This window comes from Streptosporangium sp. H13245 (assembly GCF_055690525.1).
This window is the reverse complement of record NZ_JBSZKT010000035.1, coordinates 1-57,216: the sequence shown is the minus strand read 5'-3', so window position 1 is coordinate 57,216 and position 57,216 is coordinate 1. Positions and strand designations below refer to the sequence as shown.

Below are 57,216 nucleotides of genomic sequence, written 5' to 3'. Positions count from 1 at the left end.
GCCGCAGGCGGCGTGTCGTCGTCGTCAGCGATCGTTCCCGGTACGTCCGGCGGAGACCTCCCAGAGAGGCCCCCGCGCCTCCCGAGGAGGCCCCCGCGAGCCAAACCCCGCCGGGCGGCCCGGCGTCCTGGGAGCGCCTCAGCCAGATCGCCCAGATCGTGGCGCCCACCACGCTCGTCACCGCGCTCATGATCTACTACGGCTACGTGGCGACCAAGGGACGGTTCTGGTACTTCGGTATCGACCTGGAGGCCATGGACCTCACCGTCCAGGAGCTGATCCTCTACGGCACCGAGACCATCTGGCTTCCTCTGGCCGCCCTGCTCCTGCTGATCCTGGCCTTCCTCGGCATCCACGTGCTGCACCTGCGGCTGGCCGAGTCGGGGAGACGGCAGCGGCTGCTGCGGGCCGCCGGGACCGTCATGCTGGCGGGAGGAGTGGCACTGATCGTCCGCGCGGCGGTCGGGGTGATCGTGTCCGAGGTGTCGAGGAACGAGACCGCCGGAGTAACTCCGCTCTCGCTCAGCATGGGCGCCCTGCTGGGGACCTACGGTGGATATGTCCTGGTCAAAAGCTGGAACCGGCCGCGCTGGGTGAACATTCTAGTGATCTTCGCCGCTTCGGGGATCATCATGGCGGGCGCGGTCTGGGCCACCAACAGCTTCGCCTGGGCCTTCGGCGTGGGCAGGGCGGTGGGCGTCGCGCGTGGCCTGGCGGAGGATCCCGAGGTGGTCATCGACACCACGGAGCGGCTGGAGATCCTGGCGGGACCCGTGAAGATGCAGCGGCTTCCCGGCCCGAAGGGGCAGAAGTTCAAGTATCGCTACCGTGGCATGCGACTGCTGACCGAAGCCGGCGGCCGGCTCTTCCTCGTCCCCAGCCGCTGGACCCGGTCCTCCGGAACTCTCGTGCTTCCCTACAACGCGGACATCAGGGTCCAGTTCATGCGGCCACCGTGAAGTGCCCGGCGACGCCCCTTCCCGCCGTCGAGCAACCCCCGGACGGCTTCCTGGGCATCGGTGTGCCAAATTCCCCGCCACCCGGAAGCCGCCCGACCGGCCCGGTCATGCCGATCGGGCCGGTCAAGCGGGTCAGGCCGGTCGGGTAGAACCGCAGGCCGACCTGGCAGGGCTCCGCTAGCCGAGCTCGGTGACCCCCAGGCGTTCGGTGAGCTCGTCCTCGGACATGCCCTCGACCATGAGCCAGATCTCGGCGACCGCCTCCAGCCTGCCGGGGGTCTCCTCCACCTCGACGAACCGGCGGGCGACGCGTGACACGGTCCGCTCGGTGAACAACGCCCGCAGCGGGAGCGAGGAGGCGTCGAGCGCCTCGCGCAACCGCGCGATGACGGTGGTGGCCAGCACCGAGTCGCCGCCGAGCACGAAGATGTCGTCGTGCGCGCCGACCCTCGGCACCCCGAGCACCTGGCCGATGACCCGGGCGAGCACCTGCTCCAGCGCGGTGACCGGGGCGGTGTAGGGCGTGCCCGTCTCCCCGGCCGCCGAGGCGACGAGGGCGGCGAGCGTCTTGCGGTCCACCTTGTTGTTCGCGGTGAGCGGCAGCTCGGCCAGGGGCACCAGCAGGTCGGGGACCATGTGCGGGGGCAGCAGCTCCCGTACGTGGGCGAGCAGCTCCTCCGTCCCGGTCCCCCGTGCCTCCCCGGTGAGGACGATCGCGGCGGCGAGCCGCGAGTCGGCGAGCAGGCCGACGGCGCGGCGTACCCCGGGGTGGTTCTCCAGCGCGGTCTCGACCTCGCCGAGCTCGATCCGGAACCCGCGCACCTTCACCTGGTGGTCGCGCCGTCCCAGGAACTCCAGCGTGCCGTCGGGCCGGTAACGGGCCATGTCCCCGGTCCGGTACCAGCGGGTGCCCTCGTGGACGACGAAACGGTCGGCGGTGCGCCCGGCGTCGCCGCTGTAGCCGTCCGCGACACCGGCGCCGCCGATCCACAGCTCGCCCTGCGCCCAGTCGGGGCGGTCGCGCCCGGCCTCGTCCACGACCCGGCAGGCCACCCCGCGCAGCGGCACGCCGTACGGGACCGCCGTCCAGTCGGCGGGCACCTCGCCGTCGACCTCGATCACGGTCGAGTGGATGGCGGTCTCCGTCGTACCGCCGAGCGCGACGAACCTGGCCCCCGGCGAGCGCTCCCGAAGCAGCGCGGGCAGGTGCGTGCCGACCCAGTCACCGCCGAGCAACACCAGTCGCAGGCTGGGTACGGGGCCGGTCCGCAGCAGCATCTCCAGCACCGAGGGCACGCAGTTCAGCACGGTCACCGACCACCGCTCGGCCAGTTCGGCCCAGCGGGTGGCGTCGCGCCGGTCGTCCTCCAGGGGGATCGCCACGGCGCCCCCTCGGGACCAGAGGGCGAACAGGTCGAACACCGACAGGTCGAAGTCGAGGGCCGACACGGCGAGCGACACGTCCGTCTCACCGATCGAGAACCGCTCAACCAGGTCGCCGATCGTGTTCATCGCGGCCCGGTGCGACACCTCGACGCCCTTGGGCTCCCCGGTGGAGCCCGAGGTGAACAGCACGTAGCCGACCTGGCCGGGCGGGACGGGCACCGGCCCGTCCAGCGGCGCGGGGTGTGTCACGGCCGAGGTGAGCGAGACCGCGACCCCCGCCGTCTTGAGGATCCTCTCCCGCCGGGCGGCGGGCTGCCCCGCCCCGACGGGCACGTACGCGGCCCCGGCCGCCAGCACGCCGAGCACCGCCACGGCCTGCTCCGGCCCCTTGGGCAGTTCGACCGAGACCCGGTCTCCCGGCCGTACGTCCCGCTCCACGAGATGGGCGGCGACGCGCAGGGCACGGTCGGCCAGCTCGCCGTACGTAAGCGTGCTCCCAGTGCTCCCAGTGCTCCCAGTGCCGTCAGTGCCGTCAGTGCCGTCTGTGTCCCCGGTGCCCCCGGTGCCCCAGTGCAGCGCCGGGAGGTCGGGGGTGCGCCGCGCCCGCTCGAAGAACTCCTCGTGCAGCGTCCGCTCGGGCAGCGGCGGCTGGGCGTTGAGCTCGTGCCGCAGGCGCAGCTGGTGCGGCGAGGCACCGATCCGCAGCGGCTCGTCCCAGTCGGCGTCCGGCGCGCCCAGGCGGGTGATCGCACCGGTGTAGGCGGCGAACATGGCGTCGGCGACGCCGTCGGGGAAGGCGGGGTCGCGCACGTCCCAGTTCAGCAGCAGCCCGCCGGAGACCTCGGTGACCTGGGCGTCGAGGAGCACCTGCGGCCCCTGGGAGATGATCCACTCCGGCTCGCCGAAGCTGCGCCGCGCCCGGTCGCCGAACAGCTCGCCGAGGTTGAGCGCGCTGGTGTAGACGATCGGCGCGAGCACCTGCTCGCCTCGCGACCGCGACAGGTCCCGCAGCACCTCCAGGCCGGAGTAGTCGCTGTGCTCACCGGCCGTGTGCAGCAGTGCCTGCAGCTCGCGGGCGCGCCCGGTGAACCGCAGCTCCCGCGACAGGTCGGCCTCCAGCAGGATGGAGCCGGTGAAGTCGCCGACCAGGGCGTCCACGTCGGGGTGGATCGGCTCGCGGTGGAACAGCGGCAGGTTCAGCAGGAAGCGCGGGGTCGCCGACCAGGCGCCCATCACCTCGGCGAATACGGCGGCGAGCGCCATCGCGGGGGTGACGCCCTCGCGGTGGGCGCGGGCGATCAGCCTCTGCCTGTCCTCGGGGGGCAGCCAGTGATGTTTGCGGACGACCCGGTCACCCGGCTGCGGCACGACCGGCAGTTCGGGGGGGCCGGACAGCTCGCCGAGCCGCTCGCCCCACCAGCGCCGGTCACGGGCGCGGGCCTCGGCGCGCGGGTCGGCGGCGAGATAGCGCGCGTAGCTGTAGCCGATCGGCGGCAGGCTCTCGCCCTCGTACAGCGCCGCGAGGTCGGCCAGCATCGTGCGGTAGCTCATCGCGTCGGCGGCGACCATGTCGACGTCCAGGTGCAGCCGCGCCGCGCCGGACGGCAGCAGGCTCAGCCGCGCGTCGAAGACGCGGCCCGTCTCGATGGGGAGCCGCTGGGTGGACATCTCGGCGCGCAGCCGTTCCAGCTCCTCGCCGGGATCCGGCGCGGCGCGCAGGTCGTGCACCGTGACGGCGGGCCCCGGCCGCTCCGGCAGGACGCGCTGGGTCCCGTCGTCGGAGATCGCGACCCGCAGCATCGGATGCCGCTCGACGAGCGCCACGACGGCCGCCTCCAGCCGTTCGGGGTCGATCTCGCGGCCGTCGAGTTCCACGTAGAGGTGCGCGGCGACGGAACCGAGCGACTGGCCGGAGTCGCGGCCGATCCAGTAGGCGTGCTGCATGAGCGCGAGGGGGAACGGCCCGTCCGGCTCTGCGGATCCCCGTTCCGTACCGGGGCCGGAGACGGAGTCGAGGGTGCTACCGGAGCCGGGGTCGACACCAAGGCCGGAGCCGGGGCCGGGGGCGGAGTCGGCAGCGGGGCCGGGGCCGGGGCTGGGGTTTGGGCTGGGGGCCGGGAGAGGGGGTGGTGCGAGGGCACCGCGCTCGGCGAGCAGCTCCCACCACTCGGCCAGCGTGGGCCGCCTCGCGAGTTCGGCGAAGCCGATCTCGACACCGAGGCGGCGCAGGCGGCCGGTCAGTCCCATCAGCTGGATCGAGTCCATGCCCAGCTCGATGAGGTTGTCGTGCGCCTCTACCTGCTCTCCAAGCAGTTCTGTCAGCGAACGATGCAGTTCTTCCCTGGTCAGCACAGAGCTCCCCTTAAGTCAGGTAAGGCTAACCTAATTTAGGAGCGTTCGAGCGTCAACGCGCGTCTCATGACAAACCACGCGATCCCCTCCCCCGGGCCATCAGTGGGACTTCACGCCCGCCCTCTCATCCCCTCGGTCGACAGCAGCCAGACCAGGTAGACGCCACCGAGCACCCCGGTCACCACGCCGACCGGCACCGCGACCGGCAGGTGCAGTGTCACCAGGTCGCTGAACACGAGCAGCGCCGCACCCATCAGCGCGGCCGGTACGAGCTGCGTACCGGGCTTGCGGGTGAGCCCGCGCGCCAGCTGCGGCGCGGCCAGCGCGACGAACGGGACCGGCCCCACCGCCGCGGTCGCCACCGCCACCAGCCCCACCCCGATCACCACGAGCGCGGCCCGCGTCCGCTGGACCGGCACGCCGAGCGCCTGGGCCGCGTCGTCCCCGAGCTCGCCCATGCGCAGCCTGCCCCCGAAGGCCAGCGCGACCGGTACGAGTACGGCCATGGCCAGGGCGAGCGGCCACGCGTGCTGCCAGTCCCTGCCGTTCAGGCTGCCGGTGAGCCAGAACGCCGCCTCGTACGCCTCGCGCAACTCGGCGCGGGTGACGAGGTAGGCGTTGAACGCCTCAAGCATCGCGGCCGCGGCGACCCCGACCAGGACCAGCCGGTAGCCGTGCACCCCGCCCCGGTAGGCGACCAGGTAGACGGCGAGCGCGGTCAGTACCGCGCCGAGGACGGAACTGGCCGCGATGGCCGCGGTACCGCCGCCGATGACCAGGATCTGCAGCAGCGCGCCGGTGGCCGACCCCGTGGTGAACCCGATGATGTCGGGGCTGCCCAGCGGGTTGCGCGTGATGCTCTGGAAGATCGCCCCGCTCAGGCCGAGTGCCGCACCGGCGAGCAGGCCGGTGAGCGCCCTGGGCAGGCGCAACGTGAGCACGATGAACTCCGTGGCCCGGTCCCCCTGCCCGGTCAGTGCCCCCAGCACCTCGGTGGCGGAGATGGGGAAGTCGCCGCTGCCGACCACGGACACGGCCGCCCCCAGGGTGGCGGCGGCCAGTACGACGCACACCGCGACGACGCGCGGCTCCCAGCGCAGGGACATCGTCCCGACCCGCAGGACACGACTCATGCTCACAGCTGGGGAACCCTTCCGCGACGGACCATCAGTGCCAGGAGCGGAGCGCCCAGGAACGCGGTGACGATGCCCGTCTCCAGCTCGCCGGGCGCCGCGACCACGCGTCCGGCGACGTCCGCGGCGAGCATCAGCACCGGCGCCAGCAGCAGCGAGTACGGCAGCACCCAGCGCTGGTCGGGACCGACCAGCGCCCGGACCACGAAGGGCACCGCCAGCCCGATGAACGCGATCGGCCCCACCGCCGCCGTGGCGGCACCGCACAGCACCACGACCGCGAGCGCCCCCAGCGCGCGGGTCCGGCCCGGCCGGGCTCCCAGCGCCCGTCCCGTGTCCTCCCCCAGGGCCAGGGCGTTGAGCGGGCGCGCCAGGCAGAGCGCCAGCACCGTCCCCGCCAGCAAGAATGGGCCGATCTGGACGAACACGGCGAGGTCACGCCCGGACAGCGAACCCACTTGCCAGAACCGGAAGCTGTTGAAACTGCGCGGGCTGAGCAGCATCATCCCCGCCGTCAGCGAGCTGAACACCGCGTTGATCCCGGCGCCCGCCAGGACCAGCCGCGCGGGGGTGGCGCCGGAACGGCCGCGCGACCCGATCAGGTAGACCAGCAGCGCGGCCCCGGCGGCCCCGAGGAACGCCGCCCACACGTAGACGAGGACGTCGTCCACCCGGAACAGGCCGATCACCGTCACGACCGCCACCGCGGCGCCGCCGTTGACACCGAGCAGGCCGGGTTCGGCCAGGGGGTTGCGGGTCAGCGCCTGCATGAGCGCCCCCGCCAGCCCGAGCGCCGCCCCGACGGCCACCCCCAGCAGCGTGCGCGGCAGCCGCAGCTCCTGGATGATCAGCGCGTTCTCCGAGCCGTCCGGGGAGAACACTCCGGAGAGGGCCTGGCCGACCGGGATCTGCTTGGCGCCGATCACGATGCTGGCCAGCACGGCGAGCAGCAACAGGCCGCCGAGCAGACACAGCCCGGCCAGCCGTTTGGGGAGATACGCGCTCTTTACGGGAGGAGGCACGCGCTTCAAGTTAGCCTAACCTAACCGAGGCGGCGACAGACGGTCCTGGCAGCACGTACGAAGGCGACGGACAGCGGGGCGACGCGTACCAGAGTGCGACGGCGGACGCGGAGGCGACGCGGGCGAGTCCCCGCGCGGCCTTCGCGGCCCAGGGCACGCGGTCACGCCCGGCCCGCGACGGTCCACGGGAAGGGCACCGCGACACCAAGAAACCATCAGACACGCGCAGCGGGATCCGTACGCGGTCCGCGGGTTCCGTACCGTGCACGAAGGCGGCCACGCCGGATCGGGCGGCGGCGACATCCGCGTCCGGGACGAACCGACGTGGCGCGCCCTTCTCCGGACCGGAGGCGCGCGTCTCCTCACGTGCCTCCGTTACGCGAAGCACGACGATGGAGATGTGACATGACACGTCCGCCGGTCCCGCCCTTCACGCTCGAAACCGCCGTCCAGAAGGTCCGGCTGGCGGAGGACGGGTGGAACACCCGCGACCCGGAGAAGGTGGCCGAGTCCTACACCCCGGACTCCCACTGGAGGAACCGCGCGGAGTTCGTCGACGGGCGGGACGCGATCGTCGCGTTCCTCCGGCGCAAATGGACCAGGGAGCTGGACTACCGGCTCATCAAGGAACTGTGGGCCTTCGACGGGAACCGCATCGCCGTGCGATTCGCCTACGAGTGCCACGACGACTCCGGCAACTGGTTCCGTTCCTACGGCAACGAGAACTGGGAGTTCGACGAGCGGGGCCTGATGCGTACGCGGCACGCGTCCATCAACGACCTGCCGATCCGGGAGGCGGACCGCAGGTACCACTGGCCCCTGGGACGCCGCCCGGACGACCATCCGGGCCTGAGCGACCTGGGCTTCTAAGGCGACCCGGGGTTCCAGGGCGACCCGGGCCTCCAGGGTGACCCGAGTCTCCGGGGACGGCCTCCGGGGACGGACGAAAGACCCGCCTTCCCGGGACCTCGGCCCCTGCTCCCCGGCCCGCCACCGGAGTGGAATGGAACCGTCCGCGACCTTCTCGTTGGGAGATGCCATGACCGAACGCGCAGCGACCCCCGGTGACCTGGGCAGGAGGGTGGCCCGGCTGCGCGGGTCCCTGGGCCTGAGCCGCGAGCAGCTGGCCGCCAGAGCCGGGATCGACACCGGGTACGTGGAGTACCTGGAGGAGAGCGCCGCCTCGCCGTCGGCGGAGACCGTGAGCCGCCTGGCGTCGGCCCTGGGGGTCGGCGTCGAGGAGCTGCTGGGCGCGACGGCGAACCTGCCGCCCGGCCGTGGCCGTCCCGCCGCCGGGTCCCGGCTGGAGAAGCTGACGGAGAAGGAGTGCCTGCGGCTGCTCTCCCCCGGCGGGGTGGGCCGGGTCGCCTTCAACGATCCCGGGGGACCGGCGATCCTGCCGGTCAACTACGTCCTGCGCGAGGGCTCGGTGATCTTCCGTACCGCCTTCGGCGGGCCGCTCGACGAGACCCTGCGCACGGGCGTCCGGGGCGTGGAGTTCAAGGTCGCCTTCGAGGTCGACCGGATCGACGAGGCCGGTCGCGCGGGCTGGAGCGTGCTCGTCAGGGGCGGCGCGCACCACGTCTCCTCCGCCGAGGAGCGGGCCGCCGCGGAGGCCTCCGGTGTCCAGGCCTGGGCGGGCGGCGACCGCGAGCTGTACGTCACGATCGTCCCCGCCGAGATCACCGGCCGCCGCATCCGGCACGCCCCGTGACCCGCGCCCCGTACGGCCGTACGGTGGCGGCGCGAAGGACCTTCGTCCCTACCTGCGCGGTCGCGGGAGGACTAGCGTTCGAGACATGATTCGCGTGTTCCTGGTCGACGACCACGAGGTGGTACGGCGGGGCGTGGCCGCGCTGCTGGAGTCCGAGGGCGACATCGAGGTGATCGGCGAGGCCGGGACCGCGGAGTCCGCGGTGGCCCGCATCCCGGCGCTGCGACCGGACGTCGCCGTCCTGGACGTACGCCTGCCCGACGGCAGCGGGGTGGACGTGTGCCGGGAGGTCCGCTCCAGGGTGCCGGGGCTGGCCTGCCTGATGCTGACCTCCTTCGCCGACGACGACGCCCTGTTCAACGCGGTGATGGCGGGCGCGTCCGGTTACGTGCTCAAGCAGATCCACGGCTCGGACCTGGTCGGCGCCGTGCGTACGGTCGCGGGCGGCCAGTCGCTGCTGGACCCGCAGACGACCTCGGCCATGCTGGCGCGGCTGCGCGAGCGGGCCACCCGCAAGGATCCCCTGGAGGCGCTGACGGACCAGGAACGGCACATCCTGGAGCTGATCGGCGAGGGCCTGACCAACCGGCAGATCGGCGAGCGGATGCACCTGGCCGAGAAGACCGTCAAGAACTACGTCTCCAACCTGCTGTCCAAGCTCAGCATGGAACGCCGCACCCAGGCCGCCGCCCTGTCCGCCCGCCTGAAGGCCCAACGCGAAAACTGACAAGACCCCCGGGTCCTACGAAGCACCCATCGTCCTCGTGGCCGAAGGCCCGTACACGGCCCGGGTCACCCGGCGTTCTGTGTCCGGGTGAGTGGGACGCTCCATGTCAGCCGGGTGCCGCCTCGTTCCGGGGTTTCGGTGACGAAGGATCCGCCGAGGTTCTCGGCTCGTTCCTGGAGGTTGCGCAGCCCGCTGCGCCTGCCGCCGGAGGGAAGGCCGACGCCGTCGTCCGTCACGGTGAGGACGAGCCGGTCCCCGCCGAGTTCCACCGACACCTCCGCCCTGGACGCCCTGGCGTGCCGCACCACGTTGGACAGCGCCTCGCGCAGCACCGCCGGCAGGTGCCCGGCGATCTCCGGCGGGACCGCGGTGTCCAGCCGTCCCTCCATGGTCAGGCCCGGCATGAAGCCGAGGTGAGCGCGCGCTCCCTTCACCAGGGCCACGATCCCGGCACGCAGGCCGTCGTCGCCCTCGCCGGGAGTCTGCAGGGCGAAGATGGTCGAGCGGATCTGCCGGATGGTGCCGTCCAGCTCGTTGATCGCGTCGCGCAGCCGTTCGGAGGCCTCGGGCCGCTCGACGAGCCGTACCGTGCTCATCAGCGTCATGGCGACGGCGAACAGCCGCTGGATGACCACGTCGTGCAGGTCCTTGGCGATCCGGTCGCGGTCTTCCAGCAGTCCCAGCCGCTCGGCGTCCATCCGCCTCTCCGCCAGCTCAAGGGCGACCGCGGCCTGCCCCGCGAAGGCGTCCAGGGTGCGCAGCTCCGCCTGGTTGAACGGTACGCGGCCCTGGCGCTTGCCCAGCGAGAGCACGCCCCGCACGCCTCCGGCCGCGCCGATCGGCACCGCGGCCACCGGGCCGAGCGAGACGTACTCGCCGATCACGATCGGGACCTCGGTCCCGGCCGCGTCGGTGACCATGAGCGGCTCACCGCCGGTGAACGCCAGGCCCGCCAGGGACCCGGTGACCGGAGCCCGCGCGTCCACCACCCGCTCGTGGTCCGCGCCGTCGGCGACGACCGCCCGCAGGACCCGCCCGGTCTCGTCGGGCAGCAGGACCGCCGCGATGTCGGCCCCGGCCATCTGCCGCGCCCGCCCCGCGATCAGCGTGAGCACCCGGTTGGGCTCCACGCCCGACAGCAGGCTGGTGGTGACCTCCGCCGAGGCCTGCAGCCACATCTCCCTGCGGCGCGTCTCCTCGTACAGGCGGGCGTTCTCGATGGCGACTCCGGCCGCGGTGGCCAGCGCGGTCACGATCGCCTCGTCCTCCTCGTCGAACTCGCCGCCGCCGCGCTTCTCGGTGAGGTAGAGGTTGCCGAACACCTCCTCGCGCACCCGGACCGGCACCCCCAGGAACGACCCCATCGGCGGGTGTCCCGGCGGGAAGCCGTAGGACGCCGGATGGTCGGAGATCCGGGCCAGCCGCAGGGTCTTCGGCTCCTTGATCAGCAGGCCGAGCAGGCCCAGCCCGTGCGGCCAGTGCTCGATACCGGCGATCTCCTCCTCGCTCAGCCCCACCGGGACGAACTGGATGAGCGTGCTGTGCTCTCCGGCCACGCCCAGCGCGCCGTAGGTGGCGTCGACGAGGGTGGTGGCGGTCTCCACGATCCTGCGCAGCATGGTCTCCAGGTCCAGGTCGCTGCCCACCGCGACCACCGCGTCCAGCAGCGCGTGCACCCGGTCGCGGGTGGCGAGCACCGCTTCCAGGCGTTCCCGCAGCTCCTCCAGCAGCTCGTCCAGCCTCATGTGCGGGATCAACGGCCCTGACTCGCCCTTTGCCATGCCCCCGAGTCTGCCACCGGCGTACGCGACCGCCCGCCTTCCGGCGATGGTCAGCGTGTGGGCGCCGGTGCCATGACCCGCGTACGCGAAAACCCACCCGGGCCGGGGTGGGTGTCCGCGTATGTGCCCGCCACTCACCTCAGGATCGGCAGGCGCCGCACCAGCGGGGTACGGGCCCACGGGGCACCGGCACCGAGGGTGTCACCCGCGTTCGCCAGGGCCAGCCCGGCCAGTACGACGGCGTAGATCAGGTGGTCGTCGAGGAACGGGTTGGTGTCCAGCGGGAGCGCGGCGGCCCACATGAGCACCATCATCAGTCCCCCGGCGACGGCGGCGATCCGCATGCCGATACCGAGGACGAGGGCCGTGCCGACGCCCAGCAGGCCGATCATGAACAGCCAGTCGACCCACGCCTGCCCGGCCAGGCCGCTGAAGATCCCGCCGAGCGCGTTCTCGCCGGTTCCCTTCAGGAAGCCGGTGGTCGGGCTGCCGCCCGCGATCCAGGCGCGGTCCGCGGGGGTGGCGAAGCCCCAGCCGAACGTCTTGTCCAGGAAGGCCCACAGGAAGATCCAGCCAAGGCCGATCCGGGCGACCGCCCAGACGTGGTCGACCGGGCGGGTCCCGGTCCCGGCTCCGGTATTGAGGTGATCGCCGTGGTGACGCCCCTTGATGTCCTCGGTGGCTTCGGTGTCCTTGGTGGCCGCCATGACTGGGCTCCTTCGATTACGACGCGCTCTCTGCTGTGGCTCAAGCACATCGTTTTCCGGAGTCTCACGGCAGTGCCGTACGTCTCAACCCCCTCGGCCCGGAAGCCCCCGTCCCAAAGGACTTTCGGCCCTCGATTCCGCGCCCCGTGGGAACGGGAACGGCCCCCGGCCGATGAAGGCGGCCGGGGGCCGATCAGCTGTGCCCTGCCCCCGTGGACCGGCCGACGCGGCGCGGCGCCTCGATGCGGTCGAGGCCGACGGGAACAGGGGAGCAGGCGAGGGTCCCCTCCTTCGAGAGGGGACCACGAGGGGGCAGGGGATCAGGGGAAGGGCGTCATCCGGCTCTCGACTCGCGCGAGGCGCCGAGATGCGCTGGAATCACCGGACTCGCCGGGATCACCACCTCACACGGCGAGCCGGGCGGCGCTTCCACGCGCGGACCGATCCCCACGGTTTCGAGCGCCCTGCGGTAGGCGTTCATCTGCTTCTCCGGTGCCCCGGTCCGGCCCCAGAGGTCGCCGATCTCGCGCCAGAGCTTGGCCGCCTCCCGGTCGACGAAGGAGGCCACGGAGACGACCGGGTCGGCGAGCAGCTCCTGTGCCTTCTCCAGTGCCGGACCCCCGTCTTTGGAGCGTGCCAGAGCGAGTTCGGCCATGACCACGTACGCCATCGCGGGCACCGTCCCGCGCACACCGGCGAGCAGGCCGAGAGCCTGCTGTGCCAGCGCGGTGGCGACGCTCGCGTCACCGGAACGCAACCGCACGCGGGAGAGCACGACCAGGCCGCGGGCGTGCTCGATCGTCCCGGGCGACAGCCGCGAGAGGATCCCGGCCGCCGAGGCGGCGAACTCGCCCGCCCGGTCGAGGTCGGCGTCCTCGGGACGGACGGTGGCGATCCACGCCCAGCGCATCGCGCTGCGGACGTAGCGGACGGCCATCCGCGCGGGCCGTCCGGCGGCGACGGCGTCCGCCGCCAGTCGCGCCGCGAGCGCGGAGTCCTCCTCCGCCGCGGCCGTGCTGGCCCGCCACAGGCCGAGAACCTCCGATTCGCGGTCGACGGCGTCGGGCAGGGGGGAGGCGGACAGCACGCGCTCGACGTACGCGAGGTCGATCTCCGCCTCGGCGAGCACCGCGGCGAGGTCGAGGGCGAGCTCGCCCCGGTCGAGCCCGAGCCGCTCGGCCTGGGCCAGGGCCTCCAGCCCGAGATCCCGGGCGCGCAGCGTGTCACCGGCGCGGTGGTAGCAGCGGCAGAGCGCCACGGCGAGGGGAAGGTCGGCGACGCGCTCGGGGTGCGCCGCGGCCTCGTGGCGAAGTCGCTCGTAGACCTCGACCGCCCGCGCCGTGTGTCCCTGGGCCTCCAGCGCGCGGGCCTGGCCGAAGCGCGCCTGCGCGGCGAGTGCGGCGCTGTCGTCACTCGCGGCCTTGGCCGTGTCGGCGAAGAGCTCGGCCGCGACGGCCGGGTCCCCGTGGCACAGTTCGAGCTCGGCCTGACGCAGGGCGAACCCGGTGTCGACACGCTGGTGCGGCTCGATCCCGTGGAGCAGGAACTCCATGCCGCAGCCGAGCCGCTCGGCGAGCAGGCGGGTGACGACCGGGGTGGGAGTCCGTTTTCCGGACTCGATGAGCGAAACATAACTGTCAGACAGGTCTGGCCCGGCCAACTGCGCCTGGGACATGTGCCTGTTCAACCGCAATCCTCGGATGCGGTCACCAATGGTTGCTTGACCGGCCATCACCAGAGCCGTTCCGTCGGCGGCACGATGAGATCCACGTCCCACTCCTTACGCACGGTTTACTGTCAATTACAGTAGATCGTACTGCCCTTCCCGGCCAGCGGGGCCGTGGTGGCCGACCGTTTCACACCGGTTTCGTGGCGAGTGCCACCGGGGGGCGGGCGGCGCACCACGCGGCCAGGGCCATGCGCAGTCCCGCCTCAAGGGAGGCGGGGTTCCCGTCGTCGGTGGCCCAGGCGATGTATCCGTCCGGGCGGATCAACAGGATGGGCAGGTCCGCGCTCGCGGGAACGGCGTGGACCACCCGCCCGCACGGCAGAGCCGCCGCGCTCGCCGCCTCGTCCGAGGCCATCGGGGCGACCGGGGCGACCGTGCAGACCGGAGCGCCCTCGGGGGCCAGGAGTACGAAGCACCCGGCCCGCAGTTCCTCGTACAGCCTCCTCGGCTCCCCCGTCAGGTGGATGTCCGGCACCCTCCGTCCGGCCAGCCGGTGCGCTCCCGGCAGGGCGGGATAGGAGATGCCCAGACCGGACACGGTCTCGGCCAGCCAGCGGTTGAGGGGGCCGATCCGCCGCGCGACGGCCGGCACCACGGCGCGGGCGGCCCGCAGCCGCCGGTTGGAGCCCATGGCGGTGGTGAACAGGGTGCCGCTGATCCGCAGGACCTTCTTGCCGACCGGGTGCCGCTCGGTGTGGTAGGTGTCGAGCAGGCCGTCCGGCGCCCAGCCCTGGACGGCGGCGGCGAGCTTCCAGCCGAGGTTGGCCGCGTCCTGAAGACCGGTGTTCATGCCCTGCCCGCCCGCCGGTGAGTGCACGTGCGCGGCGTCACCGGCCAGGAACACCCGGCCGACGCGGTAGCGGAGAACCTGCCGTTCGTCGTGGCGTGCTCGCGCCAGCCAGCGGGCGTCGTGCATGCCGAAGTCGCCGCCCGTGACGCGCCGGGTGGCGTCGCTCACCTCCTGGAGGCTGATCCGCGCGGTGTCGGGAAGCTGCCGCCGCCGGTCCCAGGCGATGACCCGGTACCAGCCGTCGCCGTAGGAGGAGACGAAGGAGAAGCCCGCCTCGTTGGCGACGAGGACCAGCTCCCGTTCCGGCCCCTCGTCCAGGCGGACGTCGGCCAGCATGACCGACTGCACGGCGCAGCGCCCGGGGAACGGGACACCCAGCGAGTCCCTCACGACGCTGCGCACACCGTCGGCGCCCACGACGAACCGCGCGCGCCAGGTGCGCGTCGCGCCGTCGAGGCACACGTCGACATCCACCCCGTCCGCGTCCTGGCGCAGCCCGGCCGCCTCGGCACCGCGCACGATCTCCGCTCCGAGCCGGGTGGCGCGCTCGCCGAGCACGCGCTCGACGTTGTCCTGCGGGGTGCACAGCAGGAACGGGAACCGCGAGGGAAGGCGGGACAGGTCGAGGTCCAGGCCGTTGAACAGCCGCATCGTCTCGACGGTCGTGCCGGTGTCGATCAGCTCGTCGGCGATGCCCCGGGCGTCGAGGTGCTCCAGCGAACGGGCGTGCACGGCGAAGGCCCGGGTGAGCTTCGACCCCTGGCCGTCCTGCTCCACGACCGCGCAGGCGACACCTCTCGCGGCCAGGTCGCCCGCGATCATCAGGCCCGCCGGACCGGCACCAACAACCAGCACATCCGTGTCGAACGGCACCATCAGCGTCTCCAATCCCACGCGGGGCGACTCCGTGACGCGGCCGCCGGGAGAAAACCAACGCCGATCTACTCCTGTCTTCCCTCCAGGATGGAATCCGGCCTCCCGGGACCGGCAGGTCGCCGCTCCAGCACCCCCGTCCTTCGCCGCCATCCCCTCCGGCCAATGTCGTACGCCGGTCATCGGCGGCCATTTCATGCTACGACCAGGTCTTTCACCCCCGGTAGGCGGCCGTCCCTACCGCTTTCGGCATGATCGTTGTGGTCGGTATGGCGCCCGCGCCCGGCCGTCCGGCCACCGTGGATCACGAACCGGGCATCGACCTCCCGGCTCTCACGACCCACCCGATTCCGGGTCCGGGTCCGGGTCCGGCTTCGAGTCCGGCTTCGAGTCCGGGTCCGGGGCTTCTGGGCCGCTTTCGGGGGAGGCTCCGGTGAGACCGGCCAGCCGGGACGACAGGAAGGCCCGCTCGGCCTCGTTGCCGACGAGGTCGAGGGCCGCCCGGTAGGCGGAGGCGGCCTCGGCGTGGCGGTCCAGCCGCCGCAGCAGGTCGGCCTTCGTCGCCTGCAGGTAGTGGTAGCCGGACAACCGGCCGTCGCGTTCCAGGGCCTCGACCTCCTCCAGCGCTGCGGCGGGTCCCCGGACCATCGCCACGGCGACGGCCCAGTTGAGCGCCACGACCGGCGAGGGCCAGACCTTCGACAGCTCGTCGTAGAGCACCAGCACCTGGGGCCAGTCGGTCTCCGCGTAACCGGCCGCCGTGGCGTGCAGCGCGGCGATGGCCGCCTGCAGCGTGAACTTTCCCGCCCTGCCCCCTTTGAGCGCGTCGACGATCAGGAGGTGCCCCTCCTCGATGGCGGCCCGGTCCCAGGCCGACCGGTCCTGTTCCTCCAGCGGCAGGAGGTGGCCACGGGCGTCGACGCGGGTGGACCGCCGGGCGTCGGTGACGAGCAACAGCGCCAGCAGCCCCCACACCTCCCTCTCGCCGGGCATCAGCACCCGCAGCATGCGGGCCAGGTCCAGGGCGCGGTCCAGGAGATCTTCCCGGAGCAGCCGCTCCCCCGACGGCGCCGTGTGCCCGGTGGTGTAAAGGAGGTGGATGACGGTGAGCACCGTGTCCAGGCGGCCGGGCAGCTCACCGGCCTCCGGCACGCGGTAGGCGATGCCGGCCGCCGAGATCTTCTTCTTGGCCCGCGTCACCCGGGCCGCCATCGTCGGCTCGGAGACCAGGAACGCCCGCGCGATGTCACCCGTACTCACCCCGCAGACCAGGCGCAGGGTGAGCGCGACCTGGGCCTCGCGGGCCAGCGCCGGGTGGCAGCAAGTGAAGATCAGCCGTAGCCGGTCGTCTTGGACCGCCCCCGCACCCGCCTCACCGGCCATCTCCGGCTCCACGAGCAGGGGCAGCTTCGACCGGAACACCTGCCTGCGCCGCAGCGCGTCCAGCGCCCTGTTCCTGGCCGTGGTGGTGAGCCAGGCGGCGGGGTTCGAGGGCACACCGTCGCGCTCCCAGGCGTTCAGCGCCGCGACGTACGCCTCCTGCACGCATTCCTCGGCGAGGTCGAGGTCGCGGCCGACGCGCGCCGTCGCGGCGAGCACGAAGGCCCACTCTCGACGGTGCGCGTCCGCGACGGCCCGCTGGACCTCGACCGCGCGGGCCGCGGTCACCCGCCGGAAAGCGGCAGCACCCCGGCACCGCCGCCCACGCGCCCGTACGACCCCGTGATCTCCGGCGGGATGCCCGTCACGCCGCCGGGCATCTCGTCGCGCCCGCACATCAAGATCGCGCACCGAGCCATCTGGCTCCCCCTGTCTGCCGTCCCCTGTCCTGACATCTGTCTACGAACCGGTCACCGGAAAATCGACGACGCCCCCGCCAGGAGAAACCCGCCACACGGGGCCGTACGAGGACCGAAAACCCCCATCGAAGTCCCGGACCCCGACGTACCACGTGTGCGGTGTCCCCGCCGGGGTCGCCCGGTTGGGTGCACGCCGGGCCGGCACCTCAGGCACGGGTGAGGATCACCACCGGGATGTCACGTGCCGTCTTGCGCTGGTAAGTGGCGTACTCACCGTGGATCCCCACCATCTGCTCCCACAGGGCGGGCTTCTCCTCGGCGGTCGCGGTCCGCGCGACGGCGGTGAACACCTCGGCCCGCACCTGCACCTCGACCTGCGGCAGGGCCAGCACGTTGTGGTACCACAGCGGGTGGTCGTCGGCCCCGCCGTTGGAGGCGACGACCACGTAGGCGTCGCCGTCGCGGCCGTAGATGAGCGGGGTGCGCCGCCGCAGCCCGGACCTGCGGCCGACGGTGGTCAGCAGCAGGGTGGGCCTGCCGTAGTAGAGGTGGCCCTCCTCGCCGTTCGACTCGACGTACTTGCGGAGGTGCTTGGAGACCCAGGCGGTGGGGGAGTCGGTGATCTCATCGCTCATGCCGCTCACGCTATCGACCTCCGGTGACATTCCTTGATCCGCTCCTCCACTCGCGCGCCGGTTCCCTCACTCCTCCGTTCCGGGGTCGCGGTGGGGGTGGACGCCGTGCCAGGACGCCTGGACGAGTGCCCGTTCGGTGGCCGTGAGGTGGACCGCCGCGGCGAGCCACGCCCAGGCGTACCGGTCGCCGCCGGGGTCGACCAGGCGGCCGAACACGTCGCGGGTGCGGCGGTCGGCCTCCTCGGTGAGCGCGGCGACGAGGTCCGCGGAGGTCTCGAAGCCCGCGCGGCGGAGCGGGGCCCGCTGGGCGAGGGAGTCACCCCCGCGAGCGGACTCGGCGACCGCCCGCCGCCCGCCGGAGACGGCCAGCTCGACGAGGCGGCGCGCCCGCCACAGGGGCGAGCCCGCCACGGGGTCCGCGTCGGCCTCGGCCACCTCCCGCCAGGGCGGGCAGGCGTCGCGGGACGGGAGGTGGGAACCCTGCAGACGGTCGTACCCGAGGTCGGCGCGATCCAGCCACTCGGCGGGCAGGCGCAGCGTGGGCCCGGCACCAGGAACCGGCCCGACCGCGAGCGGGCGCAGGGTCGCGGCCCGGCCGGGATCCAACCGGCCGATCACCCGTACCCGCAGTCCCGGCCTGGACGCGAGCCGCCGCAGGTTGGCGACATGGGCCAGCTCGGGATGGGAGTCGGCCGGTACGAGCCGGATCAGTGGTCCCCGCGCCCACTCCTCCTCCGGTCCGGGAGGGGCCGGTTCGGAGGGAGGGGCGACACCGGAGGGCCCGGGTGACACGAGAAGCGGACCCGATCCAGTGCCACCCGATCCGGTACCGCCTGATCCAGCACTCTCCGATCCGGCACCGCCCGATCCACCGTGATCCGACCCGGGAAGATCCGGCCCAGCCTGGCTCGATCCGGCGCGGTCTTCCTGTGTGGGGGGTGGGAGTTCGCGGGCGAGCAGCCGGTCCCCCTCGGCGCCGACGATCACCAGGTCGCATCCGACGATCGGCTGTTCCGCTCCCCCGGCGTCCTGCGGGTCGCTCCACGAGGCCCCGGAGAACGTCGCGTCGGCCGTCGCGGCGAGCGGCCGGGCGAACAGGGCCGCCAGCGGTCCCTCCGACCAGGACAGTCCCGCGACGGGGTTGGCTCGCACACCTCGGCCCGCGCCGAGGCGTCCGTCCGGGGAGATCGTCGCGCCGGAGATCAGCAACCCTCCACGGGCCAGCTGGGCGTGGTTGAGAGCCGCGGCACCGAGGGCGACCGTGGCGGTGGCGGCGCCCCGGGCACGGGCCGACCCCCCGGGCCTGACGTCGGCGACGGAGAACCGGCCGCCGTCCTCGGCGACGAGATGAGTGACCACCCCGCCGTAGCCGGTGGCGCTGATCACCGGTTCCCTGCAGACCCCGTACACCTTCAGCCCCTCGCCCTGCCGGTAGGCGCGGCGTGCGGTTCCCACCAGGGCGGGATCGGGGTCGGCCGCCGCGAGCCTGCCCGCGGTCAGCAGGAGCTCCCGGAGCGCGGAGACCAGGTCGGCGAGGCGGTGGCCGTCATGGCGCGCGCGAGCGGCCCGCAGCTCGCGGACGACGCGCAGGGCGGCGGCCTCGGCCCTGTGCAGGCCCGCCACCCGGGCCGTGTGGGCCGCGCGGAGCAGCTCGGCCTGGGGTACCGCTCCGGCACCGGGCACTCCGCCCACGAGCACCCCGGCCGCGGCGTCCCACAGCCCGGCCGCGGCGGCCACCTGCCCGGCGTTGGGCCCGGAACCCGGGACGGACTTCGAGCCCGAGCCGGAACCGGACACCGGGACAGAACCGGACACTAGGACAGAACCGGAGCCCGGGGAGGCGCCCGCGTCCGTACTCGTACTCGTCCCAGCCTCCCCCGCCGGGTCAGCGACCGGAGTCGCCCTCCCCCCGGAGCCCGGAACGCGAGCCGCCTCCGAATCCGTACCCGAATCCACACCCGCGGACGGGTCCGCGACCGGGCAGGCGCTGAGGACGGCCGCGCGGTGCAGGCAGCGGGGTGCGAGCAGGCAGCTGCACCGGGCCGCGCCGGGGTCGGCGATCGTGCCCGACGGACCCGGCGTCAGGGTGACCTCCGCGTCCTCCCCCCAGCTGACGGAGACATTCTGACCGTCGACGGCGACCGGAAGCCCGGCGCACCGCTCGATCGCCGCGTCGAGCTTCTTGCGCAGCCGGGACGTGAGGTCCTCCACGGCCGAGGCGACCACGTGCGGCTCCACCGGCGGCAGGTGTCCTGCCGGGGAGGCGGTGGAGGCTGGGGGGTTCAACGGGTTTCTCCTCGGAGACGGTCGCCCACCCAGCGGGCGAGGGCGAGCGGGCTGAGTGCGGCGACGGGCATCCCGGCCGCGACGAGCTGCTGTGCGACGGGCACCGAGTAGCGTGGGGCTCCGCTGTCGTCCAGGGCGGCGCACCCCAGCAGGTGCACGCCGGAGGAGACGAGGGAGCGGACCTCGCCGAGAAGCCCTCCGAGCGGGTAGCCCTCCTCGAAGTCGCTGACCACCACGACGAGCGTGCGGCTCGGCACGGTGACCAGGGAGCGCGCGTGGGCGAGCCCGGCGGCGATGTGCGTACCGCCGCCGACCCGCACGTCGAGCAGCAGGGACAGCGGGTCGGCGACCCGGTCCGTCAGGTCGATCACACTGGTGGAGAAGGCCAGGAAGTGGGTGGAGAGCGTGGGAACGCCTCCCAGGACGGCCGCCGTCAGCGCGGACCAGATCACCGAGGCCTCCATCGAGCCCGACACGTCGACCACGAAGATCAGCCGCCAGTCGGCCTCGTTGCGTACCCGGGTGGTGAAGACCGGCCGTTCCGGCACGACGAGGAGCCTGCCGTCGCCGGTCCGGCGCGTGTGCGCCAGGTTGGCCCTGAGGGTGGCGGGCAGGTTGAGCCGTCCTCCGGGGCGGCGGGTGGGACGCGGCGTCGCCAGGCCGGTCAGCGCGGGGCGCAGCCGGGTGGCGAGCTCCTTGGCCAGCTCGGCGACCAGGCGGCGGACCAGCGGCCTCAGCCGGGAGAGCCGCTGCTCGGGCAGCCCGCCCGCGAGGGACAGGACGGAGGTCAGCAGGTCGATCGACGGGCGTACCGAGTCGGGGTCGAGCTCGGCCAGCACGTCGGTCCGCCCGGCACCGGCCGCGTCGGCCAGCACCTCCTCCCGCACCTCCGTTCCGAACAGAGCGTCGAGCTCCTCGGCCCACTCGCGGGCGGAGGGGAAGGAGGCGCCCTGCCCGCCGCCGTCGCCTCCGCCGCCCGGTCCGTGCCCGAAGTCGCCCGCTCCCTCTCCCCGGCCCGTCCCGTACAACTCGTCCAGGGCGTACGCGTAGCGTCTGGCGTCGGCGGGCAGCCGCTCGGTCTCCCTTCCGAGGAGCAGGCGCCACCGGTCGGCCGGGGCGAGCCGCCGCGGAACGGCCTCCCCTCCCGGTACGGCCGAAGGCTCGGGCCCGCCCGCCTCCCCCGGGGGTACGACGGGAGAGTCCGGTTCCCCGACGCGCGGGACGGGAAGCCGCAGGGTGGTCAGGGCGGCCAGCCCGGCGGCGTCCGCGGCGGCCCAGAGCGCCAGGAGCTCGGGCGGGGCGCTCAGCGCCAGGTCGATCCGGTCGCCGAGACGGTCGGTCACGACCCGCAGCAGCCGGTCGCGCGCTGCCGGGGTGAGGGTGTCGAAGCCACCGCGCAGCGCGGGAAGGCGGGCGAGGAAACCCTGGTCGGTGAGGGTGTCGACGCGGTCGAGCAGCGGGTCGAGGGCCGCCGGGGCCGACTGCAGGAGCGGTCCCGCGGCGACCAGCAGGCCGGTGAGCAGGCGGGACAGGCGGTGGCGCCCCTCCGGCCCGGTGGCGGTGTCGACCCATCCGGCGGCTCGGGCTCCGAGGGTGTCCGGGGCGTCCAGGTCGAGCAGGACGCGGGCCGCGAGCGCGGCCCCCTGGACGAGCGGGGAGCCGGTACGCGCGAGGGTGTCCAGCGCGTCGTCGAGGCCCAGGCCGAGCCGGTGCTCGGCGGAACGGGTGACGAGCGCGATCAGAGCGGCGGCGTCCTCGGGCCGGTCACTGCCTGCCAGGCCGGGCAGCGACCGTACGGCCGCCTCCAGCAGGGTGCCCGCCAGCTCCGCCGCCCGGTCGCGGCTCTCCGGCGTGGTGCCGGGGAGGTGTTCGCGGCGCAGCGCCTCCAGCAGGTCGAGGGCCTGGAGCAGGTCGGGCAGTCCCGCGGTGGCGGGAAGCACGGAGGCGGCGTCCTCGATGCGGTCGGCGACCAGGTCCCGCAGGTCGCAGGCGGCCGCGGCGCGCAGTCCCGTGAGGATCAGCTCGCAGGTGGGGCCGCCCTCGGCGGACTCTCTGCGGAAGGTCTCGCGCAGCGTCCCCTCGGCGGCCAGGGCCGCGGTGACGCCACGTACGCCCGCCAGGTCCAGCAGCGCGGCGGCCGAGGGCGTCCACGAGAGCAGCCACTTGGTGGTGAGGGCGGCCCCGTCGCCCGTACCCGTCACCTCGGTCGGCTGGCCGTAGCCGGTGCCGCACACCAGCAGGCGTTGCAGCAGGATCTCGCGGCGACGGTCCAGGTTCGAACGGAGCGGGTCGAGGCGGACCTCGCGGGAGCCGGGATCGCCGGGGTGGGGCAGCCGCAGCTCCGCGAGTTCGGTCTCGACCGCCGGGCCCAGCCCGGAGCCGGGGGTGCCCGGCGCGGTCCTGCCGCGCTCGGTGCCGACGAGGACCGTTTCGAGGGCGCGGGCGAGCGCCCGGCCGCGCCCCAGGGGTTCGCCCTGGCCGAGCACGGTCGTCACCGCCTCAAGCAGCTCGCCGCGCCCCGGTGCGGGCAGCCCGCGCAGACCGGCCAGGTCACCGGCGAGCCGCAGCGTCTCCACGGCCTCGCCGGTACCCGCGGTGTGCCCGGCGGCGCGCAGCTCACGACAGATCTCGGTGATCGTACGGGCGGCGGCGTCCCTGATCCTCCCGGGGTCGCCGCCCGCGGTGAGGACCGCCTGCTGCCAGCGCGGATCACGGATGCCCGCCGGGTATCCGGACCTGGAGTCGAGCAGGTCGAAGGCGTACGGGACGAGTGACGTGGCGGGCGAGGGACCCCCGGCGCCCGGTACGACGGCGGTGCCACGTGCCGGGGCGCCTCTGTCGGAGGGGGCTTGCCCCGGAGCGGTCCGGCCGGGGGCGGTACGGACGGGGGTGGCCGGAGTGGCGGAGGCGGAATCCGCCTCGGGAGTGGCCGGAACCGGGGAGGCCGGATCGCGGGTGACCAGGGCGGGGGCGTGGAAGGCACCGATCACCGCGGCGACCCGCCGCCCGCCGACGGCCGCCCCGGCGAGCACCTCGCGCATGTGCGCCTCGCGGGCCAGGTCGCAGGGCGACACTCCCCCGGAGGCCTTCGCGTCCTGGCGCAGCGCCCAGCCCACGCCCAGTGCCGCGCGGCGTACCGCCTCGGGCGGGCAGCCGGGGGCGAGCACCTCGACGGCGCGATCCCACATGTCGTCCCCGTCCCTGCCCGTGGCGGAGGCGGCGAGGCCGTCGGCGAAGGCCCTGGACGGCGGTGTCGCCGTGCCGGACCCGGCCGGATCGCCCTCCGACCAGGCGGGGTCGGAGAGCGGGAGGTCGCAGCAGAGCACCTCGGCCCCGCGTTCGCGCGCCCAGCGGATGGCGGCCAGCTCGGGCGAGAAGTCGGCGAAGGGGTAGAAGCCGAGCCGCCCGTCCCCGCCCGTACCGGCGAGGGCGACCGGCGCGAGGGTGGCCGGATCCGCCAGATGGACCAGCCACGGCTGGAAGTCGGAGGGCAGCTCGACGCAGACCACCTCGGCTCCGGCGGCGTCGAGCAGCGCCGGGACGGCCGCCGCCAGCGCTGGGCTGTGGTGGCGCACGCCGAGCAGGTAGGGCCGCCCGTCGCCACCCGTCCCCGCGAGCACCTCCACCGCCCCCCGCGGATCGGCCCCGACGCTCCCGCCGTGAGCGTCCTCTCCGGAAAGACCAGAATCACGATCGGCCATCACCCGGACGTCATCGTCCTGAGCACTCGTGTTCCCCGTGCCGGGAGTGCTCGCCTGTCGATCGTTCGTCAACGCAGGTTCTCCCGCAGGTCCCAGAGGCGACGCCACATAGCGGAGCCGTCCTCGGCGCGGCGTCGCACCGGGCCGTCCCAGTAGCCGAGCAGCCGCGCGTGGTCGGCCGGGTCGTCCTTGCGGACCACGCCGAGCAGGTGACCGGGTACCAGGTCGAGGACGTCCCCGCCGGGCAGGTAGGCCGCCGCCACCCCGAGGGAGGCCGCCACCTGCACCGCCTCGGCCGTGGACATCACGGTTCCCGGGCGCTCGACGTCCCAGCCCTCGGCCGAGCGGCCGGAGCGGAGGTCGCGGAACACGGTGACCAGCGCGTCCAGCACGGCGTCGTCGACACTGAAGGCGGCACCGGCCCGCCGCACCACGGCGGTGGCCTGGCCGCGTACCAGGGCGGCCTCGGCGACGGGATCGGCGATGGGGACGACGGTCTCGAAGTTGAACCGGCGCTTGAGCGCCGCCGACATCTCCGAGACACCCCGGTCGCGCAGGTTGGCCGTGGCGATCACGGTGAAACCGGGGGTGGCGGACGTCAGGGCGTCGGGCGTTCCCGCGAGCTCGGGCACGCTGAGGCGCCGGTCGGACAGGATCGACACCAGGGCGTCCTGCACCTCGGGCAGGCAGCGGGTGATCTCCTCGATCCGGACGACCCGCCCGGCCCGCATGGCGGCCAGCACCGGGGAGTCGACCAGCGCCTGGCGGCTCGGCCCCTGGGCGAGGAGCAGGGCGTAGTTCCAGCCGTAGCGGAAGGCGTCCTCGGTGGTACCGGCGGTGCCCTGCACGGTGAGCGCGCTCGTGCCGCAGACGGCGGCGGCGAGGAGTTCGGAGAGCATCGACTTGGCGGTACCCGGCTCGCCGACCAGCAGCAGGCCGCGCTCACCGGCGAGGGTGACCACGCAGCGTTCCACCAGGGAGCGCTCACCGACGAACTTGGGGGTGATGGCGAGCCGGGCGGGCGGCACGGCACCACCGTCGCCGTCGCCCTTCGCCTGCCGGGATCCGGGCAGTTCGAGAGTCTCGCCTCCGCTGCCGCAGACGAAGGTGACGACCGCGCGCGGGGTCAGCGCCCAGCCGGGCGGGCGAGGGCCGTCGTCGTGGGCGGCGAGGAAGGCGAGTTCGGTGGCGTGCTGTTCCTCGGCCGGCAGCGTACGCCGGTTGGGAAGGGCCACGGGGGCCACCGGTTCGGTCATGGTCATCGGGGAGATCTTTCTGTTCGGAGGGATGCCCGATCCGGCCGGGGCGTGCGCGACGAGCCCGCGCCCCGGCCGATCGGGCCTGGTGAAAGCGGATGTTCTCCAAGCGGGTGTTCTCCAACGGGGACGGCCCGCGCCCATGGAAGTCCGTGCCCATGAAGGTCCGTGCCCATGGAGGTCCGTGCCCACGGGACGCGAGACCCGCCGTGCGAGCCCCGCGCCCACGGGGAACAAGGCCCGCGTCCGCGAGAAGCGAGCCCCGTAGCCACAGGACACGAGGCCCGCACCCGCGAGGGGCGGCCCCGTACCCACGGAACGCGAGACCCGTACCCACCGGGAACAAGACCCGCGAAGAGCGAGCCCTGTACCTACGGGGAACAAGACCTGCCGTGCGAGCCCCGTACCCACCGGGAACGAGGCCCGCGAAAAACGAGCCCCGTACCCACGGGGAACAAGACCCGCGAAAAGCGGGGCCCGCGTCAGCGGCGTTTGCCGCGCCGTACGCGGAGCTCCTCGAAGCGGGGAACGTCGCCGTCGCGGACCCGTTGCCACGCCCTGGCGTAGAGGTCGGCGGCGGGCTCGGCGGGGACGAGCACCCCGAGCACCGCGCTCTCCCCGCTGACCAGGTCGAGCAGGGGGAACTTCCACCGTTCGAGCGGGGCGTTCGGAGCCTTGAGCTCGGCCCAGGCCCCCGGCAGGAAGAGCGAGCGGCCCGCCCGGGTGCGGCTCGCCTCGACGACCAGGTCGGTGGCGGCCAGCTCGGCGCGGGCCGCCTTGAACCGGGCGGGCTTCCAGCCGGTCCACCGGGTGACGTTCTTGTCGGTGGGATCCGGCATCGCGAGCAGCGCCAGGTAGAGTGCCGCGGCGTCCCGGCCCAGCCCGTACTCCTCCGCGACCTGGGAGAGCAGCGCGGGCACGGAGCGGGAGGGGTCCTGCGGCCACCAGGTGCCGTCGGCCGCGCGCTCCCCAGCCCCGGGGTCTCCGGGGTCGGCGAGGAGCGCCTCGAAACGCGGGTCGCGGGCGGTGCGCAGCGCCAGCTCGGCGGGGAAGGGCCGCTCGGGATCGCCGGTCAGGGCGCGCAGGGCCGGTAGGTAGGGGTCGCTCCCCGCCGCGTCGAGCAGGGCGACGCGCAGCCCCGGGGCGGGCCGGTCGTCATGGGTGGACATGATCACGGCACCGTAGCGCTCCCAGCCCTCGGCGACCTCGGCGGGGGCTCCGGCGACCTTGCGGAACGCGGGGAGGTCGACGTACTCGCCCAGGTCGAGCATCAGGCCGGGATGGGCGAGCCGCTCCCTGACCGAGGCGAGCACGGCGGGCAGCGCGGCCCGTACGGGATCGCCGGAGGGCAGCCGGTGGGCGAGCCACGCGGTCAGCGCGATCGTGGAGAGCAGCGTGGACTGGGTGAATCCGGTCTCGACGTCGTCGGCAGGGGCGACGCGGTCGCCCTTCACCCGCCAGCTCAGGTCGTTGCCGAACTCCGGCGCCGAGGCCGGGTCGAGCAGGGCGGGCAGCGCCCGGCTCGGCTCCCACCAGGCGCGGACCGCGCGGGTCGCCTCACCGACGAGCCACTCGGGGACGGCGGCCCGTCGTCCCACCCGGGCGTTCCACACCTGTGCGGCGGCGGCGACGTCGGGCCCCTCGGTCCACAGCTCCGCCGGGCGCTCGGGCAGCAGCGCGCCGACGACCTCCCGCCGGATGTCGGCGTTCAACCGGCGCAGCTCGTCCTTGGCCACGGCGGCGTCGGCCGCCTTCACCCCGAGGGCCGCCCGCAGGTCACCGGGCAGGAAGCCGCGCTCGTAGCTGTCCACGTACGGCAACCCCGCGACGACCAGCCGTGCCGTCGTCTCGGTCACCCCGGTGAGCCGCGCGAACTCCTCCGCGCTCTCCGGCCGCCAGGGCGCGGGCCCGCGTCCGGCGAGCTCGGTGAGGAACTCCCCGAGCCAGCCCGCGTGCCTGGCCTCGCCGATCGGGCCCGAGGACCGCACGGTGTAGGGGTGGGGTACGTCGAAGCGGCCCGCCGGGTCGTGGAAGAGCGCGCTGAAGAGGTAGCCGCCGCTGTCGGAGTCGACGTTCAGGAACGCGATGAGGGCGCCGTCCTCCAGCGGGAGCAGGTTGCGCCAGCGGTTACCGGATCGTTTGTTCCGCGCGTTGTCGACCCAGGCCCCGTCGAGGCGCAGGAGGAAACGGCGCCACGAGGACGGTTCCGCCGAGGAGCCCAGCCCGAGCGCCTCGAACTCGGAGAGCAGCTCGCGCAGGGCACCCGCCTGCTCGGGATCGAACGCCGACGCCGCGCGGAAGGCGAGCGCGGCCGACCGGTCGAGCAGCGGCTCCCACTCGGTGGAGAGGGACGCCAGCCTCGGCCCTTCCACGTGGACGCGGAGGGTCCGGCCCGAGGGCGTCCGCTTCTCGCGGCCGATCGTCCGGAGCTGCTGGAAGATGCCGTGGGACGTCTCGCGGCGTCCCCAGTAGGAGGTTTCGGCACCGAGGCCGTTGAGTGCGTCGGCGAGCAGCTGGTCGGAGGGGCCTTCCGGCGCTCCTTCCTCCTCCTCGCCCGTGAGAGCGGCGGCGAGCCTCGCCGCCGCCGCGTCCAGGGTGGCCCGCTGGGCGGCGGCGAACGCGACCACCCCGGCGATCCCGGCGATCAGCGCGTCATGGGTGACCTGCGGCAGCAGGGAGCGGACCAGGTCGCGCAGCTCCTCCCGCGCCGATCGCGGAGGCTGCCCGGAGTGCCCGCCACCGGCGGACCCGGCGGATTCTGTGGACTCGACGGAGAGGGCCGCCTTCAGCAGGGCCGCCGCCGTCTCCCCGTCGATCCGGCGCAGCGCCGACGAGCCCTCCGGGTCGCGGGGCCGCATGCGGTGCCAGTGACGAGTCGGCGGCAGTAGGGCGGTGCCTTCCGCGAAGACTCCCGGCCCGCCGTGCAGCGAGGCCGTCGCGACGACGACGCCCTCCGGGTCGACGAGCTTGACCTCCCGGTAGGCGTGAACGACGGCGCGCGGCCGGTCGCCGCCGGGGAAGACCACCGCACGCGACGGACGGCCGTGCCCGTCGGGGCCGCCGCGCACAGTGACGGTGTGCCCGGCGAGGTCCTCACCGCGTAGCGATCCGTCGGGCAGCTCGACCACCCGCCAGCCGACCAGGCCGTCCGTCTGGGCACCGGCCGGGGTGGCCTCACCGGAGAGGGCGGGCAGCACCCAGCCGCCACGGAAGGTGCTGCCCGGCGGTGCCGAGCGCAGCGCGTCGGCGAGGAAGCCGGGCATGCTCAGCCTGCCGTCCGCCATGCCCACCGGGTCGTACTCGCGCCAGCCCTCGACGTCGGCGTCCCAGGTCCAGAACGAGGTCCCGTCACCGATCAGGCGACGCTTGCGGGGCACCACGGTGTCGCCCGGATGCAGTACACCGGCACCCGTGGTCCGGCCGCCGCCGGGCAGCGGCAGGGTGACCGTGTCGGAGCCCAGCCTCCACCAGCTGATCTCCCCCTCCATCGGGAGGATCGTCCCGGCGGAGGAGTGCCAGTATCCGCGCAACCCGTCACCATGGGTGCCCCAGTAGACGAGCAGCTCGCCGTCGACGTGATGGAAGCCGGGGTCGCCCCAGACGCCGTCCGGCGCGGGGCGCAGGTCGTGGACGAGCACGGTGCCCTCGGGGCCGATGACCCTGGCCCGGGAGGGGCCGGAGACGATCAGGTTCGGCCAGGCGTCGGCGGTCTCGATCTCGTCCAGGTCCTTCGGCCCGACGAGGTCGGCGACCGCCTCCTCCCAGTCCGGCCAGCCCAGCTCGTCGAGGAGCCCGCCGCGCAGCGTCCTGGCCAGCTCGGCGGCGAGGTCGGCCCGTACCGCCTCGGCGACCTCCTCCCCGGCGAGGACCAGCGCCTCGCCGGGCAGCCAGGTCAGCCGGCTGAGGGCGTCGGGCAGCTGCGGCAGCCCGGCGACGGCCGAGCGCCGGGCGACCGCGGCCACCCACTCCGCCAGCATCGTCCGGCCACCGGGCGAGGCCGCCAGGAGGCGTACGGCCCGGTGTCCGTCGGTGTCGTCGCTGAACGAATCGGCGGCGCGGTGGAACGCGGGCCGGAACCGGAGGTCGGCGGCGAGCGCGAGCAGGTCGCGCCTCTCCTCCCCGCGCGCCCAGGGCTCCAGCAGCAGGCGCGCGTCGTCGTCCGGGTCGGCGACCGGGATGTCCAGTGACAGCAGGAGGTCGACCAGGTCGGGCTCCTGCTTGAACGACACCGTCGCGCCCGTCGCGGCGAGCTCGGCGCGCAGCCGTCCCGCCACGCGCTCGATCAGCGCGTACAGGCCGGGCAGTCGCGGATTTCCCCGCCAGCCGACGTTCCAGATGGCCAGGAACCGCTCAAGCCAGCCCGCCGTGCCGTCGGCGGGACGTTCGCCCTCGGGCACCTCGGCCTCTCCCAGGCCCTCGGCGGCGCCCGACTCCTCCAGGATCTCCAGCCAGAGGGCGGGCATGTCGTCGTCGCCGTTGGCGGGCATCGTGTTCAGCAGCGTCCCGCGGAAGGCGGGCTCTCGCCGGGCGAGGCTCACCAGGGCCTGGCGGTGTGCCTTCCACCAGCCCAGCGCCGCCCCGGAGGTGGCGGGCAGGGCGAGCAGGTCCATGAGGTACGACTGCTCCTCGACGTCCGCGTCGCGCCCGGCGGCCCTGGCCAGGCGGCGCAGCTCGACGGCCATCTGCGCGGACGGCGACAGCCCGCCCGCCGTACGGCGCACGCACAGCCGGTGGATCCTGCGCAGGGCCTCGTCCGCGGGCACCCGGCCCGCCAGCTCCTTGGCGTACACGGACAGGGCCTTCACCGGCAGGGCTCCGGCGAGCGCGAACTCCAGGAACACCGCGTCGAGCCGGTCCTCGTCGACCGGGAGGCCGTGCTCGGTCTCCGCCTTGCGCGCCTGGACGAACAGCTGTGCCGCGTAGGTGGCGTTCTCCACCGAGAGGAACACCCTGCCCGCCTGTTCGAGGAACGTCGGCAGGAAGTGCGGGACGGCCCCGGCCAGCTGGGTGGCGAGCCGCTGGTAGGCGTCGAGGGCGGCCTTCGGCTTGGACTTCGCCTGCCGGCCCGCGCGGTCCAGCTCCGGCACCAGGGCGAGCGCGTGGTGGCCGTCTTCCGGGTGGTGCACGAGCACCCACTCGGGGAACCCGAGCGAACGCCGCAGGCCCACCCCGACGACGACCGGTTCGCCGTCCGGCTCCAGCCCGAGGAAGCCCGCCGCGGCGTCCTCCGCCGCGCCCAGTTCCTCGGCGACCAGGCGGACCACCACCCGGTCCTCCAGCCCGGGGTGCCGGTAGGCGCGCGCGGTCAGCGGCACCGCCCGCTCGCCGCCGTCCGTGCCCGGCGGGAGGACCGCCCCGGCCTCCAGCAGCTCCCGCGCCTCGGTCTCCCGCCCCTGCCCTTTTTCGGAGGACGGGTCGTACGCCCCCGCTTCGTTGCCCGCTCCGGGCAGTTCGTGCGTCCCCGCTGACGACGTGGCGCCGCTCACGCGTTCGTTCCTTCCTCGACGTTGCGGCCGGCGTACAGCGCCGCGGCCATGCGCATTCCCTCGGACCAGGCCACCGGGCCGACCTCCCGCAGGGGGAGGCGCCTGCCGTCCTGGCCGTTCCAGGTCAGGTTTCCGGTCTCGGTGTCACCGTCCCAGTACGGCTCTCCGATCCACACCGACGCCTCGACGCTCCGCCCGGCGTCGCGCACCGCGCAGGTGGCGTAGCCGCCGGACACGCGGTGGCCGAGCGAGGTCGCGCGGGCGGCGAGGCCGAACCGGGAGGCGAACTTTCCGCCGGAGAACTCCGTCACCTCGGTGGCCTTCTCCGCGAACTCGGCCGGTTTGACCCAGGTCGCCCGGTGGATCTGCTCGACGCGCTGGGTCACGCCCAGCTCCGCGGCGAACTCCCGCAGGTCGTCCAGGTCGGGGAGCAGCACCGGGTGGGGCAGCGTCACGGTCTCCGGGGACATCCGGACGGTCTCGCCGTCCAGGTCCACCGTCCGCAGCTCGCCGGACCCGGTGACGTCGCGAAGGAAGCCCGCCTCGCCGTCGCCGACCACCACGAGGTCGCGCAGCACCGACCGCCACGCCTCGTCCGGCCACAGCCGGGCGACCAGCCCGGTGGGCACGGGCAGGGACGACACCATCCAGGCGTCCACCCGTGCCACACAGGTGGCCTCGTGCCGGTCGAGCCACTCGGCCAGGCGGCGCAGCCGCTCGGCCTCGGGGTGCTCGCGCACCTGTTTGGGCAGCGATTTCAGCTGTCGTCCCGCCGCCCGGCCCGCGGTGGCCCTCGCCGCCACCCGGCCCTCCACCAGAGCGACCTCGTACCCGTCGCCCGCCGCCAACCAGCCCAAAGGGTCCCGCCTTTCACCATGGAAGGAATGCCGACGCCCACGGGGATTTCGTCACCCGCGACCGTGATGCGCGGAACGCTAACGCCCCGGACCGACAAACCTGTACTCGGCGTCGCGCGGCTCCCCCGGCACGGCGCAGAAACACCACAAAGCGCCACAAAAAACGCCGCAAGCCGCACAGCGGGCAGCGGGCAGCGGGCAGCGGGCAGCGGGCAGCGGGCAGCGGGCAGCGGGCAGCGGGCAGCGGGCAGCGGGCAGCGGGCAGCGGGCAGATAGGACGCGACAGGCAGTGGGCGGAGACGACACGGAGAGCGGCGGGCAGGGAGGACGCGACGGGTAGCGGGCGGAGACGACGCGGCGGGCGACGGGCCTACGTCGTCCGCCGCGCGTCTCTGGCCCGGTCGTGACGCGCGCGGGCCTCCATGACCGCGGGCATCTCGCCTTCCAGCCATTCGATGAGGTCGAGCAGGCGCCGGGCGGCCTGGGCGCCGAGCGGCGTGAGGCTGTACTCGACCTTCGGGGGAATGGTCGGCTCGGCCTCGCGGTGGACCAGGCCGTCGCGCTCCAGAGCCTGCAGCGTCTGGGCGAGCATCTTCTCGCTGACCCCGTCGACCCGGCGGCGCAGGGCGTTGAAGCGGTAGGTCCCCTCCTGGAGCGCGACCATGACCAGGATGCCCCAGCGGCCGGTGATGTGCTCCATCGTCTCGCGCGAGACACATCCGCGCGCGAAGACGTCGAAGGTGAGCTGGCTGAACTCGTCCAGCGGGGCCGCGGCCTGGTCGTCCATCCGCCCACTCTACTTTCTCGTCGCACCACACAAAAGAAAGTACTAACTTTTAGTTGGCACTATCTATTAGTTAGTACTAACCTGACGGCACCCCCCTTCGAGCTTCGAGCGAGGAGAAACGAAATGATCGTTGTCACCGGTGCCACCGGTCAGCTCGGCCGCCTGGTGGTGGACGGCCTGCTGGAGAGCGTGCCCGCGGACCGTGTCGTGGCGGCCGTACGGAATCCCGGCAAGGCCGCCGACCTGGCCGCACGCGGCGTCAGGATCAAGGAGGCCGACTACGAACGGCCGGAGACACTCAAGGGGGTCTTCGCCCCGGGCGACACGGTCCTGTTCATCTCCGGCGACGCCGTCGGGAGGCGCCTTGGCCAGCACCGCGCCGTGGTGGACGCGGCCAGGGCGGCCGAGGTCGCCCGCATCGTCTACACCAGCGTGCTGCACGCCGACACCACGCCCCTGGCACTGGCCGTCGACCACCGGGGCACCGAGGAGCACATCCGCGCCTCCGGGATCCCGTTCACCTTCCTGCGCAACGGCTTCTACACCGAGGTCTACGCGACCTCCGTCCTCCAGGGCGTCGAGCACGGCGTGATTCTCGGCGCCGCCGGTGACGGCCGCGTCGCCAGCGCCTCCCGGGCCGACTTCGCGGCCGCCGCCGTCGCCGTACTCACCGACAAGAACAACGGCAACGGCAGCGTCGGCGGCGGCACGATCCACGAGCTCTCCGGCGACACCGCGTGGAGCCTGCCCGAGCTGGCCGCCGAGGCGTCGGCGGCCTCCGGCAGGCCCGTCGTCTACCGGAACCTCCCGCACGCCGACTTCCGCCGGGCCCTGATCGACGCGGGCCTGCCGGAACCGGTGGCGACCATGTACGCCGACATCGACCTCGACATCGACCAGGGAGCCCTGTCGCCCACCCCGGGCGAGCTCAGCGCCCTCATCGGCCGTCCCACCACACCGCTGCGCGAGTCGGTGGCCGCCATCCTGAAGGAGGCGTGACCGCTCACGACAAAGCAGCCGTCCTGACGCGGGCGTGACCGCTCACGACGAATTCGAGCAGCTCACGCAGGGGTCCTGGCCGGTTCCCGTCAACCCGCGACAGGAGTCCGGTCCCCGAATCGGCCTACTCGTTCGACATGAGATCGGCCCTTACCGCTGAGCCGGTTCCCGCTTAGGGTCGGCCCATGCATCACCAGAAGAGCGCCACCGGGGAACCCCGGGAGGACGCCGGGGAGCCCCAGGGGGACGACGAGGAAACCCAAGGGAACGCCGGAGAGACGCGAGGGGACGGCCGGGAGAGCCCGGAGGGTGATGGGACACCCCGAGGAGACGGCGGGGAGGTCCAGGGAGGCGATGAAACACCCCGAAAAGACAGCGGGAAAGTCCAGGGGAACGGCGAAGAACCTCAGGGGGATGACGGAGAGATCCGGGGGGACGCCGGAGGGACCCGAGAAGACCGCGCCCGTATTCTGAACCGTCCGACGGTCCTGCTGCTGGCCGCCTCCCTCGGCGCCCTCGGTAGCTTCTACCTGCTGGCGCCCGCCGTCCCCCTGTACGCGGCCACGTCCGGTGCGGGCGGGGTGGGCGCGGGCCTGTCGACCGGCGCCATGATGCTGGGGACCGTGCTGACGGAGTTCGCGGCGCCCGGCCTGCTGCGCGCGTACGGCTACCGGGCGGTCATGGGACTGGGCCTGCTCCTGCTCGGGGCACCCGCCCTCCTGCTGCCCGCGTCGGCGTCGATGCCCCCGGTGCTGGGGATCTGCCTGGCGCGGGGCGCCGGGCTCGGGCTCGTGGTGGTGGCCGGTGCGGCCCTGATGGCCGAACTGGTGCCCGCCGACCGTCGCGGCGAGGGGCTGGGACTGTACGGGGTGGCCGTCGGGGTTCCCTCCATCGCGTGCCTGCCGCTGGGGCTCTGGCTGAGCGAGCACGTCGGCTACGAGCCCGTCTTCGTCACCGGGGCGGCACTGTCACTGCTCGCACTGGCCGCCGTACCCGGCCTGCCCTCCCGACGAGCGCGAACCGAACAGCACGACGAGTACCGAAGCGAGACCCACAACGAAAGCCGGAACGGGACCCACGACAGAAACCAAAGCAAGACCCACAACGAAAGCCGAAACGGAAACCGGACCGGAATCCCCAACGAAAGTCGGAACGGGAACCAGAGCGGGACCCCCGACGAAAGCCGAAACAGGAACCAGAACAGAACCCTCGACGAAACCCGGAACGGGAACCAGAGCGGGACCCTCGACAAGAACCGGAACGAGACTCGTAGCGGGAAACGACACGGGATCCTTGGCATCCTCCGCGACGGCGGGATCGCCAGGCCCGCCCTCGTCTTCGCCATGGTGACACCGGCGGCCGGTGTCCTGCTGACCTTCCTCCCGCTGGCCGCGCCGGAGCGGTCGCGCGATCTGGTCGCGGTGGCCCTGTTCACGCAGTCCTGCGCCGCGCCGCTCGCGCGCTGGGCGGCGGGCCGGTACGGTGACCGCCACGGCCCCGCCCGTCTGCTGGTCCCCGCCGTCCTGGCAGCCGCTCTCGGCACTGCGGCACTCTTCTGGGTGGACAACCCCCTCGCGATGATCGTCGGCATGGGGCTGTTCGGCGTGGGGTACGGCATGGCCCAGAACGTGACCCTGGCGCTGATGTTCGAGCGCGCCCCCGAATCCTCCTTCGGCCAGGTGAGCGCGATGTGGAACCTCGCCTACGACGCCGGGCTCGGCGTCGGCGCGGTCGGGTTCGGGCTCCTGGCCGGGGCGGTGGGCTACCCGGCGGGGTTCGCCGTCACCGCCGCCGTGCTGTTCGCCGCGCTCGCTCCCGCCCTGTACGACTACGACCGGACGGGACGCACTCCGTCAAAAGCGGCGGAAGGCGCGGGCCGGAGGTCGTGAACCCGGACGATCAGCTGGGTGGCGAGCGCCCTGGGAATCGACACCTCGTCCTTCAGGCTGACCTCGACGTTGTGCTCGCCCGTGTGAAGCGCTCCGTGACGCGGGCCGGGAGTGAACATATCGGCCAGTACGGCGACGGGTTCGGCGCGGGCGACGGTGCCCACGGCCTGGGAGACGCGAAGCTGAGGACAGGTGGCCAGCGCCTCCGGGATACAGGTCCAACACGTTGGCGGAGCGCTGGTGAGACCCCCGGTGGGGTCCTCGGGGATCTCACGGAACGCGCTGTCGGTCATGATCCAGGGGATACGGCCGGTGTCGGGGTCGGTCGCGGCCTGCCCGCAGACCTGGCACAGCAGCTTCTCCATGCACCGCCACTGGCGCAGGGTGTTGAGCTTGCGCCACTGCGGTGCTCCACGCTGGTTGTTCAGCACCCGGACCCGCAACACCCCGCCGACCCGGTCGCCCCGGCGTTCGTCGTCGTAGGCCAGCCGCAACCCACCCAGCGGGCGCCGCACGAACCTCAAAGGCTGCGGCGCGACCTCGTCGGCATGCGCGATGACGTAGGGGACCCGAAGCTGTGTCGGCACAACGCCGCTCATCTTCTCCCTCCATCCGGTACGAGCGACCACACCACCCGCACGGCCAGCCATCCCAGCTCAAGCTCTCGAAACGCCGTGCCGCCCACCCCGGCCACCTCGTCGCAGGAGCGCGCCTCGCCGTCCGGCCTCACGCGACCTCCTTCGGCAGCGCGGCGAGGATCAGATCCACCACCGCGAGCGGCTGATCGGCGTTCACCAGCTGGGTCGTGATCCCCACCGAAGGCAGCGAGACCACGAAACAGCCGGACCGCTCCCCCACGGTCACACTCGCCACCTCCCAGCCGTCGCGACTGTGCGCGATCAGCTCGAACCGATCTTCCCGAGGAAACGGAAGCGGCCGATGACCACGAAGGCGAAGCCCTACGTAGTGAATGATCGACGTACGCACACCCCGCGCATGGACCAGCCGTGCGAGGTCCCGCAACCCCTCGGGAAGCCCTTGCCCGTCAGGGCTGGCGGTCTCATCGCCCTCGCGCCCCCCGGCACGGGCCTCTGTCACTGTCTGTCCGGATGCCATGACTCAGACGGTAGAAGCGAATGCTTTCACGGCTAGAAAAGTTGTCCAAGTTTGCCGTCTACTCGGAGGGCAAAGCCTCGATCGCTTGAAGGATCAGTGCCTTCGCGGGCTCACCGATGGCGCCCATGGAGAACAGACGCTCCCACGCCGACACGTACATGGCGACTTCCTCGGGCTGCGTGATCGTCAGATAGCCCGACACCAACTCCACGTTCGTCTGGGCGAAGTCGGTCATTGTGAACGATTCCTCGGGCCACACGCCCCACCCGGTGACGGTGCGGTCGGCGGTGCGGGGAATGATCGCGATCAGTACCGACGGCATCAGCATCACCGACAACAGATGCCGTAGTTGCTCGGCGTGGACGCTGGGTCTCGTGGTTCGGTACCACAGCACGCTCTCTTCGAGGAGGAACACGAAGCGGGCGTCGGTTCGATGTAGCACACGGCGGCGTGTCATCCGCTCCGCCACCGCCCCCGTGATGTCGTTCACTTCGACGGCCTGCTCGTGTCGTACGGCCTCCAGTGCGGCCGTCGTGTATCCCTCCGTCTGGAGAAGGCCAGGGATGACCTTGTTTGAGTACGCGCGCATCAGGCGCACACGCTCGTATCGCTCCCTGACCGACTCCTGCGCCCCCTTGAGCCCGCGCCGGTTGAGCTGCTGGTAGCTGACCCACATACCGGCCACCGCGCGGAGCTCGGCCAGCAGTTCCTCCGTACGCCCAGGTGACACACCGCAGACCCGGCACCATGTGCGTAGGTCTTCGGGCGAGATGGGGCGTGCGGCATGCTCAATCTTGGAGACCTTGGAAACCCCATGCCAGCCCGCCAGATCGGCCAGCTTGCGGCCGGTGAGGTCCGCGTCCTCGCGAATCTCGCGAAGCTGGTCGGCGAGACGTTGCCGTGCGGCTTGAGCGCTGGAGGAGGACGAAGGCGATGACGACATGGTGAAGTTCTACGTACCGATCTGAACTATTGCGGCTGATACTCCTCGTGCGGGGTCGCCCGTTCCCAGATCTGCTCGAACATGGCGATACACCGAGTGACCACGTCCGGGTCGTTGGTGAACTGGTCCGCTTCTGTGTCCACGCCCGCACCAGAGTTGAAATTGAAGCAGACCACCCGCCCGTCGAACATCCAGAAGTCCGTACCAGGCAGTACCAGATCGAACGCTCGGCGGCGCGGCAGCCATCGCACCTCCTCACCGGCCCTCGTGTTCTCGTCGGTGATCATGTGCTCCCAGCGGATGTAGTCGCTGATGGGCTCGGATACTACGCGTGCTCGCCGTATCCGCACTCCGCGCCCCACAGCCTCTCGAACCGTGTCCGTCCATCCGCTTCTGTCGTAGCGGCCCGAGCCACCGGCCAGGAAGTCCTGGAACGCCGGATGGTTGGGATCGTAGGTGTCACGCGTCTCCAGGTGGACGGCCGAATGCCGAACCCCGCGAATCATGTCTCTGATCGACGTCGGCCCGTGCCCTACTCGGCCTTCCTTGAAAGTGCCCGCGATGGCCTCAGCGATGATCGGCTTCATTCTGCCGGGGTGCCACACCACTACCTCGTCCGCCCCTATGGGGCTGTGCGCAGCGATCTTGGCCAGCAGTACCGGATCGGTGACCAGCTTCCCCTGAAAGAAGATCTTGTCCGCCTCGTCATCGACGAATACGGCACAACACTTGTCGTCCGGCGAGTTGGGATCCATGCCTACGAAGTGGAATGCCATGCGGTGCTCCTCGCTTCCAGGTTGCCCGATGTTGTCCCCAACCAGGGAGCCTGAACGCAGGTCGCGACACAGTCAAGGGACTTGGGCAAAGCGAGGCCATCAAGGGTCAACACCGGCGCCGACAAATGCCCCGAACAACCCAAAACGACAAGAAGTCCCAGGCCATCGGCTATTGCCGTGACCTGGGACCTCATGTCTGACCAGGTCAAGCCTGGTGCACTAGGAAGGCATCACGTAGTCGGAGTAGCTCCAGACCGGCTCGCGGTCACGTGTCCCAGGTGACCGGGAGGCTCTTCACCCCGTAGATGTCCGCTGTCTCCGGGCGCAGGGCGACCTCTTCGGCCGGTACGGCGAGGCGCAGCGTGGGGAAGCGGTTGAGCAGGGCGGGGAGCGCGACGCGCATCTCGACGCGGGCCAGTTGCTGGCCCAGGCACTGGTGGATGCCGTGCCCGAAGGCCAGGTGCCCGCCCTCCTGCCTGCCCAGGTCGAGCGCGTGGGGGTCGGTGAAACGCTCGGGGTCGCGGTTGGCGGTGGCGTACGACAGGATGACCGTCGTACCGGCCTCGATGGTCTGGCCGCCCAGCTCGACGTCCTCCAGCGCGACCCTCGCGAGCTGCTTGATGATGGTCAGATACCGCAGCAGCTCCTCCACGGCCCCGTCGGTGAGTCCGGGGTCGGCGCGCAGCGCGGCCAGCTGCGCAGGGTTGCTCAGCAGGGCGAAGGTGCCCAGCGCCAGCATGTTGGCGGTGGTGTCGAACCCGGCCGACAGCAGGACCAGGGCCATGCCCTTCAGCTCCTCATCGGTGAGGTCGCTGTCGAGCAGGTCGCTGAGCACGTCGTCGGTGGGGTTCGCGCGCTTGGCGGCCACCAGTTCGGCGAGGTACCCCTGGGTGGCGGTGTAGGCCGCGATCAGTTCCTCGTCGCTGACCTCCCCGCCGAGGAACTTGTCGATGTGCTCCTGGAAGGAGCCCCGGTCCTCGTACGGCACGCCCAGCAGCTCGCAGATGATGACGGAGGGGATGGGCTTGGCGAACGCGGTCACCAGGTCCGCACGCGGCCCGGCCTGTTCCATCGCGTCCAGGTGTTCGGCGGTGACCTGCTCGACGCGCTCGGTGAGCAGGCGCATCCGCCGGACGGTGAATTTGCCCACCAGCGGTTTCCGGTAGCGGCCGTGCCGTGGCTCGTCCATGAGCAGGAACTCGCCGGGTGGCGCCGGGGGGATCTCGATGTCGCCGTAGTCGATGGTCGGGTGGTGGCGCATGAGTTCCCTGCGCGAGCTGAACCGCGAGTCGGCCAGGACCGCCCGGGCCAGGTCGTAGCCGGTGATCAGCCAGCCCTGGTGCCCGTCGGGGAAGGGGAGGCGGCTGATCGGGCCGTGCTCGCGGGCCTGGATCAGCTCTTTGGGCGGGTCGAAGGGGCAGCCGGGCTGACGCGCGGTCGGCATCGTCTCGACGGTGTGGAGGGATTCACTCATGATTTTTCCTTGTTTCACGATGGTTACGTGTCTCGTCGCTCGAAAAGCGCGCTGAACGACGGCGAAAGGCCGGAGGCATGCTGGCGCGGGACGACATCGACGACATCGACGCCCTCACGGTGAGAGCGCTCATCGGGACAATGGGAATGTCCGGTCCGGCCCGTGGTTCGCCGGTGAGTACGATCTACGGTGCCGCGCTCGGCGGCGTTCTCACCCACATGAGCATCGATCATGGGCGCCGATCAGCGGCTGCCGCATGTGCTTCGGGTGGGGCACTCAGGGTGCTGTTCTTCGTCGTGGCGACCGCGCCGCGATCTGACTGACCGCCCGTCCGCCACGCTGACCCGGGCCGATCAGAACGGACCCGGTCGGCACGGTCTCAGGAGATCTTGCGGCGGTAGGTGTTCATGGCGAAGGCGCACGCGACGACGAGGATGCCGACACACCAGGTGAGGGCGATCCAGACGTCGGTGCCGACCGGCTGCTGGGTGTACAGGTCGCGGATGGCGTTGACGATGGACGTCACCGGCTGGTGCTCGGCGAAGGCGCGTACCGGGCCGGGCATGGTGTCGGTGGGCACGAACGCCGAGCTGATGAACGGCAGGAAGATGAGCGGGTAGGAGAACGCGCTCGCGCCGTCCACGGACTTCGCGGACAGACCGGCGATGACGGCGAGCCATGTCAGCGCCAGGGTGAACAGGATCAGGATGCCCGCGACCGCGAGCCACGCCGCCACGCCCGCCCCCGAGCGGAAACCCATGAGCAGGGCGACGAGCACGACGAGCACGAGCGAGATCAGGTTGGCGACCAGCGAGGTCAGCACGTGCGCCCACAGCACGGACGACCGCGCGATCGGCATGGACTGGAATCGCTCGAAGATTCCGCTCTGCATATCCATGAAGAGCCGGAACGCGGTGTAGGCGATGCCCGAGGCGACCGTGATGAGCAGGATGCCGGGCAGCAGGTAGTTCACATACGACTCCGACCCCGTGTCGATCGCGCCGCCGAACACGTAGACGAACAGCAGCAGCATGGCGATCGGTGTGACCGCGGTCGTGACGATGGTGTCCACGCTGCGCGTGATGTGGCGCAGGGACCGTCCCAGCAGGACGGCGGTGTCACCGAAAAAATGCCTGTTCATCGTCGTTCCTTACTCGTCTGTGCCGATGCCTCGGTCATCACCGGCGTCGCCGTCGGACCGACGAGGCTGAGGAAGACGTCCTCAAGGGTCGGCTGCTTCTCCACGTACTCGACCTTGGCGGCCGGGAGCAGTTGCTTGAGCTCGGCCAGGGTGCCGTTCACGATGATCCGGCCCTCGTGCAGGATCGCGATCCGGTCGGCGAGCTGTTCGGCCTCGTCCAGGTACTGCGTCGTGAGCAGCACCGTCGTCCCCTGGGCGGCGAGTTCCCTGACGGCCTGCCACACCTCGATGCGCGCCTGGGGGTCGAGCCCGGTCGTCGGCTCGTCGAGGAAGACGACCGGCGGATTCCCGATGAGGCTCATCGCGATGTCGAGGCGGCGGCGCATGCCACCCGAGTACGTCGACACCCTCCGCCCGCCCGCGTCGGTCAGCGAGAAACGCGTCAGCAGGTCATCGGCGATCCTCCCCGGATCCTTGAGGTGCCGCAGCCGGGCGACCAGCACGAGGTTCTCCCGCCCGCTGAGGATCTCGTCGACGGCCGCGAACTGTCCGGTGAGGCTGATGGACTCCCGTACCTTCGCCGGTCGCGTGGCGACGTCGAAGCCGTTGACGCCCGCCGTCCCCGCGTCGGCCCTGAGCAGCGTGGACAGGATTCTCACGACCGTGGTCTTGCCCGCCCCGTTGGAGCCGAGCAGGGCGAAGATGCTGCCCCGCGCCACGTCGAAGTCCACGCCGCGCAACACCCGCAGTGTCTTGTACGACTTCTCCAGACCTCGCACTTGGATCGCCTGGGCCTGCTGTGCCGTCATCGGACGGTCCTCTCTTCTTTTCCGGTGTCTCCCCCGGCGGCGCGCTCGATGGCGTTGGCCAGCCGTTCCCGCTCCCGGCTGATCCACCGGCCCACCGGGTAGTTCTCGACGAACGCCTCGGCGAACTCCACGGGGTCCTCCCCGACGATCTCGCGGATCGAGGTCCCGTCCGCCGCGCTCCGCTCGAACAGATCGGCGAGGTCCTCGTACATCGAGGCCGCCTCGGTGCCGTCGCCCGGCCCGAAGTGCATCAGGTAGCGCTCCAGCGCCTCGACCGCCGCGCGGTAGTCCTCGGGAAGCTCTTTGACGCGCGCCTTGTACCGCCGCCAGCGTTTCTTGTCCTCAAGCGATCCTGTGACCACCTCCAGGTACTGCCGGTAGCGGCTCTTCGGCTCGTTCGATCCTGTGTCCATGGCTACTTACCTCCTTCGCGGAGCTGTTCGAGCCGTTCCGTGAGGAAGCTCCAGGTCCTCCAGAACTCTTCGAGGTACTCCCGTCCCTGGGCGTTCAGGGAGTACACCTTGCGCGGTGGCCCCTTCTCGGACGGGATCTTCTCCACGTCGACGAGACCGCGCCGCTCGATCCTGACGAGCAGCGCGTAGACGGTGCCCTCGGCGATGTCGGAGAAGCCCTGCTCCCGCAACCACGCCGTGATCTCGTAGCCGTACGCGGGCCGGGCGGACAGGATCGCGAGGACGATGCCCTCCAACGTTCCCTTGAGCATCTCCGTCACCTGTTTGCCCACGGAACACCCCCCTTCAGCTACTCGGTGATGCTGACTACCAGTAGAAAGTAACACTGACTACCGGTACATAGCAACACCGAATAGCTGAGGTGCCCCGGAACCGCGAAGGAGGACGCCAAAGAGTGAAGCCCCCGGCCCGTACCCCGCCGGGGGCTTCACTCCCTGGCGTCCTCCCGGCCCATCGATCGGCCGTCCCGGACGCCGTACTCTCGTGCTCTCGTTACTCTCGTGCTCTCGTTGACGAACGGGGCCTCACGCGTCCTGGTCGCTCGCGGGGGCCTCGGGGAAGTTCCGTCCCCACCACGCGTTCCAGCGGGATTCGAGATCGGCGAACGCGGCGTCGTCGAGGCCGTACGTGGTGAGCACCATCATCGCGGCGCCGCCAGGGTTGGCGGACGAGGGCGGGTTCTGGGCCGCGACCAGCAGGCCGTCGCCCCAGCCGTCGACGGTGAGGCCGACCTGGTGGGCGGAGCGGAACCAGACCTGGCCGCGCAGCGTCTCCCCGGTGGGACCCTCCACCTCGTACGGGGTCGCCGGGGGCAGCCCGGCCACCGCCGCGAGACCGGCGGCCTCCAGCACCGGCGTGACCGCCGCGCCGGAGAGGAAGAGCGTGCGCCGGTCGGCGCCCGGGTGCCGCTCCAGGGCGAACGCGAGCTGGTGGACGAAGGTGATCCAGCCCTCGGTGATGTCGTCGTAGTAGGCGTCCCAGTAGGGGTCGCCGCCGCGCGGGGCACGGGTCACCCGCAGGCGCGTACGGCCGTCGAGATCGGCCAGCTCGAACAGGTCGCCACCCTGGAGCTCCAGCCGGTGCTCGGCGGCCGACTCCACGACGTCCTGGTGGTAGATGACCTCTATCTCCTTGTCGAGACCGTCGAAGTGCCAGCCGTGCCAGCGCCGGATCAGCTCGGGGTCGCGCAGCGCGCTCCACACGTCGTCGACGGGAGCGGAGATGGTGACCTCAAGGAAGAACTGCTTGTCTGTCATGGGATACCTCCAACGTGGAACCCCGGACCTCGGTCCCGGGAGAGATGTCAACCGCCGTTTTCCGGCGTATCGGGGGTGGAACGCTCACCGGTTCCCGGCGTATCGGGGACCGAATGCCCGTCGGTGTCTCGCGGGCCCGGGGCCGGGTGTCCACCGGCGACGAGGCGGTAGGGCCGCCCTCCGGGGGTGTCGAAGCGGGCCGCGACCTGCGAGAGGGCCTCGGCGAGCGCGTCGGTGAAGTCGTGCACGTCGCCGGGCTCGGCGAAGCGCACCCGTGCCTCAAGGGTGAACGTCAGCAGCCGGACGCCCTTCCGGTCGGCGGCGGCGGCCATACGGGTGACGTCGCGCACGGTGTCGGCGGCCACCTCGACGAGATGCTCGGCGGCGTAGTGGTCGGCGACGCGGCGGAACCCCTCGGCCACCTCGGAGGCCCCTCCGCCACCGGCTTCACCGGCTTCTTCGGCCTCGTCGGGGGAGGTGAGCACGCCGGGATCGACGAGGAAGGCCTTCGCGGTGACTCCCATCACGCGCTCGACGAAACCGCGTCGCGGGCGTTCCTCCACCAGCTCGATCAGCCCGGCGTCCTCCAGCACCCTCAGGTGGTATCCGACCCGCTGACGCGGCAGGTCGAACTCGGCCGCGAGCTGGACCGCGGAGGCGGGCTCACGCAGGCGGCCGAGGAGCTTCCGGCGGATCGGGGTGAGCGCGACGCGCAGACGGTCGGGCTCGTCCATGAGGGTCATCTCGGTCGCGGGCACGCCTCATGGAACCATTAGACAAATTAATCTGTCAATTGATGTCGTGACCGGACGTGATCGCGAGGAGCGGGTGATCACACGGCGCACTCCGGTCGAGGGCTCGTGTCAGTCGTGGCGCGGGATGCCGGAGACCTCGTGGTCGGCGTGGAACAGGGCCTCGCCGATGAGCGCGCGGACATGGGCGTCGCGGGCCCGGTAGAGCACGCGGCGGCCGTCCCTGCGGGTGCGCACCAGCCCGGCGAGGCGGAGTTTCGCCAGGTGCTGGGAGACCGAGGGACGCGCGACCCCGATGGCCTCGGCGAGCGAGCCGACGTCGTACTCCCCCGACGACAGCAGCCACATCAGGCGCAGCCTGGTGGCGTCACTGAGCATCCGGAACGCCTCGACGGCGGTCTCCACCTGGGCGCCGGTGGGTTGCTCCTGCGACGAGCTGTCACCTGATTCATTGTCGCGTGCATACATGACTACATATACTCCGGGAAAAGGGCACCGGCCGCAAACGAGGTAACCATGTCCGACCAGCAGGATGCCGGTTCTCCGTCTCGCGACGGGTCCACCGGCCCCGATTCTCCCCACGGCCAGCACACGCACGAGCCCGCCCACGAGCACGGACACGGGCACGGCCACGGACACGGACACGGACACGGACACAGGCATGGCCACGAGCAGCGGGGAACCACCGGCCGCCGGTTCGGAAGGCTGCTCTCGCGAGCCGGTCACGCCCTCACCCCGCACAGCCACGACAGCGCGAGCAGGACCGACGCCGCACTGGAGTCCAGCAGCCGAGGGATGCGCGTGCTGGCCGTCTCCTTCGCCGTGCTCATGGTGACCGCCGCCGTCCAGGCGGTGGTCGTGGCCCTCTCCGGCTCGGTCGCCCTCCTCGGTGACACGCTGCACAACGTCGCCGACGCGCTGACCGCGCTCCCCCTGGCGATCGCCTTCTCCCTCGGGCGCCGGGCGGCCACCCGCAGGTTCACCTACGGCTACGGCAGGGCCGAGGACCTGGCGGGGATCGCCATCGTCCTGATCATCGCCGCCTCCGCCACGCTCGCCGGGTACGAGGCCGCGCGGCGCCTGGTCGACCCCCAGGAGGTGAACGCCCTCGGCTGGGTCGCCGCGGCGGCGGTGATCGGCTTCGCGGGCAACGAGTGGGTGGCCCGCTACCGGATCAGGGTCGGACGCCAGATCGGGTCGGCCGCGCTGGTCGCCGACGGGCTGCACGCCCGTACCGACGCCCTCACCTCGCTGGCCGTGCTGCTCGGCGCGGGCGGCTCGGCGCTGGGCTACCCGATCGCCGACCCGATCGTCGGCCTGCTGATCACGATGGCCATCTGCGTCGTCCTCAGGGACGCGGCCCGCGAGATCTACCACCGGCTGATGGACGCCGTCGATCCGGCCCTGGTCGATCACGCGGAACGGATCCTGGCCGCGACCCACGGCGTACGGCGGGTGGGGTCGGTACGGCTGCGCTGGGTGGGCCACACGCTGCGCGCCGAGGTGGACATCGTGGTCGGCGACGACCTGTCGCTGCTCCAGGCGCACGCCGTGGCGGTGGAGGCCGAGCACCGGCTGATCCATCACCTGCCCCGCCTGGGCGCCGCCACCGTGCACGCCGACCCGGACGGCCGGGAGGGCGCCGACCACCACGCCGTCCTGGTCGGGCACCGATAGGACACCGCCGTACGGAAAACGACCGGTGGCGTGCCGGGCCCGGCACGCCCGCGTGTACTTCACGTCATGGCGGCTTCCCCGGCGACGGCCTCGGTGTGGGCCTCGACGCGGGTGAGGAAGAATTCCCGGACGTCCTCGGCGAGCAGCTCCGGCACCTCCATCGCGGCGAAGTGGCCGCCGCGCTCGAACTCCGACCAGTGCCTGATGTCGTACAGCCGCTCGGCCAGCGGTCGCACCGACTGCGTGATGTCGTGCGCGAACACCGCCACGCCCACCGGTACCGGGCACGGCTCGGTCCGCCGCGGAGCCTCGCGGGACAGCCGCGCCGAGGAGGCCGCGGTGGCGGTCAGCCAGTACAGCGAGATGTCGGTGAGCATCCGCTCGTCACCGATCCGCGAACGCGGGTCCGTCCACTGCTCGAAACGCTCGGCGATCCAGGCCAGCTGGCCGACCGGCGAGTCGGTCAGCGCGTAGCCGATGGTCTGCGGGGTGGTGGCCTGCAGAGCCTGGTACGGCGGACGGTTCGCCATCAGCTGCCTGATCTTGTCCAGCCGGGCCTCGTCCGTTTCCGACAGTTCGATGTCGGCGTCCGGGACCGGCCGGGTCGGCAGGTAGTTGATGTGCACCCCGACGACCTGTTCGGGGGCCACCGCGCCGAGCGCCGTCGAGATGCCGGAGCCGAAGTCGCCGCCCTGCGCGCCGTAGCGCTCGTACCCGAGGCGGCGCATCAGCTCGGCCCAGGCCCGCGCGACCCGGACGATGTCCCAGCCGCGCTCGTGGGTCGGCCCGGAGAAGCCGAAACCCGGGATGGACGGAATCACCAGGTGGAAGTCGCGCGACAGCGGCTCGATCACGTCGAGGAACTCCAGGAACGAGCCGGGCCAGCCGTGGGTGAGGATCAGCGCGAGCGCGTCCGGTTTCGAGGACCGGACGTGGACGAAGTGGATGTTCTGGCCGTCGATCTCGGTGGTGAAGTGCGGAAGCTCGTTGAGCCTGGCCTCGTGCTCGCGCCAGTCGTAGCCGGTGCGCCAGTATTCGGCCAGTTCCCTGAGCCGCGCCAGCGGGAAGCCGTAGTCCCACCCGGCGTCGGCGACCTCGTTGGGCCAGCGGGTGCGGGAGAGCCGGTCGTTCAGGTCGTCGAGGTCGGCCTGGGGGATGTCGATGCGGAACGGCTTGATCATGGTCGTATCTCCAAGGGGATTCGTTCGGCGCCCGGGTGTCCGGGCGGGTCGGTGTCGGCGGGGACCGGTCCCACCCGGACGACACGTGTGCCGGTGGTGTCCGCGGTCTCCGGGAAAAGATCAGTTCTCACGTGTCCAGGCGGGCGTGATCCGCAGCTCGCGGAGCCGCCAGCCCGCCGGTGTCCGTACGACGGTGGAGGTCAGGCGCAGGCCGCCCGTGAAGTGGGGTGACTGACCGTCGCGGTAGTAGTACACGAGCGAGTTCGCGGAGGCCGCCGCCTGGTCGCCGTCGACGTCCACCAGCAGGTCGGTGGTCGTGTGCTGGGTGCGCTGCCCCTCGACCTCGGCCTGTCGCAGGTAGCCGACGATCTCGTCGACGCCGCGAAGCTCGCCCCCGCGCGGTGAGCGCACCTCCGCGTCGTCGGCGAAGACGGTGCCCGCGTCCTCCCACCGCTCCTCGTCGAGCAGGCGCGCGAAGCGGGTGAACAGGTCGGCGATCTCGATGCGGTCGGCGATCAGAGTGTCTGCGGACATGACATCCTTTTCGTTGGTGTCTCCAACATTGGCGACGCCCACTTTACACAGATTGATTGGCTACGCCAACGATGTATGGTGGCTGTCGTGGAAGAGACACCCGTACGCCTGAACGCGAAGCCAAGCTGGCTGCTCACCCAGCTGGCGGTGCACGCCCACCGGCTGGCGTCCGACGGTTTCGGCGAGGTGGGCGCGCGCGGGTACCACTACCGGATCCTGGCCGCGCTGGACGAGTTCGGGGTGGCCAGCCAGGCCGGGCTCGGCCGCCGGTGCAACATGGACCGCAGCGACGTCGTGGCGACGATCAACGAGCTGGCCGGGCAGGGTCTCGTCGAGCGGACGCCGGACCCGGACGACCGAAGGCGCAACATGGTGACCCTCACCACGGCGGGTGACCGGCAGCTGCGACGCCTGGACCAGGCACTCGACAAGGTGCAGGACGACCTCCTCGGGCCGCTTCCGGCCGAGGACAGGCAGACCTTGATCCGCCTGCTCACCCAGCTGCTCACCCACCACCAGCGGAGATGATCGCCGCGACGAACCCAGGATGACGAGGACTTGGCCCCTCGACTCCGAAGGCCACGGAAAACCGGCCCGCCGACGCCCCCCCGCGTCCGGGGAGCAGGGGCACGCGGTCCGGCCGCGCGGGCGGACCCGGTGGACGCGTACTCGCGCGGGCCGGGACGCGGGAGATGTAGTCTCGCATGATCACCGTCGCGGCCCGCGGACCGGATCGGCCCGGCCAGGCCCGCAAGCCGTGGCGGATCGCCCCCCGATCCAGGAGAAGCGGCTGCGTTGGCCGACCACAGCAGAGGACGTCCCGGCTGGCTGCACGTCGGCCCACTGGAGGCGCGGTTGACGCGCACCTGGGAACCTGGCACGTTCCCACCGGCGGAAACGCTCCTCGCGATACTGACGCTGGCGGCCGTGCCGCAGGCCCTCGCCATCCGCCTGACCAGCCACCTGAGCGGCGGCATCGTGGTGGGCTCGGGGTCGGTGCCCGACCTTCCCGGCTTCGAGTGGCTGCGCGGCGTCGCGCTGCCCCTGCAGGCGGGCCACTGGGAGCGCAGCGCGGGTGTGTACGACCCCCGGCAGCGGCGGATCGGAGTGGGAAGCACACCCTCGCCCTCGGTGTCGGTGTGCGGGCACGAGCTCGGCCACGCCACCGACCACATGGACCGGCTGCCCTCGCACTCCCCCTTCTGGACCGGCCTGCACGCCCGCACCCGCGACCGCCTTCACCCGCCCTACCGCGACGACGTCACCGAACTGTTCGCCGAGGCCTTCGCCTGCGTGCTCACCCGGAGGGCGACCCGGCTGCTCCACCTGGTCGGCGAGGAGGCCGAGGCCGAACAGGTGTATCACCGGCTGTCCGGCCACTACGGCATCGGGTGACCGTGGGCGTGCCACGACCCCCGGAGCTATGCTGGGCGAACAGCGGTCAGGAGAGACGACGGAAAGGCCACGCCATGAACGTGACCATGCTGCCGGGGGGCACCCTCCGCGTCCCCGCGACGACCACGCTGGACAACGGCACCAAGGTCGACGGCACCCGCGACATCGGCCGCGACGACCCCGAGTACTCCGCGTGGCTGGCCCTGGCGCAGGACGAGGACGAGCAGCGCCGCCGCGACGCCGAGGAGCGCGACTCCGACCGTGAGATCCTGACCCGCTGGCGCACCCGCCGGAGCGCGTGACCTCGTTCCCCAGTGTTCCCCGGTGTTCCCCGGCGCCCTCGTCTCCTCTCCCACCGGCCCGGATCCCGCTTTCACGTGAACCTTTCTCGCGTCCACCACGTCTCACCGGGTGAGGCTCTTCTACCGGCGTGCGGCCGGGCCGGGAGTCTCGCGCCTTCCTCCGGCGCGTCACCGCCCCCGGTGAGGGGCGGTGGTCGGGGAAACCCGCCTTCCCTCGGGGCCGGGCGGACCGGCGGGCGACCGGACGGCGCCGTGCCGAGCGGGCCTTGGCCTTCCCGGTGCCGGGCGGCCCGGCGTACGGCCGAACAACCGCGACGCGCCTTTGCGACGCTTGCCCAAGTGCTCCACGTCCTCCACGTGCTCCAGGCACTCCACGTGCTTTACGTGTCCCAGTCCTCCACGTTCTCCAGGGCCTCCACGTGTTCCACGTGCATCCCGTGCCCCGCCCGCGAGCCGGTCTCCGGTGCTGTCCCATGACTCCGGCGTGAACGACCTCGTGCGGCGGATCTCGCCCTGGCTGCGCGCCCGCCCCGCCCGAGCGGGCCGTACCCGCGTCCTGGCGGTCGAGGGGCGCTCGGGATCGGGCAAGTCCACCCTCGCCACCGCCGTGGCCGAGGAACTGGCCGCGCCCGTCGTACGGATGGACGATCTCTATCCGGGGTGGGACGGCCTGCTGGAAGGGGCCGACGCGCTGGTCGGGTGGATCCTGCGGCCACTGAGCCTGGACCGGCCCGCGCGGTGGCGGCGCTACGACTGGGCGGACAGCGGCTACGCCGAGTGGCACGAGGTCCCGGTCACCGGGATCCTGGTCCTCGACGGCACCGGCTCCGGCGCCCTCGCCGCCGCGCCGTACCTGAGCGGCCTGCTGTGGCTGGAGGCGTCCGACGAGGTACGCAAGGCCCGCGCGCTGGAGCGTGACGGCGATCTCTACGCCCCGCACTGGGACCGCTGGGCGGCCCAGGAGGAGCGTTACCACGCCCGCGACGACGTCCGCGCCCGCGCGGACCTGACGATCACCACCTGAGGCCCGGGGCAAGGCGGCGAACCGGGCGGTACCGAAGCGGGCGCCCGGGAAAACGGGCCCGGTCAGGTGGGAGCCGGGCGGGAGGAGCGACCGGAGTCAGCGGCGCGACACCCGGCCGGGGACACCGCCGTGGACGGAAGGGAGTCAGCGGCGCGGGACGGCGGCGACGCCCTCGACCTCGATGACGAGGCCGGGGGCGGCGAGCGCGGCGACCACGATCAGCGAGTGCGCGGGCCAGTCCCCCTGTGGGTACCACCGGGCGAACACCTCGCCCTGCGCCGCACGCGAGCCCGCCAGGTGCTCGGTGCCGGAGAGCATGGTGAACAGTTTGAGCAGATGCTCGGGACCGGCGCCCACCGAGCGGAGGAGGCTCTCGATGTTGGCGAAGACCTGCAGCGCCTGTGACTCGGCGTCCGGGCCCGCGAGGGTGCCGTCCTCCAGAACGCCGACCTGGCCGGAGATCATCAGCAGCTCGTGGTCGGCGGGCGCGATGGCCAGGTGGCTGTACCGGCCGAGCGGCGCGGCCGGGCCGGGCGGATTCCAGCGGCGGATCATCGGTTCTCCTCGTCGTACGGCGTCGTGCGTCACGTGACGCGCCCCATCTTCCCGCCCTCCGTGCCCCGTCCGCGCCACCGGTGACCGGCGGTCAGCGGCCGGTGGAAGCGTACGCGCCTGACCGCGACGCCGATGACCGGCGGTCGGCGATCGGCTCGGCGGTCAGCAGTCGGAGGTCGGTGGGGAGGCGCGCGTCGGAGAGTACGGGCCCCGCCGCTCACGGCTTCAGCGTGATCCTCTTCCGCGACGCCCCCGGGAACACGACGACCAGGTGCTCCTCCCCCGCGTCGCCGACCCGTACGTAGACGCGGAGCCGGTAGCGGCCCTTCCCCGCGATCGCCAGGTTCGGCATCGGGGCGCCCGCGCCCACCTCTCCGTCCTCGCCCATCTCCGGCACGGTGAGCCGTCCGCCCCGGCTGACGATCGGCACCTCGTTGACCTGGTCCCACCCGGCCGTCCGCCGTGGCGGCGCGGTGCGGAGGGCCTTCACCGTGAGGCACAGGTTGACGACGTCCTCGACGTGCCCGACGAGCACCGCGCTGTCGGCCACCCCGATGAGGGTGCTGTCGTCGTAGACCCTGTCCGTCGCCTGCTCCGCCGCCCTGTCGGCCGCTTTGTCCTCGGGGTCGTGGACCAGATAGCCGGGATCGCCGTCGACGAACAGGAAGTACTTGGCCGTGGCCTGGACGACGCCCTTCGTCCGGGGCCACGGGTCGCGGCACGTCGCGTTCTCCTCGGCGATGTAGGCGGTGTTCGCCGCCTCCGTCTCCGCGTCCGACCGCAGCAGCTCGGGATGGGTCGCGCCGACGATCTCCGGGCAGACGTAGACGAGGTCCCACGGGTCGGCGCCCCAGGCGGGCCGCGCGCTCCCGGCCCGCGTCAGAATCGCCTCCTGCCCCTCGCGGTCCTTCGCACGGCACAGCGCCCGCCCGTACGCGAGGATCTGCTGGTCCGACAGGCTGTCCGGGAACATGGGCAAAACCCCGCCCTCCGTGCTCCGCGCCCGGCACAGGAACGCGGCGTCGCGTTCCGCGGGTTTCAGGTCGCCGAAGCCGGGCCGGTCGTAGCAGTCCATCGACCAGCCGGTGTAGGTGAGGTGCGGGGTCTGCTCCGGGTGGATCAGCGCGATGACCGGCAGTACGGCCACGGCCGCCACCGTGACGCGGATCGCGCGCCGCACGGGCGGAAGGGCCGCCGGGCGGTCCTCGGTGGGCAGTTCGCGGGCGGTCGCCGCGATCCACACGGTGCTGACGAGCCCCACCGCGTCCATCATGACCAGGATCGCCAGACTGCCGCCCGGGATCCTCGAGAAGAGGATGTCGAGCGGGATCATCAGCGCGTAGACGCCCACCGACAACCACCCGGCGATCCGCGTGCCCCGGCTCCACCGGCCGTCGCGCCGCTGCCCGGCGACCGTGACGACGGTCGCCGCCACCCCACCCAGTACCAACCCCACTTCGACGATGTCGCCCGACCCGAACTCGGGGAGGTCGAGCTCGTCGAGCAGTTCGTTGGCCATCCCGGCCAGCTCGACCGCGAACATCGCCGCGGCCGTCGCGTGCAGCGTGCGGGACCGCCAGCGGATGACGAGCAGGTAGAGGACGTCGATCGCGGCCCACAACACCAGTTGGAACGCCGCGTCGACCGCGTCGGGGAGCAGCGCGATCGGGTACCACAGCGCGAGGGCGTACGCCACCGCCAGGTACAGCAGCCGTCGCAGAGCCCTCGCCCGGCGGTCCAGCGGTCCCGGCGCGGGGGCACGCAGGATCAGCCACAGGAGCGCGACCTTCACCGGGGCGGCCACGAGCAGCGCCACGGTCGTCGGGGTGTCGAACCCGTCGCGCGCGTAGAACTCCGCATAGGCCGGTGGCGACCATTCGACGGCCATCCAGAGCCAGGTGTCGCCGAGTATCAGGCCCGCGACCACCGCCGTAAGAACCAGACCTACTAATCCAATTCTTATAATCCGCCAGAAACCATCCGGAAGCACGGGACGCGATCTTAGCGCGGCACCGCGAACGCGTGCCGCGGGTCCCGGGCCGGGCTCGATCGACGGGTCGATGGCCGCACCGTCCGTCAGGTCGCCGGAACCTTGTGTCGCGGCTTTCGGGGGTACTCCGGCACGGGACGTCTTTCCCCGGCCACCTCCCCGTCGCCGGGCGATATCTCGGCATCCGGCTCGGTCACCTACGGCGAATTCGGTAATCGACCCAGGTCACTGCCAGTCTGGTCACATGACCGAACTGCTCGTCGTGATCGTGGCCGCGTTTGTGGTGATCGCCGCCGCGACCGTCGTCGGTCCGCGCCTGGGGGTCGCGTCGCCCCTCGTGCTCGTCGCGATCGGTGTCGCGGCGAGCTTCCTGCCGGTGTTCGGGTCGACGCGCATCGAGCCCGAGTGGATCCTCGAGGGCGTCCTGCCGCCGCTGCTCTACTCGTCCGCGGTGTCGATGCCCGCGATGAACTTCCGCCGCGAGTTCGGGGCGATCAGCGGCCTGTCCGTGCTCCTCGTCGTCGGCAGCGCGTTCGTGCTCGGCCTGTTCTTCATGCTTGTCATTCCGGGGCTCGGGTTCGCGTGGGGGGTCGCCCTCGGCGCGATCGTGAGCCCGACCGACGCCGTGGCGACGTCGATCATCAAGCAGATGCCGGTGTCCAGGCGCGTGGTGGCGATCCTCGACGGCGAGAGCCTCCTCAACGACGCGACCGCGCTCGTGCTGCTCCGCACCGCGATCGTCGCGACGGCCGCGTTGTTCTCGTTCTGGGGCGCGGTCGGCACCTTCGCGTACTCGGTCGTCGTCGCGCTCGTCATCGGCTGGGCCATCGGACGGCTCAACCTCGTGATCCGCAGGCGCGTGACCGACCCGGCCGTCAACACCGTCATCTCGTTCACGGTGCCGTTCGCCGCCTCCGTACCCGCCGAGCTCCTCGGGGCGTCCGGTCTCGTCGCGGCCGTCGTCGCGGGCCTCGTCACGGGGATCCGCGCGCCGCGCGATCTCTCACCGCAGAACCGCCTGTCGGACTCGCAGAACTGGCGCACGATCGAGCTCGTCCTCGAAGGCGCGGTGTTCCTGACGATGGGTGTGCAGATCAAGTCGATCGTGACGAACGTGGAGCACGACCACGCCGGGGTCGGGGCGGCCGTGCTCGTCGCGGTCGGCGCCCTCGTCCTGACGGTCCTGGTTCGCGCGGCGTACGTCGCCCCGCTGCTCGGCGTCCTCGCCGCCCGTGCCCGGCGGGGCGAGAGAATACAGCCCCGGGTGCGGGACATGCGGGAGCGGATGAGCACGCCGGAGGGCAAGCAGGAGACGTTCGAGACGGTGAGTTTCCGCGGGCGACCGGCATCGAAGCGCGATCTCGACCGGTTCACCCGCCGGATCACCCGGGTGCTCGCCGACATCGAGTACTTCCTCCGCGAGCCGCTCGGGTGGCGCGAGGGCACCGCGGTCGTGTGGGCGGGCATGCGCGGCGCGGTCACCGTGGCCGCGGCGCAGACGCTCCCCGACGACACGCCGCAGCGATCGGTCCTCGTGCTCGTCGCGTTCGCGGTCGCGGCGATGTCGCTCCTCGTCCAGGGCGGCACCATCGGCCCGCTGCTCCGCCTCGTCACGCCGAAGGTCGACCGGGCCGCGACCGGCGGGCGGACCAACGCCGAGCGGAACCGGATCATCGAGCTCCTGAAGACGAGTGCCGAGATGGTCCCGGAGCCGCCGCACCTCGGGAGTGAACCCACGTCGGAGAGGTTCGACGCGGCGCGGAGTCACCGGCTCGCGGTCATCGCGGCGCAGCGGTCGGCGCTCCTCGACGCGCGCGACAACGGGACCTTCGACGCGGACGTCCTGGCGAACGCGCTGGCGAATCTCGACGCGTCACAGATCGCCATCGAGATGCGCGGCAGACTCACCGGCTGACGCGGGGAACGCGTGCGGGGGGTACCGGGGAGGCCGGGCCTGCCGATGGCGCCGCCGCGTTCCGTTCCCGTCGAGGCGGCCGAGATCCACATCTTGCAATCGAACACGAAGTACGATCGAATGAACACGAAAGAGTTCCGGAACGGCTCCGAACGCTCATCGATCATCCCCCGAATCGACCATCCCCGAGCGGGAGACGCGCCGGGACCGGGCGTGCGGTGCCCCACCCGTAAGAACACCGGAACCACCGGCGCAGGACCATTCCGAGGAGAGCCCGTGACCACGTGGATGCTGCTGGACTACGGCGAGGTCATCTCGATGGCGCAGCCGTCCGACACGACGTCCGCCATGGCGGAGCTCATCGGCCAGGACGAGGCGACCTTCCGCGACCGCTACTGGCACGACCGCGAGGCCTACGACCGAGGCCAGGCCTCCCACCTGTACTGGAGCGGGGTCGCCGGCCGGACGCTCGCCGACGACGACCTGCTCGTCGCCAAGCTCGACGCGGCCGACGTCGCGAGCTGGTCCCACCTCAACCCGGAGAGCCTGCGCGCCATCGACGAGCTCGCGAGACACCACGGGCTCGCCCTGTTGTCCAACGCCCCCGAGCCGCTGGCGGCGGCCATCGAGGACGCCCCCTGGGCGGCGGCGTTCGCCCATCGCTTCTACAGCTGCCGCCTGGCCCTGACCAAGCCGGATCCCGCCATCTTCGAGGAGGTCCTGCGACGGCTCGACGCCGCCCCCGGCGACGTCACCTTCGTCGACGACCGGGCCGTCAACGTCCGCGCCGCGGCGGAGCTCGGCATCAACGCCCTCCTGTACCCCGACTGGCCGTCCTCCTAGCCGTCCCTCCGGCCTCGCCACGACGTGGACGGGGCGAGCGGTCACGCCGAGAAGCGGGCGACCCACTCGCGGGCGCCGGGGAGGATCTCCTCCACCGGCGCCACGTGCGGATACCAGGTGCGCTCCCACTCCAGGGAGACCCAGCCCCCGAAACCGCGCAGCAGCTCGCCGCACTCGTCGAGGGGGACCCCGCCCGCCCACATCGGCACCGGGGTCTTGTCGGTGGCCGAGACCGCGTCCTTGATCTGCACGTACGCCAGATGCCCGGCCAGCGCCGCCATGGTCTCTGCGGGCTCCTCGCCGTGGCGCCACGGGTGCAGCACGTCCCACAGCGCGCCCGCCGCCTCGGGGACGCCCGCCGCGTCCAGCAGTCGCCCGACCGCGGCGCCGGTCGGCATCGCGTCGTGGGTCTCCACCAGCACCCGTACCCCCGACTCCGCGCACAGGTCCGCGACCGCGCGCAGCCGCCGCGCCCCCGTCTCGACGTCCTCTCCCCCGGGGAACACCCGTACGGCGGGGGCACCCAGGTCGGCGGCGAGGGCCAGGTCGTCTCGCAGCGCCCGTACGACGGGTTCGTCCGGTCCCGCCGCGGCGATCCTGACGTATCCGGCGAGAGCGGCGATCTCCAGCTGGCCGGTCTCCTGTGGGATTCCCGCCGGACCTCCGGCGAGGTCCCCCACGCCTCCCGGACCGTCGCCCGGCGCCCCGGCGCGTTCCGGGCGACCACCGGACGCTCCCGTGCCTTCCGCATCTCTGGCGCCTCTCGGACGACCGCCTGACGGCCCGGTGAAGGCGGCGCGGACCGTCGCGCGCCGCGCGGGGGGAAGTCCGGCATGGACCCCGGTGTCGGGATGGAGACGGAGTTCGAGCCCGGCGCACCCGTACTCCACGGCCGTCGCGACGGCCTCGTCCAGGCCCTGCCCCGGCATGCCGAGCGTGCTGAACGCCAACCTCATCGAGACTCTCTCCCGCCATTTCTCGGAAAGCGCTTCCCTAGCGGATCCATCGTAGACGAGCCGAGAGCGGCGAGGGCTCTGTTCAGGGGGAACCGCCGGGCGGGGCATCCGCCGCACCGGATTAGGGGCGCGTGAGTGAGGGGAGGCCTCAGGTGATGCCGATCGGGGGGCGCGGAGCCGGAGGAGCCCCGGACTCGCAGCGACATCGATCTTCTCAGTTGGAGAATCCCAATGACTGGAAGCGTATCGGCCCCGAGCGACCTCGGCCGTCGGATCGCCAGGCGACGCGAGGATCTCGGCCTCACCCGGGACGAGCTGGCGAGGCGGGCCGGGATCGATCCGGGCTATCTCGCCTACCTGGAGGACGCGGTGGCCTCGCCGAACACCGGCACCGTGAACCGCGTGGCCACCGCCCTGGACACCAGGCCGGAGGAACTGCTCGGCGGGAACGCCGACCTGCCGTTCGGGCGGGGCCGGTCGGCCCACCGGTCCGCGCTGGAGACCCTGGACCGGGACGAGTGCCTGCGGCTCATCACTCCCGGCGGGGTGGGGCGGATCGCCTTCGAGGAGATCGGCGGGCCGGTGATCCTGCCGGTCAACTACGCCCTGCACGGCAGCTCGGTGATCTTCCGTACCGCTTTCGGCGGCCCGCTCGACGGCACCCTGCGCACCGGGGTCCAGGGGGTCGAGTCCAAGGTCGCCTTCGAGGTCGACCGGATCGACGACGCCGGTCGCGAGGGCTGGAGCGTGCTGGTGCGCGGCGGGGTCCACCACGTCTCCTCGGAGGAGGACCGTGCCGCCCTGGCGGCACTGGGCGTCCGGCCGTGGGCGGGAGGCGAGCGGGAGCCGTACGTGAGGATCGCCGCCACCGAGGTCACCGGCCGCCGCATCCGGCGCGACCCATGATCCCCGCAAGAGGTCGTTTTCTCCGCGCCACACGTCGGGGACCGGTCATTCCGTGGGAGGTACCCGTGATCCCCGTGAGGGGTTGTTTTCTCCGCGCCGCACATCGGGGACCGGTCATTCCGTGGGAAGTACCCGCGATCCCCGTGAAGGGGCGCTTTCTCCATGCCACACATCAGGGACCGGTCATTCCGTCACCTCGGGAAGTACCCGCGACCCCCGCGAAGGGTCGTTTTCTCCGCGCCACACATCAGGGACCGGTCATTCCGTCACCTCGGGAAGTACCCGCGACCCCCGCGAAGGGTCGTTTTCTCCGCGCCACACATCAGGGAC

The 57,216-nt window shown here is 72.2% G+C and carries 49 protein-coding genes (1 of these 49 only partly in view); 15 read left to right on the top strand and 34 right to left on the bottom strand.

What is annotated here, in order from left to right:
- On the top strand, positions 1-959 hold the 3' portion of the coding sequence (locus ACW9TB_RS32150) for a hypothetical protein (protein WP_472751859.1). Its footprint begins 4 nt before the window's first position; the window shows 959 of its 963 coding nt (coding positions 5-963); its start codon lies beyond the left edge, outside the window; the stop codon is at positions 957-959.
- 177 nt (positions 960-1,136) lie between these two features.
- On the opposite strand, the gene ACW9TB_RS32145 is transcribed toward ACW9TB_RS32150, so the two are convergent.
- From ACW9TB_RS32145 to ACW9TB_RS32135, 3 genes are all read right to left on the bottom strand, one after another.
- Positions 1,137-4,697 carry a non-ribosomal peptide synthetase gene (locus tag ACW9TB_RS32145; RefSeq protein WP_472751858.1) on the bottom strand — a complete coding sequence of 1,187 codons (3,561 nt, stop codon included), beginning with the start codon at positions 4,695-4,697 and terminating at the stop codon, positions 1,137-1,139.
- A gap of 110 nt (positions 4,698-4,807) precedes the next feature.
- Positions 4,808-5,830, bottom strand: a complete 1,023-nt coding sequence (locus ACW9TB_RS32140) for a FecCD family ABC transporter permease (RefSeq protein ID WP_472751857.1) — start codon at positions 5,828-5,830, stop codon at positions 4,808-4,810.
- Positions 5,831-5,832: 2 nt separating this feature from the next.
- Positions 5,833-6,852 carry a FecCD family ABC transporter permease gene (locus tag ACW9TB_RS32135; RefSeq protein ID WP_472751856.1) on the bottom strand — a complete coding sequence of 340 codons (1,020 nt, stop codon included), beginning with the start codon at positions 6,850-6,852 and terminating at the stop codon, positions 5,833-5,835.
- A gap of 405 nt (positions 6,853-7,257) precedes the next feature.
- Between ACW9TB_RS32135 and ACW9TB_RS32130 the strand changes: the two genes are divergently transcribed.
- The 3 genes from ACW9TB_RS32130 (at position 7,258) to ACW9TB_RS32120 (ending at position 9,293) form a co-directional block, all read left to right on the top strand.
- Positions 7,258-7,722, top strand: coding sequence for a nuclear transport factor 2 family protein (locus ACW9TB_RS32130; protein WP_472751855.1), 465 nt, complete (start codon positions 7,258-7,260; stop codon positions 7,720-7,722).
- A gap of 169 nt (positions 7,723-7,891) precedes the next feature.
- Positions 7,892-8,566 carry a pyridoxamine 5'-phosphate oxidase family protein gene (locus ACW9TB_RS32125; RefSeq protein ID WP_472751854.1) on the top strand — a complete coding sequence of 225 codons (675 nt, stop codon included), beginning with the start codon at positions 7,892-7,894 and terminating at the stop codon, positions 8,564-8,566.
- An 85-nt stretch (positions 8,567-8,651) separates the two neighbouring features.
- On the top strand, positions 8,652-9,293 hold the full coding sequence (locus ACW9TB_RS32120; protein WP_472751853.1) for a response regulator: 642 nt from the start codon (positions 8,652-8,654) through the stop codon (positions 9,291-9,293).
- Positions 9,294-9,358: 65 nt separating this feature from the next.
- Here the strand turns inward: ACW9TB_RS32120 and ACW9TB_RS32115 are convergent, their stop codons facing one another.
- The 13 genes from ACW9TB_RS32115 to ACW9TB_RS32055 all read right to left on the bottom strand — a co-directional run bounded on the left by ACW9TB_RS32115 (position 9,359) and on the right by ACW9TB_RS32055 (position 31,980).
- Complete coding sequence (locus tag ACW9TB_RS32115) at positions 9,359-11,074, bottom strand: sensor histidine kinase (protein ID WP_472751852.1); 1,716 nt, start codon at positions 11,072-11,074, stop codon at positions 9,359-9,361.
- Between the two features lie 134 nt (positions 11,075-11,208).
- The gene (locus ACW9TB_RS32110; RefSeq protein WP_472751851.1) at positions 11,209-11,781 is read right to left on the bottom strand and encodes a hypothetical protein; all 573 of its coding nucleotides are present in this window, start codon (positions 11,779-11,781) and stop codon (positions 11,209-11,211) included.
- Positions 11,782-12,115: 334 nt separating this feature from the next.
- On the bottom strand, positions 12,116-13,513 hold the full coding sequence (locus tag ACW9TB_RS32105; RefSeq protein ID WP_472751850.1) for a helix-turn-helix domain-containing protein: 1,398 nt from the start codon (positions 13,511-13,513) through the stop codon (positions 12,116-12,118).
- Positions 13,514-13,637: 124 nt separating this feature from the next.
- Entirely contained in the window at positions 13,638-15,194 is a 1,557-nt protein-coding gene (locus ACW9TB_RS32100; RefSeq protein WP_472751849.1) for an FAD-dependent monooxygenase, read from the bottom strand.
- A gap of 312 nt (positions 15,195-15,506) precedes the next feature.
- Complete coding sequence (locus ACW9TB_RS32095) at positions 15,507-16,841, bottom strand: RNA polymerase sigma factor (RefSeq protein ID WP_472751848.1); 1,335 nt, start codon at positions 16,839-16,841, stop codon at positions 15,507-15,509.
- Positions 16,838-16,972 (bottom strand): hypothetical protein, encoded by a 135-nt coding sequence (locus tag ACW9TB_RS32090; protein ID WP_472751847.1) that lies wholly within the window; start codon positions 16,970-16,972, stop codon positions 16,838-16,840. The genes ACW9TB_RS32095 and ACW9TB_RS32090 overlap by 4 nt, the downstream gene beginning before the upstream one ends.
- A gap of 206 nt (positions 16,973-17,178) precedes the next feature.
- Complete coding sequence (locus ACW9TB_RS32085; RefSeq protein WP_472751846.1) at positions 17,179-17,607, bottom strand: nitroreductase family deazaflavin-dependent oxidoreductase; 429 nt, start codon at positions 17,605-17,607, stop codon at positions 17,179-17,181.
- A gap of 66 nt (positions 17,608-17,673) precedes the next feature.
- Positions 17,674-19,893 carry a hypothetical protein gene (locus ACW9TB_RS32080; protein ID WP_472751845.1) on the bottom strand — a complete coding sequence of 740 codons (2,220 nt, stop codon included), beginning with the start codon at positions 19,891-19,893 and terminating at the stop codon, positions 17,674-17,676.
- Positions 19,890-23,519 (bottom strand): vWA domain-containing protein, encoded by a 3,630-nt coding sequence (locus ACW9TB_RS32075; RefSeq protein ID WP_472751844.1) that lies wholly within the window; start codon positions 23,517-23,519, stop codon positions 19,890-19,892. Before ACW9TB_RS32075 ends, ACW9TB_RS32080 begins: the two co-directional genes overlap by 4 nt.
- Positions 23,520-23,662: 143 nt before the next feature.
- The gene (locus ACW9TB_RS32070) at positions 23,663-24,856 is read right to left on the bottom strand and encodes an ATP-binding protein (protein WP_472751843.1); all 1,194 of its coding nucleotides are present in this window, start codon (positions 24,854-24,856) and stop codon (positions 23,663-23,665) included.
- Between the two features lie 476 nt (positions 24,857-25,332).
- Positions 25,333-30,336 (bottom strand): DNA-binding protein, encoded by a 5,004-nt coding sequence (locus ACW9TB_RS32065; RefSeq protein WP_472751842.1) that lies wholly within the window; start codon positions 30,334-30,336, stop codon positions 25,333-25,335.
- Positions 30,333-31,193, bottom strand: coding sequence for a DUF4132 domain-containing protein (locus tag ACW9TB_RS32060; protein ID WP_472751841.1), 861 nt, complete (start codon positions 31,191-31,193; stop codon positions 30,333-30,335). Before ACW9TB_RS32060 ends, ACW9TB_RS32065 begins: the two co-directional genes overlap by 4 nt.
- A gap of 370 nt (positions 31,194-31,563) precedes the next feature.
- Complete coding sequence (locus tag ACW9TB_RS32055; protein WP_472751840.1) at positions 31,564-31,980, bottom strand: winged helix-turn-helix transcriptional regulator; 417 nt, start codon at positions 31,978-31,980, stop codon at positions 31,564-31,566.
- A gap of 123 nt (positions 31,981-32,103) precedes the next feature.
- Here ACW9TB_RS32055 and ACW9TB_RS32050 point away from each other — a divergent pair, with 123 nt between their 5' ends.
- Complete coding sequence (locus ACW9TB_RS32050; protein WP_472751839.1) at positions 32,104-32,979, top strand: NAD(P)H-binding protein; 876 nt, start codon at positions 32,104-32,106, stop codon at positions 32,977-32,979.
- A gap of 185 nt (positions 32,980-33,164) precedes the next feature.
- Positions 33,165-34,868, top strand: a complete 1,704-nt coding sequence (locus ACW9TB_RS32045) for an MFS transporter (RefSeq protein ID WP_472751838.1) — start codon at positions 33,165-33,167, stop codon at positions 34,866-34,868.
- Here the strand turns inward: ACW9TB_RS32045 and ACW9TB_RS32040 are convergent.
- From ACW9TB_RS32040 to ACW9TB_RS32015, 6 genes are all read right to left on the bottom strand, one after another.
- Positions 34,808-35,467: a hypothetical protein gene (locus tag ACW9TB_RS32040; protein WP_472751837.1), complete on the bottom strand. Its 660-nt coding sequence runs from the start codon at positions 35,465-35,467 to the stop codon at positions 34,808-34,810. The two genes, ACW9TB_RS32045 and ACW9TB_RS32040, sit on opposite strands and share 61 nt — an antisense overlap.
- Positions 35,464-35,598: a hypothetical protein gene (locus ACW9TB_RS32035; RefSeq protein ID WP_472751836.1), complete on the bottom strand. Its 135-nt coding sequence runs from the start codon at positions 35,596-35,598 to the stop codon at positions 35,464-35,466. The genes ACW9TB_RS32040 and ACW9TB_RS32035 overlap by 4 nt, the downstream gene beginning before the upstream one ends.
- Positions 35,595-35,984 carry a hypothetical protein gene (locus tag ACW9TB_RS32030; RefSeq protein ID WP_472751835.1) on the bottom strand — a complete coding sequence of 130 codons (390 nt, stop codon included), beginning with the start codon at positions 35,982-35,984 and terminating at the stop codon, positions 35,595-35,597. The genes ACW9TB_RS32035 and ACW9TB_RS32030 overlap by 4 nt, the downstream gene beginning before the upstream one ends.
- Before the next feature lie 58 nt (positions 35,985-36,042).
- Positions 36,043-36,927 carry a helix-turn-helix domain-containing protein gene (locus tag ACW9TB_RS32025; protein ID WP_472751834.1) on the bottom strand — a complete coding sequence of 295 codons (885 nt, stop codon included), beginning with the start codon at positions 36,925-36,927 and terminating at the stop codon, positions 36,043-36,045.
- Positions 36,928-36,953: 26 nt separating this feature from the next.
- A complete protein-coding gene (locus tag ACW9TB_RS32020; RefSeq protein ID WP_472751833.1) occupies positions 36,954-37,703 on the bottom strand; it encodes a DUF6879 family protein in 750 nt (249 codons plus the stop codon).
- A gap of 265 nt (positions 37,704-37,968) precedes the next feature.
- Positions 37,969-39,177: a cytochrome P450 gene (locus tag ACW9TB_RS32015; RefSeq protein WP_472751832.1), complete on the bottom strand. Its 1,209-nt coding sequence runs from the start codon at positions 39,175-39,177 to the stop codon at positions 37,969-37,971.
- A 77-nt stretch (positions 39,178-39,254) separates the two neighbouring features.
- Between ACW9TB_RS32015 and ACW9TB_RS32010 the strand changes: the two genes are divergently transcribed.
- Positions 39,255-39,500 carry a hypothetical protein gene (locus ACW9TB_RS32010; protein ID WP_472751831.1) on the top strand — a complete coding sequence of 82 codons (246 nt, stop codon included), beginning with the start codon at positions 39,255-39,257 and terminating at the stop codon, positions 39,498-39,500.
- Between the two features lie 56 nt (positions 39,501-39,556).
- On the opposite strand, the gene ACW9TB_RS32005 is transcribed toward ACW9TB_RS32010, so the two are convergent.
- From ACW9TB_RS32005 to ACW9TB_RS31975, 7 genes are all read right to left on the bottom strand, one after another.
- Positions 39,557-40,318 carry an ABC transporter permease gene (locus tag ACW9TB_RS32005; RefSeq protein ID WP_472751830.1) on the bottom strand — a complete coding sequence of 254 codons (762 nt, stop codon included), beginning with the start codon at positions 40,316-40,318 and terminating at the stop codon, positions 39,557-39,559.
- Complete coding sequence (locus tag ACW9TB_RS32000; RefSeq protein WP_472751829.1) at positions 40,315-41,127, bottom strand: ABC transporter ATP-binding protein; 813 nt, start codon at positions 41,125-41,127, stop codon at positions 40,315-40,317. The genes ACW9TB_RS32005 and ACW9TB_RS32000 overlap by 4 nt, the downstream gene beginning before the upstream one ends.
- Entirely contained in the window at positions 41,124-41,540 is a 417-nt protein-coding gene (locus ACW9TB_RS31995; RefSeq protein WP_472751828.1) for a DUF1048 domain-containing protein, read from the bottom strand. The genes ACW9TB_RS32000 and ACW9TB_RS31995 overlap by 4 nt, the downstream gene beginning before the upstream one ends.
- Positions 41,541-41,542: 2 nt before the next feature.
- Entirely contained in the window at positions 41,543-41,872 is a 330-nt protein-coding gene (locus ACW9TB_RS31990; protein WP_472751827.1) for a PadR family transcriptional regulator, read from the bottom strand.
- Positions 41,873-42,124: 252 nt separating this feature from the next.
- Entirely contained in the window at positions 42,125-42,856 is a 732-nt protein-coding gene (locus ACW9TB_RS31985) for an SRPBCC family protein (RefSeq protein WP_472751826.1), read from the bottom strand.
- 47 nt (positions 42,857-42,903) lie between these two features.
- Complete coding sequence (locus tag ACW9TB_RS31980; RefSeq protein ID WP_472751825.1) at positions 42,904-43,614, bottom strand: ArsR/SmtB family transcription factor; 711 nt, start codon at positions 43,612-43,614, stop codon at positions 42,904-42,906.
- Between the two features lie 105 nt (positions 43,615-43,719).
- On the bottom strand, positions 43,720-44,076 hold the full coding sequence (locus tag ACW9TB_RS31975; RefSeq protein ID WP_472751824.1) for an ArsR/SmtB family transcription factor: 357 nt from the start codon (positions 44,074-44,076) through the stop codon (positions 43,720-43,722).
- A 48-nt stretch (positions 44,077-44,124) separates the two neighbouring features.
- On the opposite strand from ACW9TB_RS31975, the gene ACW9TB_RS31970 reads away from it, so the two are divergent.
- A complete protein-coding gene (locus ACW9TB_RS31970) occupies positions 44,125-45,285 on the top strand; it encodes a cation diffusion facilitator family transporter (RefSeq protein ID WP_472751823.1) in 1,161 nt (386 codons plus the stop codon).
- 59 nt (positions 45,286-45,344) lie between these two features.
- On the opposite strand, the gene ACW9TB_RS31965 is transcribed toward ACW9TB_RS31970, so the two are convergent.
- Together ACW9TB_RS31965 and ACW9TB_RS31960 are read right to left on the bottom strand one after the other, a co-directional pair.
- Positions 45,345-46,466 carry an epoxide hydrolase family protein gene (locus ACW9TB_RS31965; protein WP_472751822.1) on the bottom strand — a complete coding sequence of 374 codons (1,122 nt, stop codon included), beginning with the start codon at positions 46,464-46,466 and terminating at the stop codon, positions 45,345-45,347.
- A gap of 120 nt (positions 46,467-46,586) precedes the next feature.
- Complete coding sequence (locus tag ACW9TB_RS31960) at positions 46,587-47,000, bottom strand: nuclear transport factor 2 family protein (protein WP_472751821.1); 414 nt, start codon at positions 46,998-47,000, stop codon at positions 46,587-46,589.
- Between the two features lie 87 nt (positions 47,001-47,087).
- Here ACW9TB_RS31960 and ACW9TB_RS31955 point away from each other — a divergent pair, with 87 nt between their 5' ends.
- The 4 genes from ACW9TB_RS31955 (at position 47,088) to ACW9TB_RS31940 (ending at position 49,721) form a co-directional block, all read left to right on the top strand.
- Positions 47,088-47,528: a MarR family winged helix-turn-helix transcriptional regulator gene (locus ACW9TB_RS31955; RefSeq protein ID WP_472751820.1), complete on the top strand. Its 441-nt coding sequence runs from the start codon at positions 47,088-47,090 to the stop codon at positions 47,526-47,528.
- Positions 47,529-47,795: 267 nt separating this feature from the next.
- Positions 47,796-48,395, top strand: coding sequence for a hypothetical protein (locus tag ACW9TB_RS31950; protein WP_472751819.1), 600 nt, complete (start codon positions 47,796-47,798; stop codon positions 48,393-48,395).
- A 74-nt stretch (positions 48,396-48,469) separates the two neighbouring features.
- Positions 48,470-48,697: a hypothetical protein gene (locus ACW9TB_RS31945; protein WP_472751818.1), complete on the top strand. Its 228-nt coding sequence runs from the start codon at positions 48,470-48,472 to the stop codon at positions 48,695-48,697.
- A gap of 484 nt (positions 48,698-49,181) precedes the next feature.
- Positions 49,182-49,721: a nucleoside/nucleotide kinase family protein gene (locus tag ACW9TB_RS31940; RefSeq protein WP_472751817.1), complete on the top strand. Its 540-nt coding sequence runs from the start codon at positions 49,182-49,184 to the stop codon at positions 49,719-49,721.
- A 144-nt stretch (positions 49,722-49,865) separates the two neighbouring features.
- On the opposite strand, the gene ACW9TB_RS31935 is transcribed toward ACW9TB_RS31940, so the two are convergent.
- Both ACW9TB_RS31935 and ACW9TB_RS31930 read right to left on the bottom strand, forming a co-directional pair.
- A complete protein-coding gene (locus tag ACW9TB_RS31935) occupies positions 49,866-50,276 on the bottom strand; it encodes a RidA family protein (protein WP_472751816.1) in 411 nt (136 codons plus the stop codon).
- Between the two features lie 217 nt (positions 50,277-50,493).
- Positions 50,494-52,203 carry a hypothetical protein gene (locus ACW9TB_RS31930; protein ID WP_472751815.1) on the bottom strand — a complete coding sequence of 570 codons (1,710 nt, stop codon included), beginning with the start codon at positions 52,201-52,203 and terminating at the stop codon, positions 50,494-50,496.
- 307 nt (positions 52,204-52,510) lie between these two features.
- On the opposite strand from ACW9TB_RS31930, the gene ACW9TB_RS31925 reads away from it, so the two are divergent.
- Together ACW9TB_RS31925 and ACW9TB_RS31920 are read left to right on the top strand one after the other, a co-directional pair.
- Positions 52,511-54,181 (top strand): cation:proton antiporter, encoded by a 1,671-nt coding sequence (locus ACW9TB_RS31925; RefSeq protein WP_472751814.1) that lies wholly within the window; start codon positions 52,511-52,513, stop codon positions 54,179-54,181.
- 276 nt (positions 54,182-54,457) lie between these two features.
- Positions 54,458-55,024: an HAD-IA family hydrolase gene (locus ACW9TB_RS31920; protein WP_472751813.1), complete on the top strand. Its 567-nt coding sequence runs from the start codon at positions 54,458-54,460 to the stop codon at positions 55,022-55,024.
- Between the two features lie 41 nt (positions 55,025-55,065).
- On the opposite strand, the gene ACW9TB_RS31915 is transcribed toward ACW9TB_RS31920, so the two are convergent.
- The gene (locus tag ACW9TB_RS31915) at positions 55,066-55,980 is read right to left on the bottom strand and encodes a sugar phosphate isomerase/epimerase family protein (RefSeq protein ID WP_472751812.1); all 915 of its coding nucleotides are present in this window, start codon (positions 55,978-55,980) and stop codon (positions 55,066-55,068) included.
- Between the two features lie 231 nt (positions 55,981-56,211).
- Between ACW9TB_RS31915 and ACW9TB_RS31910 the strand changes: the two genes are divergently transcribed.
- Positions 56,212-56,886 (top strand): pyridoxamine 5'-phosphate oxidase family protein, encoded by a 675-nt coding sequence (locus tag ACW9TB_RS31910; protein ID WP_472751811.1) that lies wholly within the window; start codon positions 56,212-56,214, stop codon positions 56,884-56,886.
- Positions 56,887-57,216 lie beyond the last annotated feature (330 nt).

Excerpts from the sequence above, each read along its gene's own strand:
- ACW9TB_RS31925 (WP_472751814.1), top strand. The coding sequence starts at position 52,511 with ATGACCGAACTGCTCGTCGTGATCGTGGCCGCGTTTGTGGTGATCGCC.
- ACW9TB_RS32090 (WP_472751847.1), bottom strand. The coding sequence starts at position 16,972 with ATGGCTCGGTGCGCGATCTTGATGTGCGGGCGCGACGAGATGCCCGGC.
- ACW9TB_RS31965 (WP_472751822.1), bottom strand. The coding sequence starts at position 46,466 with ATGATCAAGCCGTTCCGCATCGACATCCCCCAGGCCGACCTCGACGAC.
- ACW9TB_RS32130 (WP_472751855.1), top strand. The coding sequence starts at position 7,258 with ATGACACGTCCGCCGGTCCCGCCCTTCACGCTCGAAACCGCCGTCCAG.
- ACW9TB_RS32125 (WP_472751854.1), top strand. The coding sequence starts at position 7,892 with ATGACCGAACGCGCAGCGACCCCCGGTGACCTGGGCAGGAGGGTGGCC.
- ACW9TB_RS32025 (WP_472751834.1), bottom strand. The coding sequence starts at position 36,927 with ATGTCGTCATCGCCTTCGTCCTCCTCCAGCGCTCAAGCCGCACGGCAA.
- ACW9TB_RS32115 (WP_472751852.1), bottom strand. The coding sequence starts at position 11,074 with ATGGCAAAGGGCGAGTCAGGGCCGTTGATCCCGCACATGAGGCTGGAC.
- ACW9TB_RS32120 (WP_472751853.1), top strand. The coding sequence starts at position 8,652 with ATGATTCGCGTGTTCCTGGTCGACGACCACGAGGTGGTACGGCGGGGC.
- ACW9TB_RS32085 (WP_472751846.1), bottom strand. The coding sequence starts at position 17,607 with ATGAGCGATGAGATCACCGACTCCCCCACCGCCTGGGTCTCCAAGCAC.
- ACW9TB_RS32045 (WP_472751838.1), top strand. The coding sequence starts at position 33,165 with ATGCATCACCAGAAGAGCGCCACCGGGGAACCCCGGGAGGACGCCGGG.
- ACW9TB_RS31935 (WP_472751816.1), bottom strand. The coding sequence starts at position 50,276 with ATGATCCGCCGCTGGAATCCGCCCGGCCCGGCCGCGCCGCTCGGCCGG.
- ACW9TB_RS32050 (WP_472751839.1), top strand. The coding sequence starts at position 32,104 with ATGATCGTTGTCACCGGTGCCACCGGTCAGCTCGGCCGCCTGGTGGTG.
- ACW9TB_RS32055 (WP_472751840.1), bottom strand. The coding sequence starts at position 31,980 with ATGGACGACCAGGCCGCGGCCCCGCTGGACGAGTTCAGCCAGCTCACC.
- ACW9TB_RS32015 (WP_472751832.1), bottom strand. The coding sequence starts at position 39,177 with ATGAGTGAATCCCTCCACACCGTCGAGACGATGCCGACCGCGCGTCAG.
- ACW9TB_RS32005 (WP_472751830.1), bottom strand. The coding sequence starts at position 40,318 with ATGAACAGGCATTTTTTCGGTGACACCGCCGTCCTGCTGGGACGGTCC.
- ACW9TB_RS31945 (WP_472751818.1), top strand. The coding sequence starts at position 48,470 with ATGAACGTGACCATGCTGCCGGGGGGCACCCTCCGCGTCCCCGCGACG.
- ACW9TB_RS31960 (WP_472751821.1), bottom strand. The coding sequence starts at position 47,000 with ATGTCCGCAGACACTCTGATCGCCGACCGCATCGAGATCGCCGACCTG.
- ACW9TB_RS32020 (WP_472751833.1), bottom strand. The coding sequence starts at position 37,703 with ATGGCATTCCACTTCGTAGGCATGGATCCCAACTCGCCGGACGACAAG.
- ACW9TB_RS31985 (WP_472751826.1), bottom strand. The coding sequence starts at position 42,856 with ATGACAGACAAGCAGTTCTTCCTTGAGGTCACCATCTCCGCTCCCGTC.
- ACW9TB_RS31975 (WP_472751824.1), bottom strand. The coding sequence starts at position 44,076 with ATGTATGCACGCGACAATGAATCAGGTGACAGCTCGTCGCAGGAGCAA.
- ACW9TB_RS32010 (WP_472751831.1), top strand. The coding sequence starts at position 39,255 with ATGCTGGCGCGGGACGACATCGACGACATCGACGCCCTCACGGTGAGA.
- ACW9TB_RS31910 (WP_472751811.1), top strand. The coding sequence starts at position 56,212 with ATGACTGGAAGCGTATCGGCCCCGAGCGACCTCGGCCGTCGGATCGCC.
- ACW9TB_RS31995 (WP_472751828.1), bottom strand. The coding sequence starts at position 41,540 with ATGGACACAGGATCGAACGAGCCGAAGAGCCGCTACCGGCAGTACCTG.
- ACW9TB_RS32070 (WP_472751843.1), bottom strand. The coding sequence starts at position 24,856 with ATGACCATGACCGAACCGGTGGCCCCCGTGGCCCTTCCCAACCGGCGT.
- ACW9TB_RS31915 (WP_472751812.1), bottom strand. The coding sequence starts at position 55,980 with ATGAGGTTGGCGTTCAGCACGCTCGGCATGCCGGGGCAGGGCCTGGAC.
- ACW9TB_RS32110 (WP_472751851.1), bottom strand. The coding sequence starts at position 11,781 with ATGGCGGCCACCAAGGACACCGAAGCCACCGAGGACATCAAGGGGCGT.
- ACW9TB_RS31970 (WP_472751823.1), top strand. The coding sequence starts at position 44,125 with ATGTCCGACCAGCAGGATGCCGGTTCTCCGTCTCGCGACGGGTCCACC.
- ACW9TB_RS32140 (WP_472751857.1), bottom strand. The coding sequence starts at position 5,830 with ATGAGTCGTGTCCTGCGGGTCGGGACGATGTCCCTGCGCTGGGAGCCG.
- ACW9TB_RS32030 (WP_472751835.1), bottom strand. The coding sequence starts at position 35,984 with ATGGCATCCGGACAGACAGTGACAGAGGCCCGTGCCGGGGGGCGCGAG.
- ACW9TB_RS32000 (WP_472751829.1), bottom strand. The coding sequence starts at position 41,127 with ATGACGGCACAGCAGGCCCAGGCGATCCAAGTGCGAGGTCTGGAGAAG.
- ACW9TB_RS32105 (WP_472751850.1), bottom strand. The coding sequence starts at position 13,513 with ATGGCCGGTCAAGCAACCATTGGTGACCGCATCCGAGGATTGCGGTTG.
- ACW9TB_RS32040 (WP_472751837.1), bottom strand. The coding sequence starts at position 35,467 with ATGAGCGGCGTTGTGCCGACACAGCTTCGGGTCCCCTACGTCATCGCG.